This is a genomic window from Curtobacterium sp. PhB128, from assembly GCF_004340725.1.
In the GTDB taxonomy this organism is placed as follows: domain Bacteria; phylum Actinomycetota; class Actinomycetes; order Actinomycetales; family Microbacteriaceae; genus Curtobacterium.
In genome coordinates this window covers 55,983-111,120 of sequence record NZ_SLUR01000013.1, presented here as the reverse complement: position 1 = coordinate 111,120, position 55,138 = coordinate 55,983, and the positions used below count along the sequence as shown (strand labels likewise).

General features: G+C 71.5%; 56 protein-coding genes (1 of these 56 running past the window's edge). 45 read left to right on the top strand and 11 right to left on the bottom strand.

The window, feature by feature from the left end; translation table 11 throughout:
* Positions 1 to 149: 149 nt before the first annotated feature.
* Positions 150 to 1,469 (bottom strand): MFS transporter, encoded by a 1,320-nt coding sequence (locus EDF23_RS18125; RefSeq protein WP_123293933.1) that lies wholly within the window; start codon positions 1,467 to 1,469, stop codon positions 150 to 152.
* A gap of 69 nt (positions 1,470 to 1,538) precedes the next feature.
* Between EDF23_RS18125 and EDF23_RS18120 the strand changes: the two genes are divergently transcribed.
* The 3 genes from EDF23_RS18120 (at position 1,539) to EDF23_RS18110 (ending at position 5,063) form a co-directional block, all read left to right on the top strand.
* The gene (locus EDF23_RS18120; RefSeq protein WP_123293932.1) at positions 1,539 to 1,910 is read left to right on the top strand and encodes an FKBP-type peptidyl-prolyl cis-trans isomerase; all 372 of its coding nucleotides are present in this window, start codon (positions 1,539 to 1,541) and stop codon (positions 1,908 to 1,910) included.
* A complete protein-coding gene (locus tag EDF23_RS18115) occupies positions 1,910 to 2,746 on the top strand; it encodes an aldo/keto reductase (protein ID WP_131922670.1) in 837 nt (278 codons plus the stop codon). Before EDF23_RS18120 ends, EDF23_RS18115 begins: the two co-directional genes overlap by 1 nt.
* Before the next feature lie 73 nt (positions 2,747 to 2,819).
* Complete coding sequence (locus tag EDF23_RS18110; RefSeq protein ID WP_243648979.1) at positions 2,820 to 5,063, top strand: AAA family ATPase; 2,244 nt, start codon at positions 2,820 to 2,822, stop codon at positions 5,061 to 5,063.
* Positions 5,064 to 5,218: 155 nt separating this feature from the next.
* On the opposite strand, the gene EDF23_RS18105 is transcribed toward EDF23_RS18110, so the two are convergent.
* The 3 genes from EDF23_RS18105 to EDF23_RS18095 are packed head-to-tail and all read right to left on the bottom strand — an operon-like array spanning position 5,219 to position 7,679.
* A complete protein-coding gene (locus tag EDF23_RS18105; RefSeq protein ID WP_131922668.1) occupies positions 5,219 to 5,494 on the bottom strand; it encodes a protealysin inhibitor emfourin in 276 nt (91 codons plus the stop codon).
* A gap of 38 nt (positions 5,495 to 5,532) precedes the next feature.
* On the bottom strand, positions 5,533 to 6,582 hold the full coding sequence (locus EDF23_RS18100; protein ID WP_131922667.1) for a M4 family metallopeptidase: 1,050 nt from the start codon (positions 6,580 to 6,582) through the stop codon (positions 5,533 to 5,535).
* 41 nt (positions 6,583 to 6,623) lie between these two features.
* Entirely contained in the window at positions 6,624 to 7,679 is a 1,056-nt protein-coding gene (locus EDF23_RS18095; RefSeq protein ID WP_165901196.1) for a glycoside hydrolase family 6 protein, read from the bottom strand.
* Between the two features lie 143 nt (positions 7,680 to 7,822).
* Here EDF23_RS18095 and EDF23_RS18090 point away from each other — a divergent pair, with 143 nt between their 5' ends.
* The 8 genes from EDF23_RS18090 to EDF23_RS18060 all read left to right on the top strand — a co-directional run bounded on the left by EDF23_RS18090 (position 7,823) and on the right by EDF23_RS18060 (position 12,937).
* Entirely contained in the window at positions 7,823 to 8,269 is a 447-nt protein-coding gene (locus EDF23_RS18090) for a VanZ family protein (protein ID WP_123293926.1), read from the top strand.
* A gap of 102 nt (positions 8,270 to 8,371) precedes the next feature.
* Positions 8,372 to 8,641: a 30S ribosomal protein S15 gene (gene rpsO, locus EDF23_RS18085; protein ID WP_070416523.1), complete on the top strand. Its 270-nt coding sequence runs from the start codon at positions 8,372 to 8,374 to the stop codon at positions 8,639 to 8,641.
* Positions 8,642 to 8,778: 137 nt separating this feature from the next.
* Entirely contained in the window at positions 8,779 to 9,396 is a 618-nt protein-coding gene (locus tag EDF23_RS18080) for a CE1759 family FMN reductase (RefSeq protein ID WP_131922665.1), read from the top strand.
* A gap of 125 nt (positions 9,397 to 9,521) precedes the next feature.
* Positions 9,522 to 9,881, top strand: coding sequence for a hypothetical protein (locus EDF23_RS19390; RefSeq protein WP_133939020.1), 360 nt, complete (start codon positions 9,522 to 9,524; stop codon positions 9,879 to 9,881).
* Positions 9,878 to 10,837: an FAD:protein FMN transferase gene (locus EDF23_RS18075; protein WP_165901195.1), complete on the top strand. Its 960-nt coding sequence runs from the start codon at positions 9,878 to 9,880 to the stop codon at positions 10,835 to 10,837. Before EDF23_RS19390 ends, EDF23_RS18075 begins: the two co-directional genes overlap by 4 nt.
* The gene (locus tag EDF23_RS18070) at positions 10,837 to 11,394 is read left to right on the top strand and encodes a ferric reductase-like transmembrane domain-containing protein (protein ID WP_131922663.1); all 558 of its coding nucleotides are present in this window, start codon (positions 10,837 to 10,839) and stop codon (positions 11,392 to 11,394) included. The genes EDF23_RS18075 and EDF23_RS18070 overlap by 1 nt, the downstream gene beginning before the upstream one ends.
* Positions 11,391 to 12,707 (top strand): NADH-ubiquinone oxidoreductase-F iron-sulfur binding region domain-containing protein, encoded by a 1,317-nt coding sequence (locus tag EDF23_RS18065; RefSeq protein ID WP_131922662.1) that lies wholly within the window; start codon positions 11,391 to 11,393, stop codon positions 12,705 to 12,707. The genes EDF23_RS18070 and EDF23_RS18065 overlap by 4 nt, the downstream gene beginning before the upstream one ends.
* Complete coding sequence (locus tag EDF23_RS18060) at positions 12,704 to 12,937, top strand: ferredoxin (RefSeq protein ID WP_131922661.1); 234 nt, start codon at positions 12,704 to 12,706, stop codon at positions 12,935 to 12,937. The genes EDF23_RS18065 and EDF23_RS18060 overlap by 4 nt, the downstream gene beginning before the upstream one ends.
* A gap of 25 nt (positions 12,938 to 12,962) precedes the next feature.
* Here the strand turns inward: EDF23_RS18060 and EDF23_RS19385 are convergent, their stop codons facing one another.
* On the bottom strand, positions 12,963 to 14,177 hold the full coding sequence (locus EDF23_RS19385) for a hypothetical protein (protein WP_165901194.1): 1,215 nt from the start codon (positions 14,175 to 14,177) through the stop codon (positions 12,963 to 12,965).
* Between the two features lie 281 nt (positions 14,178 to 14,458).
* On the opposite strand from EDF23_RS19385, the gene EDF23_RS18050 reads away from it, so the two are divergent.
* A complete protein-coding gene (locus EDF23_RS18050) occupies positions 14,459 to 16,726 on the top strand; it encodes a polyribonucleotide nucleotidyltransferase (protein ID WP_123293920.1) in 2,268 nt (755 codons plus the stop codon).
* Positions 16,727 to 16,795: 69 nt separating this feature from the next.
* Here EDF23_RS18050 and EDF23_RS18045 read toward each other — a convergent pair whose 3' ends face one another.
* On the bottom strand, positions 16,796 to 17,323 hold the full coding sequence (locus tag EDF23_RS18045) for a YbhB/YbcL family Raf kinase inhibitor-like protein (RefSeq protein ID WP_123313522.1): 528 nt from the start codon (positions 17,321 to 17,323) through the stop codon (positions 16,796 to 16,798).
* Positions 17,324 to 17,571: 248 nt separating this feature from the next.
* On the opposite strand from EDF23_RS18045, the gene EDF23_RS18040 reads away from it, so the two are divergent.
* Positions 17,572 to 18,537, top strand: a complete 966-nt coding sequence (locus EDF23_RS18040) for a ferritin-like domain-containing protein (RefSeq protein WP_131878622.1) — start codon at positions 17,572 to 17,574, stop codon at positions 18,535 to 18,537.
* Between the two features lie 254 nt (positions 18,538 to 18,791).
* Here EDF23_RS18040 and EDF23_RS18035 read toward each other — a convergent pair whose 3' ends face one another.
* Complete coding sequence (locus tag EDF23_RS18035) at positions 18,792 to 19,439, bottom strand: TetR/AcrR family transcriptional regulator (protein WP_131922660.1); 648 nt, start codon at positions 19,437 to 19,439, stop codon at positions 18,792 to 18,794.
* Positions 19,440 to 19,685: 246 nt separating this feature from the next.
* On the opposite strand from EDF23_RS18035, the gene EDF23_RS18030 reads away from it, so the two are divergent.
* The gene (locus tag EDF23_RS18030) at positions 19,686 to 21,020 is read left to right on the top strand and encodes a pitrilysin family protein (protein WP_123938811.1); all 1,335 of its coding nucleotides are present in this window, start codon (positions 19,686 to 19,688) and stop codon (positions 21,018 to 21,020) included.
* Positions 21,021 to 21,028: 8 nt separating this feature from the next.
* Complete coding sequence (locus EDF23_RS18025) at positions 21,029 to 21,631, top strand: histidine phosphatase family protein (RefSeq protein WP_111084585.1); 603 nt, start codon at positions 21,029 to 21,031, stop codon at positions 21,629 to 21,631.
* On the opposite strand, the gene EDF23_RS18020 is transcribed toward EDF23_RS18025, so the two are convergent.
* A complete protein-coding gene (locus EDF23_RS18020) occupies positions 21,628 to 22,119 on the bottom strand; it encodes a GNAT family N-acetyltransferase (RefSeq protein WP_131922659.1) in 492 nt (163 codons plus the stop codon). The two genes, EDF23_RS18025 and EDF23_RS18020, sit on opposite strands and share 4 nt — an antisense overlap.
* A 23-nt stretch (positions 22,120 to 22,142) precedes the next feature.
* On the opposite strand from EDF23_RS18020, the gene dapB reads away from it, so the two are divergent.
* Both dapB and EDF23_RS18010 read left to right on the top strand, forming a co-directional pair.
* Positions 22,143 to 22,889 (top strand): 4-hydroxy-tetrahydrodipicolinate reductase, encoded by a 747-nt coding sequence (gene dapB / locus EDF23_RS18015; RefSeq protein ID WP_243648978.1) that lies wholly within the window; start codon positions 22,143 to 22,145, stop codon positions 22,887 to 22,889.
* Positions 22,890 to 22,953: 64 nt separating this feature from the next.
* Positions 22,954 to 23,364 carry a tetratricopeptide repeat protein gene (locus tag EDF23_RS18010; RefSeq protein WP_131845484.1) on the top strand — a complete coding sequence of 137 codons (411 nt, stop codon included), beginning with the start codon at positions 22,954 to 22,956 and terminating at the stop codon, positions 23,362 to 23,364.
* A gap of 7 nt (positions 23,365 to 23,371) precedes the next feature.
* Here the strand turns inward: EDF23_RS18010 and EDF23_RS18005 are convergent, their stop codons facing one another.
* Positions 23,372 to 24,292 (bottom strand): TIGR01777 family oxidoreductase, encoded by a 921-nt coding sequence (locus EDF23_RS18005; protein ID WP_131922657.1) that lies wholly within the window; start codon positions 24,290 to 24,292, stop codon positions 23,372 to 23,374.
* Between the two features lie 38 nt (positions 24,293 to 24,330).
* Between EDF23_RS18005 and EDF23_RS18000 the strand changes: the two genes are divergently transcribed.
* From EDF23_RS18000 to dapF, 14 genes are all read left to right on the top strand, one after another.
* The gene (locus EDF23_RS18000) at positions 24,331 to 25,161 is read left to right on the top strand and encodes a thymidylate synthase (RefSeq protein WP_131922656.1); all 831 of its coding nucleotides are present in this window, start codon (positions 24,331 to 24,333) and stop codon (positions 25,159 to 25,161) included.
* Positions 25,161 to 25,670, top strand: a complete 510-nt coding sequence (locus EDF23_RS17995) for a dihydrofolate reductase (RefSeq protein WP_131922655.1) — start codon at positions 25,161 to 25,163, stop codon at positions 25,668 to 25,670. Before EDF23_RS18000 ends, EDF23_RS17995 begins: the two co-directional genes overlap by 1 nt.
* Positions 25,671 to 25,918: 248 nt before the next feature.
* Positions 25,919 to 26,896: a 4-hydroxy-tetrahydrodipicolinate synthase gene (dapA, locus tag EDF23_RS17990; RefSeq protein ID WP_131922654.1), complete on the top strand. Its 978-nt coding sequence runs from the start codon at positions 25,919 to 25,921 to the stop codon at positions 26,894 to 26,896.
* A gap of 49 nt (positions 26,897 to 26,945) precedes the next feature.
* Entirely contained in the window at positions 26,946 to 28,622 is a 1,677-nt protein-coding gene (locus tag EDF23_RS17985; protein WP_123341033.1) for a ribonuclease J, read from the top strand.
* A 119-nt stretch (positions 28,623 to 28,741) separates the two neighbouring features.
* Positions 28,742 to 31,651, top strand: a complete 2,910-nt coding sequence (locus EDF23_RS17980) for a DNA translocase FtsK (protein WP_131922653.1) — start codon at positions 28,742 to 28,744, stop codon at positions 31,649 to 31,651.
* Entirely contained in the window at positions 31,648 to 32,316 is a 669-nt protein-coding gene (pgsA, locus tag EDF23_RS17975) for a CDP-diacylglycerol--glycerol-3-phosphate 3-phosphatidyltransferase (protein WP_131878721.1), read from the top strand. The genes EDF23_RS17980 and pgsA overlap by 4 nt, the downstream gene beginning before the upstream one ends.
* A 50-nt stretch (positions 32,317 to 32,366) precedes the next feature.
* On the top strand, positions 32,367 to 32,858 hold the full coding sequence (locus EDF23_RS17970; RefSeq protein WP_131922680.1) for a CinA family protein: 492 nt from the start codon (positions 32,367 to 32,369) through the stop codon (positions 32,856 to 32,858).
* Between the two features lie 154 nt (positions 32,859 to 33,012).
* Positions 33,013 to 33,321 carry a helix-turn-helix transcriptional regulator gene (locus EDF23_RS17965; protein WP_027464765.1) on the top strand — a complete coding sequence of 103 codons (309 nt, stop codon included), beginning with the start codon at positions 33,013 to 33,015 and terminating at the stop codon, positions 33,319 to 33,321.
* A 93-nt stretch (positions 33,322 to 33,414) separates the two neighbouring features.
* On the top strand, positions 33,415 to 33,639 hold the full coding sequence (locus tag EDF23_RS17960; RefSeq protein ID WP_111084594.1) for a DUF3046 domain-containing protein: 225 nt from the start codon (positions 33,415 to 33,417) through the stop codon (positions 33,637 to 33,639).
* Between the two features lie 282 nt (positions 33,640 to 33,921).
* A complete protein-coding gene (recA, locus tag EDF23_RS17955; RefSeq protein ID WP_131922652.1) occupies positions 33,922 to 34,983 on the top strand; it encodes a recombinase RecA in 1,062 nt (353 codons plus the stop codon).
* Positions 34,980 to 35,846, top strand: coding sequence for a regulatory protein RecX (locus tag EDF23_RS17950; RefSeq protein WP_131922651.1), 867 nt, complete (start codon positions 34,980 to 34,982; stop codon positions 35,844 to 35,846). Before recA ends, EDF23_RS17950 begins: the two co-directional genes overlap by 4 nt.
* Positions 35,847 to 35,872: 26 nt before the next feature.
* Positions 35,873 to 37,366, top strand: a complete 1,494-nt coding sequence (gene miaB / locus EDF23_RS17945) for a tRNA (N6-isopentenyl adenosine(37)-C2)-methylthiotransferase MiaB (protein WP_123341028.1) — start codon at positions 35,873 to 35,875, stop codon at positions 37,364 to 37,366.
* The gene (gene miaA, locus EDF23_RS17940) at positions 37,353 to 38,348 is read left to right on the top strand and encodes a tRNA (adenosine(37)-N6)-dimethylallyltransferase MiaA (RefSeq protein ID WP_347812711.1); all 996 of its coding nucleotides are present in this window, start codon (positions 37,353 to 37,355) and stop codon (positions 38,346 to 38,348) included. The genes miaB and miaA overlap by 14 nt, the downstream gene beginning before the upstream one ends.
* Entirely contained in the window at positions 38,345 to 39,235 is an 891-nt protein-coding gene (gene dapF / locus EDF23_RS17935) for a diaminopimelate epimerase (protein ID WP_131922650.1), read from the top strand. The genes miaA and dapF overlap by 4 nt, the downstream gene beginning before the upstream one ends.
* Before the next feature lie 193 nt (positions 39,236 to 39,428).
* Here dapF and EDF23_RS17930 read toward each other — a convergent pair whose 3' ends face one another.
* Positions 39,429 to 40,040, bottom strand: a complete 612-nt coding sequence (locus tag EDF23_RS17930) for a methyltransferase (RefSeq protein WP_131922649.1) — start codon at positions 40,038 to 40,040, stop codon at positions 39,429 to 39,431.
* Between the two features lie 61 nt (positions 40,041 to 40,101).
* On the opposite strand from EDF23_RS17930, the gene hflX reads away from it, so the two are divergent.
* A complete protein-coding gene (gene hflX, locus EDF23_RS17925; RefSeq protein ID WP_111084601.1) occupies positions 40,102 to 41,640 on the top strand; it encodes a GTPase HflX in 1,539 nt (512 codons plus the stop codon).
* A 197-nt stretch (positions 41,641 to 41,837) separates the two neighbouring features.
* Here the strand turns inward: hflX and lexA are convergent, their stop codons facing one another.
* Positions 41,838 to 42,482, bottom strand: a complete 645-nt coding sequence (gene lexA, locus EDF23_RS17920; RefSeq protein ID WP_123293903.1) for a transcriptional repressor LexA — start codon at positions 42,480 to 42,482, stop codon at positions 41,838 to 41,840.
* A 235-nt stretch (positions 42,483 to 42,717) separates the two neighbouring features.
* Here lexA and EDF23_RS17915 point away from each other — a divergent pair, with 235 nt between their 5' ends.
* From EDF23_RS17915 to der, 13 genes are all read left to right on the top strand, one after another.
* On the top strand, positions 42,718 to 43,095 hold the full coding sequence (locus tag EDF23_RS17915) for a LysM peptidoglycan-binding domain-containing protein (RefSeq protein ID WP_131922648.1): 378 nt from the start codon (positions 42,718 to 42,720) through the stop codon (positions 43,093 to 43,095).
* A 75-nt stretch (positions 43,096 to 43,170) separates the two neighbouring features.
* Complete coding sequence (locus EDF23_RS17910; protein WP_131922647.1) at positions 43,171 to 44,277, top strand: histidinol-phosphate transaminase; 1,107 nt, start codon at positions 43,171 to 43,173, stop codon at positions 44,275 to 44,277.
* A complete protein-coding gene (hisB, locus tag EDF23_RS17905) occupies positions 44,274 to 44,876 on the top strand; it encodes an imidazoleglycerol-phosphate dehydratase HisB (protein WP_111084605.1) in 603 nt (200 codons plus the stop codon). Before EDF23_RS17910 ends, hisB begins: the two co-directional genes overlap by 4 nt.
* Positions 44,873 to 45,508, top strand: coding sequence for an imidazole glycerol phosphate synthase subunit HisH (hisH, locus tag EDF23_RS17900; protein WP_123341022.1), 636 nt, complete (start codon positions 44,873 to 44,875; stop codon positions 45,506 to 45,508). Before hisB ends, hisH begins: the two co-directional genes overlap by 4 nt.
* Before the next feature lie 111 nt (positions 45,509 to 45,619).
* The gene (gene priA / locus EDF23_RS17895) at positions 45,620 to 46,366 is read left to right on the top strand and encodes a bifunctional 1-(5-phosphoribosyl)-5-((5-phosphoribosylamino)methylideneamino)imidazole-4-carboxamide isomerase/phosphoribosylanthranilate isomerase PriA (protein WP_111084607.1); all 747 of its coding nucleotides are present in this window, start codon (positions 45,620 to 45,622) and stop codon (positions 46,364 to 46,366) included.
* Between the two features lie 4 nt (positions 46,367 to 46,370).
* Complete coding sequence (locus tag EDF23_RS17890; protein WP_131922646.1) at positions 46,371 to 47,198, top strand: SseB family protein; 828 nt, start codon at positions 46,371 to 46,373, stop codon at positions 47,196 to 47,198.
* 91 nt (positions 47,199 to 47,289) lie between these two features.
* Complete coding sequence (locus EDF23_RS17885) at positions 47,290 to 48,165, top strand: ParA family protein (protein WP_111084609.1); 876 nt, start codon at positions 47,290 to 47,292, stop codon at positions 48,163 to 48,165.
* Positions 48,149 to 48,952 carry a ScpA family protein gene (locus EDF23_RS17880; protein WP_111084610.1) on the top strand — a complete coding sequence of 268 codons (804 nt, stop codon included), beginning with the start codon at positions 48,149 to 48,151 and terminating at the stop codon, positions 48,950 to 48,952. The genes EDF23_RS17885 and EDF23_RS17880 overlap by 17 nt, the downstream gene beginning before the upstream one ends.
* On the top strand, positions 48,942 to 49,670 hold the full coding sequence (scpB, locus tag EDF23_RS17875; RefSeq protein ID WP_194672324.1) for an SMC-Scp complex subunit ScpB: 729 nt from the start codon (positions 48,942 to 48,944) through the stop codon (positions 49,668 to 49,670). Before EDF23_RS17880 ends, scpB begins: the two co-directional genes overlap by 11 nt.
* A gap of 1,156 nt (positions 49,671 to 50,826) precedes the next feature.
* On the top strand, positions 50,827 to 51,618 hold the full coding sequence (locus tag EDF23_RS19675) for a pseudouridine synthase (RefSeq protein WP_240347709.1): 792 nt from the start codon (positions 50,827 to 50,829) through the stop codon (positions 51,616 to 51,618).
* Positions 51,619 to 51,695: 77 nt separating this feature from the next.
* Positions 51,696 to 52,808: a prephenate dehydrogenase gene (locus tag EDF23_RS17865; protein ID WP_131922645.1), complete on the top strand. Its 1,113-nt coding sequence runs from the start codon at positions 51,696 to 51,698 to the stop codon at positions 52,806 to 52,808.
* 230 nt (positions 52,809 to 53,038) lie between these two features.
* Entirely contained in the window at positions 53,039 to 53,704 is a 666-nt protein-coding gene (gene cmk / locus EDF23_RS17860) for a (d)CMP kinase (protein WP_131922676.1), read from the top strand.
* A gap of 108 nt (positions 53,705 to 53,812) precedes the next feature.
* Positions 53,813 to 55,138 carry the 5' portion of a ribosome biogenesis GTPase Der gene (gene der, locus EDF23_RS17855; protein WP_111084613.1) on the top strand. The gene runs 195 nt beyond the window's last position, so the window shows 1,326 of its 1,521 coding nt (coding positions 1-1,326); the start codon lies at positions 53,813 to 53,815; the stop codon falls past the right edge of the window.

The following is a 55,138-nucleotide window of genomic DNA, read 5'->3' as shown; positions in this document are numbered from 1 at the left end:
ACGCCTCGACGCCATGACGCCGAGAGAAGCTCTCGACGAGCTACTCTCGGCGTCACTGACAGGCGGTGTTGCACCGACCACTTGAATCCACCGCGGAAGGTTCGCGCAGATCTGTCGCTTTCGCGGGAGGGCCTGCGGCCGCTCGCCGGTCAGTTGGCGTGGGGGTGCAGGGCGTCGTAGCGGCGGAAGGAAGGGACGAGGCGGAGGAGCAGCGCGACGAGCGCCACGATGAGCACGCCGCCGATGATCGGCGGGTACGCGATGCCGGCCGCGACGACCAGGCCCGCGTAGAGGTCACCGAGCCGCGGTCCACCGGTGACCACGACGATGAAGATGCCCTGCAGCCGGCCGCGCATGCCGTCCGGCGACGCCGCCTGCAGGATCGTGTTCCGGAACACCGAGCTGACGTTGTCGGCGCCTCCGGCCGCGGCGAGGAACAGCGCCGCGAGGCCGAGCGCCGGCAGGATCCCGACCGAGAACGACTCGCCCGAGCGTCCGCCGAGCACGTGCGCGAGCGCGATGACGACGCCGAACGCCGCGATCGCGGCGCCGTACGCGGTGATGGCCCAGCCGACCGCCTCGCCCTGGCGGCGCACGTGCCCGAGCGGCCCGGAGAAGACGCTCGACAGCAGCGCGCCGATCGCGTAGGCGGCCGTGAGGGTGCCGACGGTGATCGATCCGCCACCGATCACGAGCGCCCCGATCGCGGGGAACAGGACGCGGGGCTGGCCGAACGTCATCGCGACGATGTCGAGCACGAACGTCATGGTGATGTTGCGCGACCTCCGCAGGAACCGCGCGCCCTCGACCAGGGAGCTCAGCCCCGGACGGAGGGCACCGTGGTCGGCCGCCATCCGCGGCAGCGTGAACACGCCGAGGAACGCGAAGGTGAACAGGACGACGTCGATCGTGTAGGTCGGCGCGAACCCGACGCTCGCGATCAGGACGCCGGCCACGGCCGGTCCGACGGTGACCTGGAACCCCGAGGCGATCCCGCCCAGGGCGCTCGCCGCGGGCAGCAGGTCGGTACCGACGAGTCGCGGGACGATCGCCGAGCGCGACGCGTTGCTGACGGTCGCTGCGACGGCGTTCACGGTCGCCAGGACGTAGAGCAGTGGGACGCTGTGCAGCCCGAGCCACGAGTGGGTGGCGATGAGGGCGACCGCGACCCAGGCGATGATCGACGACACGAGTGCGACGGTGCGCCGGTCGAAGGCGTCAGCGAGCATGCCGCCGTACAGGCCGGCGACCACCATCGGCAGCAGGGCGATGACCCCCACGAGCGCCACCGCGAAGGTGGAGTGCGTGATCTCGTACACCTCGAGCCCGACCGCCACCGTGGTCATCTGCGTGCCGATCCCGGCGATCGCGGTGCCCGCCCAGAGCCGGGCGAAGGCGGGGGAGCGGCGGAGCGGGGTGAGGTCGGCGAGCAGGCGGCGGCGCGGCGGTGCGGGAGTGGGTCGTGTCACGGTGGAACCATTCTGCGGCCTGGGTGGCCGTTGCGTCTGCCGTTGCCGCGCTCTGGTTGACTGGATCGCATGACTGACCTCAACAGCAAGCCCGAGTTCGACGCGCCCGAGGGCCCGGCCCCCACCGATCTCGTCATCACCGACATCGTCGAGGGTTCCGGCGAGGAAGCGTCCGCCGGCTCGACCGTCAAGGTGCACTACGCCGGCGTCGAGTACGAGACCGGCGAGGAGTTCGACAGCTCGTGGAACCGCGGTGAGCCCATCGACTTCCCGCTCGCAGCGCTCGTGCGCGGCTGGCAGGAGGGCATCCCCGGCATGAAGGTCGGCGGTCGCCGCAAGCTCGTCGTCCCGCCGGAGCTCGCCTACGGTCCCGCCGGTGGCGGCCACTTCCTGTCCGGCAAGACCCTGATCTTCGTGATCGACCTGCTCGGGGTGCGCTGATGCAGGTCGGTGCCCCGACCATCGAGCTGAACGACGGCCACCGGTTCCCGGAGCTCGGCCTCGGCACCTACGGCCTGAACGGCGACGAGGGTGCGGCCGCGGTCGACACCGCCATCGCGAGCGGCTACCGGCTGCTCGACACCGCACTGAACTACGGCAACGAAGACGCCGTCGGCCGTGCCGTCCGCGAGTCCGACGTCGCGCGTGAGGACCTCGTCGTCACGTCGAAGCTCCCCGGCCGCCACCACGGCTACGACGAGGCGCACCGCTCGATCGACGAGACCCTGGGCAACCTCGGGCTCGACCACGTCGACCTGTACCTGATCCACTGGCCGAACCCGTCGGTGGACAAGTTCGTCGACACGTGGAAGGCGTTCGTCGACCTGCGCGACAGCGGCAAGGTCCGCTCGATCGGTGTCTCGAACTTCACTCCGGAGCACCTGCGCCGCATCATCGACGCGACCGGTGTCGCCCCGGCCGTGAACCAGGTCGAGCTGCACCCGTACTTCCCGCAGGCAGAACTGCGGAAGGTGCACCAGGAGCTCGGCATCGTGACCGAGAGCTGGAGCCCGCTCGCCGTCCGGTCGGAGCTCCTCACCGAGCAGCCGATCACCGACGCCGCAGCGGCCCACGGCGTGACCCCCGGCCAGGTCGTGCTGCGGTGGCACGTCCAGCTCGGTGCCGTGCCGGTGCCGAAGTCGGCCGACGCCACCCGGCAGCGCGAGAACCTCGACGTGTTCGGCTTCGAGCTGACCGACGCCGAGGTGCAGGCCATCTCCGGCCTCGAGCGCGGCCGGCTCTGGGACGCAGACCCGGACACGCACGAAGAGATGTGACCGAGGACCCTTCGGGAACTGCGGGCCTCCAGCGGGCAGTACACTGGATTCCCCTCTTCCCGAAGGGTTGCGTGTGTCCGAACCGACCGAGATCGACCGCGAGCGCGGCTACGTGGACGGCCTCTTCCGCCGTCTCGACGAGCTGACCGCCGAGGCCGAGCAGCGTCTCGCCGAGACCCGTCGTCAGGCGGTCGGCGGGAACCACCAGAGCCGCAGCGAGCGCGACGCGTACGCCCGACTCTACGAAGACACCGTGGCGACGCTCGAGCGCGTGGGGGACCGTCTGGTCTTCGGCCGGCTCGAGGTCTCCGAGCCCGACAGCTCCGAGGACGCCTTCCGCTACATCGGCCGCGTGGGCCTGCGTGACGCCGACCACCGCCCGCTGCTGCTCGACTGGCGTGTGCCCGGTGCCAGCGCGTTCTACCAGGCCACCGCGGCGCACCCGATGGGGATGCGCTCGCGTCGCCACCTGTCGCTCGAGGGCCGTCGGGTCGTCGGCGTCGAGGACGAGGTGTTCGACGCCTCGCTCTACGACGACGAGCGCACCCACCTGCAGGGCGAGGGGGCGCTGCTGGCCGCCGTGACCGCCGAGCGCACCGGCCGGATGACCGACATCGTCGCCACCATCCAGGGCGAGCAGGACCGCATCATCCGTTCCCCGCTCGAGGGCGTGCTCATCGTGCAGGGCGGCCCCGGCACCGGCAAGACCGCCGTGGCGCTGCACCGTGCCGCGTACCTGCTGTACTCGTACCGCGAGCGGCTGCGGGGCTCCGGCGTCCTGATGGTCGGCCCGTCGCCGGCGTTCCTGACCTACATCGAGCAGGTCCTGCCGTCGCTCGGTGAGACCGGTGTCGTGATGGCCTCGCTCGGTTCGCTCTACCCGGGGGTGCACGCGACGACGCACGACCCCCGCGACGTCGCCGCCGTGAAGGGCTCCGCGCAGACGGCCGCACTCCTGCGCCGCGCCGTGCGGTCCCGCCAGGTGGTGCCGACCGAGTCGGTGACACTCGACGTCGAGGGCGAGCGGCTCGTCGTGACGCCGCAGCTCGTGGCCGACGCGATGAAGCGCGCCCAGGACCGCGGCAAGCCCCACAACGCCGCGCGCGTGACGTTCAACAAGCTCGCGCTCGACGCGATGACCCGGCTGCTCGCCGAACAGCTGCGCGAGCGTGGGACGACGGTGGACGAAGCCGACGAGAAGGTCCTGCGCGAGGACATCCGGAGCTCCTACGACGCCCGGGTGCTGCTCAACACCGCGTGGCTGCCGCTGCCCCCGGAGAAGTTCCTCGAGGACCTGTACGCCCGTCCGAACTGGCTCGCCTCGCTGACCCCGGACTGGACCCCGGAACGCCGTGCCCTGCTGCAGCGCGCACGCGGTGCTGCCTGGACGGTCGAGGACGTCCCCCTGCTCGACGAGGCCGCCGAACTGCTCGGCCCGTTCGACCCGACCGGCGGCGCCGCCAAGCGCGCGGCGAAGGCCAGCCGCAACCGTGACATCGAGAACGCCCGTCAGGCGATCGAGAACATGGGTGTCGAGGGGATCGTCACCGCCGAACAGGTCGCCGGATCGTTCGCCGAGGGCGGGGACCCCCGCTCGACGGCGGAGCGCGCGGCCGACGACCGCGAGTGGACGTACGGACACATCGTGGTCGACGAGGCGCAGGAGCTCTCGCCGATGCAGTGGCGCGTGCTCGCCCGCCGCAACCCGCTGCGCTCCTTCACGATCGTCGGCGACATGGCGCAGGGCTCCTCGCCCGGGGCCGCGCGCACCTGGGACGACGTGCTCGGCGCGCTCGCCCGCCGACGCCGTGGCCGGGCACCGCTCGTGCCGCTCGACCACCGCATCGAGCAGCTCACCGTGAACTACCGCACCCCGCGGTCGATCGTCGAGGCCGCCGGCGTCTTCGCCGACGGTGCCGGCCTGACCGTGACCCGCAACGAGGCCGTGCGCGACGGCGACCCCGTCGAGCGCGTCCGCGTCGCCCGCGCCGACCTGCTCGACACGGTCGTGTCGGTCGCCGACGCCGAACGGTCGCGGATCGGTGCCGGCACCATCGGCGTGATCGTCCCCGAGTCCGAGGTCGACGCCGTCCGGCAGCGGCTCACGCGCACCGAGGCCGACGTGCGCGGGCTGGCCTCGCCGCACGCCGGGTCGCTCACAGTGCTGACCGGGGCGGACGCCAAGGGCCTCGAGTTCGACGGCGTGCTGCTCGTCGACCCCGACCGGGTCGGTGCCGACGCCGCGCGCCCGGCGGCCGCGGTCTACGTCGCGATGACCCGTCCGACGCGGCGCCTGACGGTCATCGACGTCGACTGAGGGGTCGCGTTCGCGCATCGCGCGCGGCCACTTCGTGAGCAGAAATGGTCGGGTTCGCCGCGCGGAGGCGACCATTCCTGCTCACGATCCGCGGCGGTCCGGCCGGCGCGGGGCGGACGGGAGGCCCGTGGCGGCTCCGGCACGGGCCTGCCGTCTCAGGACGGGTCGCCTGCAGAGCGGACGCGCGCGACGAGGTCGGCCCACGCGCCGTCGAGGCGGCGTCCAGGGATCGTCACGGTCGTGCGCTCGACGGTGATCGTCCACGTGAATTCGTCGGGGACCGGCGGCCCGGCCGTCGCCGTCGCGGGGGTCCGGGGGAGCGCGTCGACGACCTCGGACCACGCCGCGGGGTCGGCGCTCGTGTCGGTGTCGACCCGCCAGTGCCGCGTGGTACCGGCGAAGCCCCCGGAACGACGGACCTCGATGCGCATGCTCCCGACCGTACGCCGGTGCGTGGCGCTCGATCGTCTCAGACGAGGACGCCCACCGTCCGCCAGGCGTCCTGCACCGCGGTGTGCTCCGCGGAACCGGCGCCGAACCGGGACCCAGCGGCGTCGATCGTCACGGCGGCGAAGCCAGCGAAGTCGATCGAGGCGGTGACGGCGTCCGAGGTCAGGGCGTCCCACCACACGGCACCGGCGCCCTGCCAGGCGTACCCGCCGATCGCGGTCGCCGCCAGGAAGAACGCGTGGTTCGGGATGCCGGAGTTCGTGTGCACCCCACCGGCGTCGTCGGTCGTCACGACGAAGTCGGCCATCGTCGCGGGCTGCGGGTCCTTGCCGAGCACCGGGTCGTCGTAGGCGGTACCCGGGGCCCGCATCGAGCGCAGGGCATCGCCGTGCACGGCATCGGTGAAGAGCCCCTGGCCGATGAGCCAGCTCGCCTGCTCGGCGGTCTGCCCGGCCGCGTACTGGGCGACGAGTGAGCCGAACACGTCGCTGATCGACTCGTTGAGCGCCCCGGACTGCCCCTGGTAGGTGAGGTCGGCGGTGTACTGCGTGACGCCGTGCGCCAGTTCGTGCCCGATGACGTCGAGCGCGATGGTGAAGCGCCGGAAGACCTCGTCGTCGCCGTCGCCGAACACCATCCGGCTGCCGTCCCAGTAGGCGTTGTCGTAGTCCTGCCCGAAGTGGACCGTGGCGTCGAGGGGGAGTCCGGTACCGTCGATCGACACCCGGCCGAAGACGTCGAGCCAGAAGGCGTGGGTCGCACCGAGGCCCGCGTACGCCTCGTCGACGGCCGCGTCGCCGGTGTCGGGGGCGCCCTCGCTCCGGACCACCGTGCCGGGCAGGGTCGTCGTGCCGCGGGCGTCGGCGATCGTGCGCTGGGGAGACCGGTCGACCGTGCCGCTGACACGGCGCGGGGCGACCAGGTGCTGGTGCTTCGGGCTCTGCACGAGCTCGAGCGACGCCAGTGCGGTGCGCGCGGCAGACGCCGCCCGGGGGAACTCGGCCGCCTGGGCCACGGCGTGGAGCAGGTAGGGCGGGACGACGGAGCGCCGGCTGTCGGTCGGGGTCATGCGCTCATGCAACCACCGGGCACCGACACCCCGGCACCGGCTCAGTCGCGCTTGCGGTTCTCGACCAGGCCGAGCGCGTAGGACTCCCACCACTGCCCGGCGGCCGGTCCACCGTTGCACGTGCCGTCGCTGAGCCCAGGGGTCTTGACCCAGAGCAGGGCGTCGAGCCGGCTCGATCCGCCGGTGACGTGCGGCGCCTGGCCGAGACCGGCGCCCTCGGGGTTGCACCACGTCCCGCGCCAGCCCTGACCGTTCCGGGAGACGTCGATGACGAAGTGCGGATCCCCACCGATCGCGTCGGCGAGTTCGTCGGCGTAGGCGCGTTCCTGGTCGACGCGGTAGAAGTTCGACACGTTCGTGAAGAAGCCCTGCACCTCGTCGACGCCCGCCTGCCGCAGCCAGTCGGCCATCGTCGCGGTCGGGACACGGTTCTCGTTGCCGCCGTCGAGGTACACCGTCAGTCCGTGCCCGGTCAGCGCGTCCACGGCCTTGCGGAGCAGCGGGAGTCGGGAGTCGCGGAGGCGCTCGCAGTTCTGGATCTGCGCGATCGCGTCCGGTTCGACGAGCACGACGGCCTTCGAGCCGGCCATCGCGCGGACGGCGGAGCGGACCCACGGCAGGTACGCGTCGTCGGTGGTGCCGCCCTTCGAGTAGCTGCCGCAGTCGCGGTCCGGCACGGTGTACAGCACGAACACCGGGGTGGCCTGCTGCTGCTCGGCGTTCCGGACGACGGTGCGGATCGTCGCGCGCGTCTCGGACCGCGAGGTGTTCGTGAGCCAGGTCGCGATCGGCTGGTCGGCGATGCGGGCGATCTGCGCCGCGGTGTCGTCGTGCCCGGCGGCGCGGGCCTGGCGCTCGCGGATGCCCGGCTGGTTCACGTCCGACGGCTGGTGCGCGAGGCCGCCGGGGAACGCCTGCTCCGCGGTCTTCCGCGTCACGACGTCCCGTCCGCTCGCCGTCGGGTCGGCATCCGGGCCGCCGCCGTGCGGCACGACGACCACGAGCGTCGTCACGACCGCCGCGACACCGACGACCGCGGCCGCGATCCACAGCCACTGACGTCGCGCGGACGCACGCTTCCCCTGGTGCTCCGGCATCCGGCGGTCCTCCCTGTTCGCACCCATGCTGACAGGTGCGGGGGAGTCCTGACCAGGACACCGGGGTGTTCGTTCAGGTCGGCCGACGGCTTCTGCCAGGAGCGCTCCAGCGACCCCGCAGGACGGTGTTGCAGAATGCCGGGATGTTCCGTCGACTCCTCCTCCTCGCCGTGACCGCGGCGTACGCCTGGGTGATCTGGCGGATGACGCTGACCCCGCAGGTCTTCACCTCGGCACAGAACTCGTTCGTGCTGCACGCGATCGCCTGGGTGCAGCAGCTGCCGCACGGCACCTGGTTCACGTACGAGCGCACCGAGTTCCTGGCCAACATCGCGATGTTCGTGCCGGTCGGCATGCTCGCCGCACTCTGGCTGCCGCGGCGCTGGTGGATCCTCGGGGCCCTGGTCGCGGTCGCCCTGTCGACCGGCATCGAGTTCGCGCAGGCCACCTACCTGCCCTACCGCGTCGCCGACCCCCGCGACGTGCTGTCGAACGGCCTCGGCGGACTGCTCGGCGCGACGCTCGTCGGACTTGTCCGCAGTCTGCTGCCGGCGCCCCGTCGTCGTCGCCTGCGCGCCAGGACCGCCTAGGACTCTGGTAGTCTTGCGCGGTTGCCGTCGAACGGCCGCGGACAAAGAGCGCTCGTGCATCAGGCACGGGCACCGCGCAACGGACTGAAAGGGGATCTACGCATGGCACTTGACGCGAAGGTCAAGCAGGAGATCATCGAAGAGTACGCGACCCACCCGGGCGACACCGGTTCCCCCGAGGTCCAGGTCGCCGTTCTGACGCGTCGTATCAACGACCTGAACGAGCACCTCAAGGAGCACAAGCACGACCACCACTCGCGTCGTGGTCTGCTGCTCATGGTCGGTCAGCGTCGCCGTCTCCTCGGTTACCTCTCCGACGTCGACATCGCCCGCTACCGTGCGCTCATCGAGCGCCTCGGCCTGCGCCGCTAGTCGACGCCTCACGGCTTGACTGAACGCCCCGGTCCTCCTCGCGAGGACCGGGGCGTTCTCCGTTCCCGGGAATGGTTGCGCGCTGCGTGCGGTTCGGTACGATGTTCATGCAAACGCATCGAAAGTCGGGAACCACCATGACCACCATCGCCGTCGTCTCCGCCGGACTCTCCGAGCCCAGCTCCACCCGCCTGCTCGCCGACCGCCTGGGCGAGGCCGCCGTCGCTGCGCTCGTCGCCGAGGGCACGCCCGCGCACGTCCTGCACGTCGAGCTCCGGCCGCTCGCGCACGAGATCACCGACGCGATGCTCACCGGCTTCTCGGCGCCCGCGCTGTCCGCCGCCACGGCCGCAGTGGTCGAGGCCGACGCTGTCGTCTTCGTCACGCCGATCTTCACGGCGGGCGTGAGCGGTCTCGCGAAGTCGTTCCTCGACGTCCTCGACAAGGACGCGCTCGCCGACCTGCCCGTCCTGCTCGGCGCCACGGGCGGGACCTCGCGGCACTCGCTCGCCATCGACCACGCCCTGCGTCCGGTCTTCGCCTACCTCCGCGCAGCGGTGGTGCCGACCGGCGTGTTCGCCGCGACCGACGACTGGGGGAGCGACGGCGACGCCGCGGCCCTGGACGGACGCATCCGCCGGGCCGGAGCGGACCTGGCCTGGGCGATCCGGGCCTCCCGGCGGGCCCCGCAGGAAGCCGACGCGCTCCCCGCGACCGCGGACTTCGCGAGCTTGCTCGGTGGCCTCGGTCACTGACCCGGACCGCTGACCCGTGGCGCGCTCTTAGGCGGACCACAGGGTTCGTGGGGTCGGAGTGCGGCCGGCTGGCGGCTCGCTCATCGGTGGGCTCGGGAGCCTCGTCATGACGACGAGGAGGACCGATGGACACCAGAGGCAACGGCAAGCGATCCGCACGGGTCACGAGTGCGCTCGTGAGCCTGGGCGGACTCGCGGTCGCGACGGTCACGGGTGCGGGGCTGTGGTTCGGGCACGAGCAGGCCAGCACGACGACGACCGACACGTCCACGAGCACGAGCACCACGACGGACTCCGGTTCGGGTACCGGGACGTCGGGCGACGCCACCACCGACTCCGGGTCCTCGTCCTCCTCGTCGTCGAACGACACGTCGACCGACTCGTCGAACGACACGTCGACCGACAGCGGCACGAGCAGCAGCGACACCGGCGTCTCGCAGGGCACCACCGGCGGTTCGTCCGACACGACGACGACGGGATCGTGACCGTGCGCGCCGCCGCCGAGTGGGACCTCTGGACCACCACCGCCCGGGTCGTCCTCGACCACCGCGACCGCCGCCACCTCGCCGCCGCCGAGTCCTGCGTCCGCGAGGTCACGGCCGCCGTCGACGCCGCGTGCAGCCGGTTCCGCGACGATTCCGAGCTCCTGTCCCGCGCCGACGACCTGGTGCGCGGCACCGAGGTCTCGCCGTTGCTGGCGACGCTCGTGCACCAGGCCGTCGACGCCGCACGGCTGTCCGACGGGGACGTCGACCCGACGCTCGGCAGACGGATGGTGTCCCTCGGGTACGACGCCGCGTTCGCCGACGCGCCACCGGTCCCGTCACCCGACGCCGTGGCCCGATCGCTCGACGACCGCCCGGCGTGGCAGCGGATCCTGCTGTCCGGCACGTTCCTGCGGGTCCCCGAGGGCGTCACGCTCGACCTCGGTGCCACGGCGAAGGCCGCCGCCGCGGACATGGCGGCCGCGAGCATCACCGCGCGGCTCGGCGTCGGTGCCCTCGTCTCGCTCGGCGGGGACGTCGCCACGGCCGGCCCGGACCCCTCCGGCGGCTGGCAGGTGCGTGTGCAGGACCTGGCGGACGACCCCGTCGACCACGTCCGCATCGCCTCCGGGTGGTCCGTCGCGACCTCGAGCACGCAGAAGCGCCGCTGGGAGCAGGACGGGACCGCGCGGCACCACATCCTCGATCCGCGGTGGGGCCTGCCCGCCGACCCGGTGTGGCGGTCGGTGACGGTCGTCGCCCCCTCGTGCACCACCGCCAACACGATGACCACCGCCGCCGTCGTCCGGGGGCACGGCGCCGTGGAGTGGCTCCGGCAGAGCGGCCGTGCGGCCCGGCTCGTCGCGGCCGACGGTTCGGTGCTGCGGATCGGCGGCTGGCCGGAGGACCAGGCTGCCGACGGTTCCGTCACCGTCGACGGGGCGGACGCCGCCTGATGGACACTGCGCTCTGGGTGGTCGGCCGCGGCACGGGCGTCGCCGCCGTCGTGCTCCTGACCCTGACGGTCCTGCTCGGCATCGTGAGCCGCGGCGGCCGACCGCTCCCCGGCCTGCCGCGGTTCGGCGTGCAGCTCGTGCACCGGGACGTCGCCCTCGCGTCCACCGTGTTCGTGGCCGTGCACGTGGTGACGCTGCTGCTCGACACCGAGGCCGAACTGCGCCTGTTGGACGCCGTCGTGCCGTTCGTCGGCGCGTACCGCTGGTTCTGGCTCGGGCTCGGCACCCTGGCGGTCGACCTGCTCGTGGTGCTCGTCGTCACGGGGATGCTCCGCCGGGTGATCGGTCCGCGGGTGTTCCGCGCCGTGCACTGGGCCGCCTACGCCATGTGGCCGATCGCGATGGCGCACGCGATCGGCACCGGGACCGACGGCACGTCCGCCTGGTTCCTGGTGGTCGCCGGGGTCTGCGCCGCCGCCGTCCTCGGCACCGTGGTCTGGCGCTGCACGGCCGGCGTCACCGCGTTCCGTCCGACCCCGAAGGAGGCCCTCCGATGACCCTGACCCACCCGCTCACCGTGCCACGACCGACCGGCACGCAGCGACTCCTCGCCGCCCCCGGCCCTGGACTCGACGTCCACCAACGCACGCACGGGCCGCTGCCGCACGTGGGACCCGGGATCATCGACGAGATCGGTCTCGCCGGGGTCGACGGCCGCGGCGGAGCCGGGTTCCCGCTCGCCCGCAAGCTCGACGCCGTGGCGGGCCGGACCCGGCGCGGGAGCCGCGGTGCCCCGATCGTCATCGCCAACGGCGCCGAGGGGGAGCCCGCCAGCCGCAAGGACGCCGTCCTGCTCGAACGCGCGCCGCACCTGGTGCTCGACGGCATCGTCGTCGCGGCGCTCGCGATCGGTGCGACCGAGGCCGTGGTCGCCACGAGCGCGCGGCTCGCCGACCGGGTCCGGCAGGCACTCGCCGAACGCACCGACGGCCGGCGCGGCACCGGCACCGACCCGGTCGCCATCGAGGTCCGGGCCCTGCCCCACACCAGCTTCGTCGCCGGGCAGGCCACGGCACTCTCCTCGGCCGTCGCCGGAGGACGCGGCCTTCCGGAGGACCGCGTCGTGCGGCTCGCCGACCGGGGACCGACCGGTCGCCCGACCCTCGTGTCGAACGTCGAGACCCTGGCCCAGGCGGCACTCGTCGCACGGTACGGGGCGGCGTGGGCGCGGCGCGTCGGTAGCGCGAGTGCTCCCGGCACCCGTCTCGTGACGGTCAGCGACGTGACCGACCCGGGTGGTGCCGTGGTGCTGGAGACCGCCGGGGGTGCGCCGCTCGGGCAGCTGCTGGGGGCCTCCCGACTGCCGGCGGCCGACCCGCGACGGACGCGAGCCGTCCTGGTCGGCGGGTGGGGCGGCACCTGGGTGCCGGCCGCAGCGCTCGACGCGCCCCTCGACGTCGACGGGCTCGCACCGTGGGGTGCGGCGCCCGGGTCGGGCGTGCTGGCCGTGCTCGACGACCGGACCTGTCCGGTCGGGGTCACCGCAGGCCTCGCCGCGGCGCTCGCCGGGGCGTCCGCCGGCCGCTGCGGGCCGTGCGTGAACGGGTTGCCGCGGATCGCCGACGTGGTCGCCGACCTGGCCTCCGGGCGTCGGGCGGGCGACCTGGCCGGCGAGGTCCGGCGGATCGCTGCCCTGGTCGACGGACGCGGGGCCTGCCACCACCCGGACGGCGTCGCGCGGATGGTGCGGAGCGCCCTCGACGTGTTCCACGACGACGTCCAGGCGCACCTGCGGGGCGCGTGCCTGGTCGGGCCCGGTGCGGCCGGGTCCGGCTCGGCGGGGTCCGGCTCGGTCGGTGGACTCCGATGACCGCCGCCGCAGGCCCCGTCGCCCTGCACGTCGACTGGACCCGCTGCCGGGGACGCGGCCTGTGCACCGAACTCTTCGCCGAGCGGCTGGCGCGCGACGAGTGGGGCTACCCGATCGCACGGGACGGCGGCGGCACCCGCGACGTGCCGGTGCGGCCGGACGAACGCGCCGCCGCTGCGGACGCGGTGGCGATGTGCCCGCTGCAGGCGTTGCGGCTGGTGGGGGAGTGAGCAGGGATGCGGCGAGCGGTCGTGCTCAGTACCAGTGCGGGTTGACGCTCATCTCGTGGCCCCACGCACCGCACGGCGACCCGTACGCGCTCTTGATGTAGGCGAGTCCCCAGTTGATCTGCGTGTTCGCGTTCGTCCGCCAGTCCGCCCCGGCCGCCGACATCTTGTCAGCGGGCAGGGACTGCGGGATGCCGTAGGCGCCGCTCGAGGCGTTCAGCGCGTTCGCCCGCCAGCCGGACTCCTGCGTCCACAGCGACACCAGGCAGGAGAACTGGTCGTCGCCCCAGCCGTACGAGCCCAGGGCGCTCCGCGCGTAGGCCTGCGCGGCCGCGGGGTCCACGACGACACCGCCGGTGCTCGGGTAGCTCGTGCCCGTACCGCCGCCGGCGTTGGTGCTCCCGCCGCTGCCGGTGTCGGCGCTCGCCGAGGCTGCTGCCGCCGCCTGTGCCGCGGCGGCCGCCGCACGCTTGCGCTGCTGTTCGGCCTTCTGCGCCGCGACCTTCTGCCCGAGCTCGTACCCGGCGGCCTGCTTCGCGGTGGTGTCCCGGAGCGACGCGAGCTGCGCGTACAGCTCGTCGCTGTGCTGCTCGGTCGACTCGACCGCGGCGTTCGCCACGGCCTCGGCGGACTTCGCCGCCGCGGACCGTTCCTCGGCCGCCTGCGCACGCGTCGCGCGTTCGGTCTCGGCGCGTTCGGCCTGTTCGTGCAGTGACGATGCCGTGCCGGCCGCGACGGACGCCTCGTCCATCACGCCGGACCACGTGGACGACAGCTGGTCGAGCGCGCCCAGCTGGTAGAGCAGCTGGTCGGGGTTCCCCGCGGTCGCGATCCGGGTGGTCATCTGGTTCGTGCTGCCGTCGCGGTACAGGTTCGCCGCCAGCTGCCCGGCGCGTGTCTGCGCACGCTCGGCCGTCTCGGACGCGCGGTGCGCCTGGGCCTGGAGGCTCGTGGCGGCCTGGGTGGCCTCCGCCAGCTCCGCCTCGGCCGCGTCCGCCTTCGACGAGGCCGTCAGCGCGGCCTGCGACTTCGCCGCTGCTTCGTCCTGCGCCGACTGCAGCGCGGCCTGCACCTTGGTGACCTCGGCGCGCTTGGCGGTCTCGTTCCCCTTGGCCTGTTGCACGTCCTGCCAGGTCGGGTACTCCGTCGCGGACGCCGGGACAGCGGTGAGGACCGGGGCGACGAGCGCGCCGACGACCACGGCGGCCGCGACGAGCACGCCCCGCGAGGGGGTGAGACGCATGGCAGCAGGTTACCGAGGCTCGCCCGGCCGTCAGCGAGCCGCGCCGCCGATTCCCTGTGGACTGGTAAAGTCCATCGTGTCCGAGGACCGTTTCCCCGGATGTTCGACACAACACTGCGCAGGCCGGGCACGGAGCTGGTCATCGGTGGTGGCTCGCGGGCCGGAACGGTTTCCCGAGTGCTTCTACTGCTGGCCAGACATGCGTCCGGAACGATCGGCGCGCACGCACCATCGAGTGCCGTCGCCACGGCCTGCCGAACACACATCAAGGAGGCACCCTTTTGGAGGGTCCCGAGATCAAGTTCGCCGAAGCCGTCATCGACAACGGCAAGTACGGCAAGCGCACCGTCCGGTTCGAGACCGGTCGGCTCGCACAGCAGGCGCAGGGCGCGGTCGCCGCGTACCTCGACGAGGAAACGATGCTCCTCTCGGCCACCAGCGCCGGCAAGCACCCGCGTGAAGGATTCGACTTCTTCCCGCTGACCGTCGACGTCGAGGAGCGCTCCTACGCCGCCGGCAAGATCCCCGGTTCGTTCTTCCGCCGCGAAGGCCGCCCGTCGACCGAGGCCATCCTGGTCTGCCGACTCATCGACCGGCCGCTGCGCCCGTCGTTCGTCGACGGCCTGCGCAACGAGGTCCAGATCGTCATCACCGTCCTGAGCATCGCTCCGGACGAGTTCTACGACGCGCTGGCCATCAACGCCGCGTCCGCGTCGACGCAGATCTCCGGTCTGCCGTTCTCCGGCCCGATCGCCGGTGTGCGCCTCGCGCTGATCGGCGAACAGTGGGTCGCGTTCCCGAAGGCATCGCAGCTCGCCGACGCCGTCTTCGACCTCACGGTCGCCGGCCGTGTCGTCACCGACGAGGCGGGCAACGAGGACGTCGCCATCATGATGGTCGAAGCCGAGGCCACCGAGCACAGCTGGGAGCTCATCCAGGGCGGCGCCACCAAGCCCGACGAGGCCGTCGTCGCGCAGGGTCTCGAGGCGGCCAAGCCGTTCCTCAAGTCCCTCGTCGACGCCCAGGCGAAGCTCGCCGCGCAGTCCGCCAAGGAGATCCAGGACTACCCGGTCTTCCCGCCGTACGCGCCCGAGGTCTACTCGGCCGTCGAGGCCATCGCGCTCTCCGAGCTCGGTGACGTCTACAAGATCGCCGCCAAGACCGAGCGCCAGGACGCCGACGACGCACTCAAGTCGCGCGTCAAGGAGGCCATCGCGGCGAAGGTGTCGGCGGGCGAACTGCCCGACGTCGCCAACTCGCAGGTCAGCGCCGCGTACAAGTCGGTCACGAAGAAGGTCGTCCGCGGCCGCATCCTGACCGAGCAGGTCCGCATGGACGGTCGCGGCCTCGCCGACATCCGTCCGCTCGACGCCGAGGTCGCCGTGATCCCGCGCGTCCACGGTTCGGCGATCTTCCAGCGCGGCGAGACGCAGATCCTCGGCGTCACCACGCTGAACATGCTCAAGATGGAGCAGCAGATCGACTCGCTGTCGCCCGTCACGAAGAAGCGCTACCTGCACCACTACAACTTCCCGCCCTACTCGACCGGTGAGACCGGCCGTGTGGGTTCGCCGAAGCGTCGCGAGATCGGGCACGGCTTCCTCGCCGAGCGCGCCCTCGTGCCGGTGCTGCCGACGCGTGAAGAGTTCCCGTACGCCATCCGTCAGGTCTCCGAGGCGCTCAGCTCCAACGGCTCGACCTCGATGGGTTCCGTCTGCGCCTCGACCCTCTCGCTGCTCAACGCCGGTGTGCCCCTCAAGGCCCCGGTCGCCGGCATCGCGATGGGTCTGGTGTCCGACACCGTCGACGGTCAGACCCGCTACGCGGCGCTGACCGACATCCTCGGTGCCGAGGACGCCCTCGGCGACATGGACTTCAAGGTCGCCGGTACCTCGGAGTTCGTCACCGCGATCCAGCTCGACACCAAGCTCGACGGCATCCCGTCGACGGTGCTCGACGCGGCGCTGAAGCAGGCCAAGGAGGCCCGCTCGGCCATCCTCGGTGTGCTGAACGAGGCGATCGACGCCCCCGACGAGATGGCGGACACCGCTCCTCGCGTCATCTCGGTGCAGATCCCCGTCGACAAGATCGGCGAGCTGATCGGCCCGAAGGGCAAGACGATCAACGGCATCCAGGACGAGACCGGTGCCGACATCTCGATCGAGGACAACGGCACCGTCTACATCGGTGCCGTCGACGGACCGTCGGCCGAGGCCGCTCGTGCGTCGGTCAACGCGATCGCGAACCCGACCAACCCGGAGATCGGGGACCAGTTCCTCGGCACCGTCGTGAAGATCGCCACGTTCGGCGCCTTCGTGTCGCTGCTCCCGGGCCGTGACGGTCTGCTCCACGTCTCCGAGGTGCGCAAGCTCGCCGGTGGCAAGCGTGTGGAGAACGTCGAGGACGTCCTGGGCGTCGGCCAGAAGGTCCTGGTCGAGGTCACCAAGGTGGACGACCGCGGCAAGCTGTCGCTCGCGCCGGTCGTCGCCGAGGAATCGGACACCGACTCCAGCGGTGCCCGCGAGGAGTCGACGGACGCCACCGTCTGATCCACCCCTGGCACACGAACGGCCGTCGTCCCTTCCGGGGCGGCGGCCGTTCGTCGTTGCGGGGTCGCCCTACGCGGCGGGGGTCTCCTGCGTGCCGACGAGCTGCGCGCGGCCGAGCAGGTGCTCACGCAGCACGAACCCGACGACCGCGGGGGTGGCGTCGGCCGGCGCCTCGAGCAGCGGCACGTCGAGGGCGCTCAGCGTGAAGAAGTAGCGGTGCACGCCGTGGCCCGCGGGCGGAGCGGCGCCGAGGAACGTGTCGGTGCCGAACTCGTTGCGACGGCGCAGGGCCTCGGCCGGCAGTAGGGCGTCGTCGGTGCCGGCGCCGGCGGGCAGCGAGGTCGCCGAGCCCGGGATGTCGGTCAGGCTCCAGTGCCAGAAGCCCGAGCCGGTCGGAGCGTCGGGGTCGTACACGGTGAGCACGAAGCTCTTCGTGCCCTCGGGAGCGCCGGACCACTCGAGCGCGGGGGAGCGGTCCTCGCCACCCGCGTCGGTGCCGCGCGCCGAGGTCGGCAGCTCGCCGCCGTCGGTGAAGTCGGGGCTGGTCAGGGTGAACGAGGGGACCTCGGGGAGGTTCCAGTTGGGGTCGTTGGCCATGCGCCCAGCCAACACCCGCAGCCTCGGCGGCCGCCCGACGCGGCGGCCCGACGCGACCGCCCGACGCGGCCGCCCGATGCGGTGACCCTGTCCGAACTCCGCCGAATGACCGGGAACGGTGGAGGCGCCCCCCTGTTCGGGGGTATCTTCGCCGCACGATCGACCATCCCGCCGATCGCGGCTCGACCGACCCGTTTCCCTGCAGCGTCGGTGGGGTCCCGTGCTGCCAGCACGACATGAGGACAACGATGTTCGACAAGCGTTTCATCCACCACGCCATCGATCGCAGCGCCGAGAACGCGCTCGACCGACGACGGTTCTTCGCAGCCGCCGGCGTCGCCGGCGCCTCAGCCGGCATCGCCGCGCTCGGCTCGTCGGTGCTCACCACCGACCGCGCCGCCGCCACCCCGGAAGAGGACGGTGCCGTCTCCGACGCCGCAATCCTCAACTTCGCCCTGAACCTCGAGTACCTCGAGGCCGAGTTCTACCTGCGTGCCGTGTTCGGCGCGGGCCTCGCCGACAGCATGATCACCGGCATCGACCCGCAGGGGCCGGTGATCGGTGGCAAGAAGGTGCCGTTCAAGACCGCGGCCATCCGCGGCATCGCCACCGAGATCGCGAACGACGAGCGCGCGCACGTGGCGTTCCTCCGATCCGCCCTCGGCGGTGCGACGGTCTCACGTCCGAAGATCGACCTCGTGTCGAGCTTCACCGCGGCGGCGCGCGCTGCGGGTGTGGTCGGTCCGACCGGCACCTTCGACCCGTTCGCCAGCGAGGAGAACTTCCTGCTCGGGGCGTACATCTTCGAGGACGTCGGGGTCACCGCCTACAAGGGGGCAGCGCCGCTCATCACCAGCAAGACGTACCTCAGTGCCGCGGCGGGCATCCTCGCCGTCGAGGCCTACCACGCCGGGATCATCCGGTCGAAGCTCTCGGACAAGGGGCTGCAGGTGCCGGCGAACAAGATCTCCGACGCCCGCGACTCGCTCGACGGTCCGACCGACGACGACCAGGGGGTGACGACCCGGTCGGGAGCGGTGAACCTCGTGCCGACGGACTCGAACTCGCTCGCCTACGGCCGCACCGCGGAGCGTGTCCTGAACGTGGTGTTCCTGAACCCGAACCAGATCGACAAGGGCGGGTTCTTCCCGGACGGCGTCAACGGGTCGATCGTCTCGAGCGGCAACCCCGGGAGTGCCACCGGACCGGCCTGATCCGCGCGACGCGACCGGTCGCGGTGAGCGCGACCACAGTGCGGACGGGAGGCACGGTGCCAGCTGGCACCGTGCCTCCCGTCCGCTCGTGGTCGCGCCGGGCTGGCGCCGACGGCTGACGCGACAAGGTCGACGTCGTACGACGTCGAGGCTGTCGTTCGTGCGCGCCTGCGACTGTTGCGGCCGCGGTGGAGCGACAAAGCTGACGTCGTACGACATCGGGGGTGTCGTTCTGCGTCGACGGCAGCCGGGCGTCAGGCGGCGAGGACGCGGTCGACGACGCGACCGAGCGCTGCCGTCGCCGCGATGGCGTCACCGGCGTAGGCGCCGGCCATCGCACCGTCGCGCGCGAGCATGAGCTCGTCGGCACCGTCGCCCGGCAGCTGGTGGCCGGACTCCTGCAGCAGGGTGGCGAGCCGGTCGGTGTACCAGTCGCGGTGGGTGGCGACCACCTCGCGCACGGGGTCGCGGGGGTCGTGGTACTCGGCGGCGGCGTTGAGGAACGCGCACCCGCGGAAGTCGGGGTCGTTGACCTCGTCCACCAGGGCCGCGACCCACGCGCGGACCGCTGCGGCGGAGGAGCCGGCGTCGGTGACGAGCTGTTCCAGGCGTTCCTGCACGCGCTCGTGCTGCGTGCGGATGTAGGCGAGGATCAGGTTGTCCTTCGACCCGTAGTGCTTGTAGAACGTCGCCTTCGTGACGCTCGCCTCGGAGATGAGGCGGTCGACGCCGACGCTGTGGATGCCCTCTTCGTAGAAGAGTCGCGTGGCCGTCTCGAGGATGCGGACCTTCGCGCCGCCGGAGCGGGGAGTCGGGGGGACGCTCGACCCGTCCGGCGACGCGAGGTTCGTGCTCGGACCAGGGAGACGCTGGACGGCCGGTTGGGGGGAATCGACCGTCACAGCGTGGCTCCTTGGTTCATCGGCTCCGCGACCGAGTGGGGGGACTCGTGGCCGCGAGGACTGATGTCCCGAGCCGCCGGATCGGAACTTAGGGGGGCTTTCGATCCGGCGTGAACGACTGTACCACAAGGAGGACAGACAGACGAGTCGGTCTGTCCGCAATTTCTGTACCCCTCTTCGAGTGACAGTCCGTGGGCCTGTGGAAACTGGGCGGTGGGCTCCGGAGCATCAGTAGGCTCGTCTGCGATGAACCAGCCAGTGCCACTGCCGCTCGGGGCCCCGGACACGTCCTTCCTGACGTCCGGAGGAGCCTTCGTCCGCCGCACCGTGCTGCCGTCGGGTGTCCGGGTGCTGACCGAAGCCGTGCCCGGTGCCGCTTCGACGAGCATCGGGTTCTGGGTCGGCGTCGGTTCGCGCGACGAACGCGACGGCCAGTTCGGATCGACCCACTTCCTCGAGCACCTGCTGTTCAAGGGCACCGAGACCCGGTCGGCGCTCGACATCGCGATCGCGTTCGACTCGGTCGGCGGCGAGCACAACGCCGCGACGGCCAAGGAGTACACCTGCTACTACGCACGGGTCCGGGACGCCGACGTCCCGATGGCCGTGCAGGTCATCGGTGACATGGTGACCGGCTCGGTGCTCGACCCGGAGGCGTTCGCCGTCGAGCGCGGCGTCATCCTCGAAGAACTCGCGATGGCCGCCGACGACCCGGCCGATGTCGCGGGTGAAGCGTTCTTCGCCGCGGCCTTCGGCGGACACGCGCTCGGCCGCCCGATCGGCGGGACCCCGGACAGCATCCGCGCGGTCCAGCGGGACGAGGTCCTGGCCCACTACCGCGAGCACTACGCACCGAACGGCATCGTCGTGACCGCCGCCGGTGCCGTCGACCACGACCGGTTCTGCGACGCCGTCGCCGCGGTGTTCCACGACGCCCCGCCCGCCGAGCCGCTCGCGCGCCGGACGCCGCAGACCGTGGCCGACCCCATCGAGCCCAAGCTGTCGGTGGTCCACCGTCCGACGGAACAGGTCAGCATGCTGCGCGGCTCGCAGGGACTCGACCTGCGCGACGACCGCCGGCCGTCCCTCAGCGTCCTGAACGCCGTGCTCGGCGGGGGCATGAGCTCCCGGCTCTTCCAAGAGGTCCGCGAGCGACGCGGCCTCGCCTACGCGGTGTCGTCCTTCGCGCCCGCCTACCTCGACAACGGCGCCTTCGGCGTCTACGCGGGCTGTGCGCCCGACAACGTCCCCGGGGTCATCGAGATCATCGACGCCGAGTTCCGCCGCATGGTGGACGACGGCATCACCGACGACGAGCTCCGCCGTGCCAAGGGCCAGATCGAGGGCGCCCTGACGCTCTCGCTCGAGGACTCCGACGCCCGGATGACCCGCCTCGGCCGGTCCGAGCTCGGCACCGGGGAGTACACCGACCTGTCGACCGCACTGGAGCGTGTCGACCGGGTCACCACCGACGGCGTGCTCGAACTCGCCCGCGACCTCCTGACCCGCCCGACGATCACGTCGGTGGTCGGGGCGGTGCAGCAGGACGAGCTCGCCGCAGCGATCGGGATGGGCAGCTGAGCACGGACATGTCGCACTACCTGTACCTCGTCCGGCACGGCGAACACCAGGACGCCGAGCACGGCCTCCGCGACGGCAAGCTGTCGGAACGCGGCAAGCGCCAGGCCATGCTCGTCGCCGACCGTCTCGGCGGGCTGCCGTTCGACGGCGTGTACCACTCCCCGTTGGAGGCCCCCAGCGAGACCGCCGCGTTCCTGGCGCAGCGACTGCCGTCGATCCAGCCCGAACCGTCGACGCTGCTGTTCGACTGCGTCCCCTCCGGCCCGACCCCGGACATGCCGCACGCCTACCAGGGCTGGTACGGCGGCGTCACGGAAGAGGAGATCATCGCCGGCCAGGCGCAGATGGGCGACGCCGTCTCCGAGTGGTTCACCCCGGCGCGCGAGGACCGGCACGACCTGCTCATCACCCACAACGCCGTGATCGGCTGGTTCGTGCGCGAGGCGTTCCAGGCGCCCGAGTGGCGCTGGATGGGCACGAACGTCGCGCACACCGCGCTCACGATCATCCGGATCCGTTCCGCGAAGCCGGCCGAGGTGGTCGCGCTGAACGACCTGGCCCACCTGCCGGTGGAGCTCCGCACCGGGCTGCCGGTCGACCAGCCCGTCTAGCGGGAGACCGGCTTGCGGTACCAGGCGGTCGCGTTCGGGTTGTCGTTGAACGGCGCGACACGCTCGTAACCCCGGCTGCGGTACATCGCGCCCGCCGCGACGAGCGAGTCGTTCGTGTCCAGCACGATGCTCGTCGCCCCCAGCGCGGCGCCTTCCCGTTCGAGCGCGTCCATCAGCGCCGTGGCCACGCCCTTGCCCCGTCCCGCCGGGGCGACGAAGACGTGCTTGACCTCGAACCGGACGTCCGTGGTGGTCGCGTCGGGGTCGTCCGCGATCCGCCGAAGGCCGCCGCAGCCGACCGCGACCCCGCCGTCGTACGCCACCGCGAAGACCCCGTTCGGCGGCGTGAACTCCGCCGCCGGGGTGCGCTTCCGCGAGTACGCGCCCTGCGCACTGGGGAACGTCGCCTCGCGCTCGTCGAGGTACGCGTCGAGCAGGACGTCGACCTCGGGCAGATCGGCCGGCACGGTCCTGACCTCGACTGACATGCGTCGATCCTAGGATGGACCGCATGGTCACTCCCGTCGCCGTCGTCGGCGCCACCGGTCGTCTCGGGGGCCTCGTGGCCTCCGTCGTCGAGGAACTCCCGGAGTTCGAGCTCGTCGCCCGCCTGTCGTCGAAGGACGGTGCCCACGAAGCACCGCCGTCGGTGTTCGGCGGTGCCGAGCTCGTCGTGGACGTGACGGTGCCGGCGCTCAGCCCCGCGATCGTCGAGAACGCGCTGTCGAGCGGGGCGAACGTCCTCGTCGGCACGTCCGGGTGGTCCGCCGACCGTCTCGCGAAGCTCCGCACCGCCCTGCAGGAGCGTCCCGACCAGGGCGTCCTCGTGGTGCCGAACTTCTCGATCGGGTCGGTGCTCGGCACCCACCTCGCCACCATCGCGGCGCCGTGGTTCCCCTCCGTCGAGATCGTCGAGACGCACCACGCCGGCAAGATCGACTCGCCGTCCGGCACCGCGGTGCGCACCGCCGAGCTCATCGCCGAGGCCCGTCGCGACGTCGGCCCGGTCGAGGCCCCGCACGTCGACCAGCGTGCCCGCGGCCAGCAGGTGGCGAGCGTGCCGATCCACTCGCTCCGGCTGCCCGGGGTGAAGGCCGTGCAGGACGTCCTGCTCAGCGGCCCCGGCGAGACCCTGACGATCCGGCACGACACCAACGACGACGTCGCCTACGTCGCCGGGATCCGTGCGGCGTTGTCCGCCCTCGGATCCGCCCGCGGGCTCACCGTGGGCCTCGGCAGCGTCCTCGGCATCGGCTGACCCGGTGGGACGTGCAGCGCGGGCCGGCCGCGCGATCCGGTCGCCGTTCTGGGGCGCAGCGCTGATGACCCTGCTGTTGGCGCTCTACATCGTGCTCGTCGGGCAGCGGGCCGTGGCGTTCATCGCCACGGGCATCCCGATCGGGATCGGCATCGGCGTCGCCCTGTTCGTCGTCGCCGCGATCGGGGCGCTGCTGCTCGTGCTCGAGTTCCGCTTCGGCATCCGGATCACCCGGCTCGGATCCCGGCTCGAAGCCGAGGGCGGCGCACCGGAGGACGTCGTGCCCGTGCGTCCGTCCGGGCGTCCGACGCGCGAGGCCGCCGACGAGCTCTTCCCGCAGTACAAGGCCGCCGTCGAGCAGAACCCGGCGGACTGGCGCGCCTGGTACCGGCTCGGGGTCGTCTACGACGCCGCGGGCGACCGCAAGCGCGCTCGAGCCGCGATGCGCACGGCCCTGTCGCGATCGAGCGCCTGAGACCCGGTCAGAGGACCGCGTCGACGGCGTCCACCGCACGCGTGTACCGGAACACGTAGCCGGACTCGAGCAGCTTCGTCGGCACCATCCGCTGACTCGACAGCAGCATCTCGTCGGCGGCGTCCTGCAGCGCCAGGCGCAGCGCGAACTCCGGGATCCGGAACAGGTACGGCCGGTGCAGGTCCTCGGCGACGCGCTTCGTGATGCGGTCGGCGACGACGGCTTCCGGCCCGGCGAGGTTGACCGGTCCGCTGACACCGGACGCCGACGGGCTCGTCGCCAGGTGCACGATCGCCCCGACCTCGTCCTCGAGTGCGATCCACGGCCAGTGCTGCCCGCCGGTGCCGAGGCGACCGCCGAGCCCTGCCCGGGTGAGCGGGATGAGGGGTGCGAGCGCGCCGCCGCCCTCGCCGATCACGATGCCCGTGCGCAGGGTCACCACACGGACGCCGTCCGGGGCAGCGTTCGCCGCGGATTCCCACGCGGTGCAGACCTCGGCGAGGAACCCGGTGCCGGGCGCCGCGTCGTCCTGCAGGACGTCCGCCGGGCGGTCGCCGTACACGCCGGACGCCGATCCGGACAGGAACAGCGCCGGGGGAGTGCTGGCGTGTCGCATGGCCTCGACCAGGGTGTCGGTCGCGTCGACGCGGGAGCGCCGGATCTCCTCGCGGTACTTCGCGGTCCAGGGCAGCTTGCCGATGTTCGCCCCCGCCAGGTTGATCACCACGTCGGCACCGTCGACGATGGCCGGGTCGAGCGGCCGGCGACCCGGAGCCCAGCGGAACTCGGTGGCCGTGTGCGGCTCGCGCCGGACGAGCGTGGTCACGTGGTGGCCCGCCTCGCGCAGCGCGCGGACGAGCGGGGTGCCGATGAAACCGGACGCGCCGGCGATCAGGATCGAGAGGGGCTCTGCCGCCGTGTCTGCCATGCCGGCAACGCTACTCACGCCGACGTAGGCTTCTGTGTGTGAGCGACAGCGAGACCGTGCAGCCCGACCCCACCGTGCCGACCCCGTACGAGGACCTGCTCCGCCGGGTCCTGACCGAGGGCACGCCGAAGGGTGACCGCACCGGCACCGGGACCCGCAGCCTGTTCGGCGCGCAGCTCCGCTACGACCTGTCGAAGGGCTTCCCGCTCGTGTCCACGAAGCGCGTGCACTTCAAGTCGATCGCGTACGAGCTGCTCTGGTTCCTACGCGGCGACGGCAACGCCACCTGGCTGCAGGAGCACGGTGTCCGGATCTGGAACGAGTGGGCGGACGAGGACGGCGACCTCGGCCCCGTCTACGGCGTGCAGTGGCGCTCGTGGCCGACCCCGTCCGGCGAGCACGTCGACCAGATCGCCCAGGTCATCGACCAGATCCGCAAGAACCCGGACAGCCGCCGGCTCATCGTCTCGGCGTGGAACGTCGCCGAGATCCCGGACATGGCGCTCGCACCGTGCCACGCGTTCTTCCAGTTCTACGTCAACGACGGCAAGCTCTCGTGCCAGCTCTACCAGCGCAGCGCCGACATGTTCCTCGGCGTCCCCTTCAACATCGCGTCGTACGCGCTGCTCACCCACATGATCGCCGCGCAGACCGGGCTCGAGGTCGGCGACTTCGTCTGGACCGGCGGCGACTGCCACGTCTACGACAACCACGTCGAGCAGGTCGAGGAGCAGCTGTCTCGCACGGCGTACGCCCTGCCGACGCTCGAGCTCGCGCCGCGCGACTCGATCGACGACTACGAGTACGAGGACTTCACCGTCGTCGGCTACCACCACCACCCGGCGATCAAGGCCGCGGTCGCCGTCTGATGATCGGCATGGTCTGGGCCCGGTCGACCGACGGGGTCATCGGGGCCGACGGCGGCATGCCCTGGCACGTGCCCGAGGACCTCGCGCACTTCAAGCAGGTCACCGGCGACGCCACGGTGCTCATGGGCCGTCGCACCTGGGAGTCCCTGCCGGAACGCTTCCGCCCGCTGCCCGGTCGGCGCAACGTGGTGCTCACCCGCGACGCGTCCTGGACCGCCGACGGCGCCGAGGTCGTGCACGACCTCGCGACCGCGCTCGACGGTGCCGACGGTGCCGACGGTGCCGCCAGCCCCGTCTGGGTCATCGGCGGCGGCCAGGTCTACGCCGCGGCGCTGGACCGTGCCGACCGGGTGTCCGAGACCGTCATCGACGTCGACGTGCCCGGCGACACCGTCGCACCGACGCTCGGCGAGTCGGCCGGCTGGACGCTCACCGACGAGGGCCCGTGGCAGGTGTCCCGCACCGGGACCCGTTACCGCTTCCTCGAGTGGCGCCACAGCAGCGCCTGAGCGTGCGGGCGCCGCGTCGGTGTGCGCCGCGCGCCCCCGTGCGGGCGCCGCGCCCCGAAGAGTCGGGGCGCGAAGACCGCAGCGGGGCGCAGCTGGCGCGGAACCAGGTTCCGGACACCGCCGGGCGCGCGCGACACCGGGCGTGAGCGGCAGGACGGACGCGATCCGGGCCTCCCGTCCGCGCCGCAGGCAGGCGACCGTCCACCCGGACGGCGGCCATCGCGCCCATCCCCGGTACGCTGGTGCCCGTGTCCCCGCGTGAGAATCCCTTCGGTCAGGTCCTCGTCGCCCTCGTGACCCCGTTCACGGCCGACGGTGAGGTCGACTGGCCCGGCGTCGAGCAGCACATCGACGACTGCATCACCGCCGGCGCCGACGGCATCGTCGTCACCGGGACGACCGGCGAGACCAGCACCCTGACCGACCCCGAGAAGCTCCGTCTGGTCGAGGTCGGCAAGTCCGTCGCCGCCGGCCGCGCGAAGATCATCACGGGTGGCGGGTCGAACGAGACCGCGCACGCGATCCACCTGTACAAGCAGAGCGAGAAGGCCGGCGCGGACGGTGTGATGATCGTCACGCCGTACTACAACAAGCCGACCCAGTCGGGGGTGCTCACCCACTTCCGGATGATCGCCGACGCCACCGACCTGCCGGTGATCCTGTACGACATCCCGGGGCGCACCGGCATCCCGATCACGTACGAGACGATCGTGCGGGCGTCGCACCACCCGAACATCCTCGCCGTGAAGGACGCCAAGGGCGACTTCGCCGAGGTGTCCCGCGTGCTCAACAACACCGACCTCATGTACTTCTCCGGCGACGACACCAACGTGCTCCCGCACCTGTCGATCGGCGCGACGGGCCTGATCGGCGTCACCGCGAACATCACGAGCATGCCGTACCGCACCATCATCGACGCCGTGAACCGCGGCGACCTGGCGACCGCCACCGCCGAGCACAAGCGCGTCGAGCCGCTCGTCCGCGCCGTGATGACCCACGTGCCCGGCACGGTCGCGGCGAAGTACATCCTGCACGGGCTCGGCCGCATCGGCAGCCCGCGCGTCCGTCTGCCGCTCGTCGGCCCCGAGGACGCCGAGGCGTACGCCATCGAGACCTCGCTCGAAGCCGTGCGCGACGTGCCCGGCGCCGACTTCTCGAACTTCCGCCCCGACCGCAACGCTGCGGCCGGCGGCGCACTACCAAAGGTGCCAGGCACCACCCGCTAGCGAACACCGCGGCGCGCTCCTCGCGCGTCGCCTGAATCCGTAGGACCGAATGCCCACACAAGTCTCCACACCGCAGCCGCTCGAACCCGGCACCCTCCGCGTCATCCCCATCGGGGGACTCGGCGAGATCGGTCGCAACATGACCGTCTACGAGTACGAGGGCAAGCTGCTCATCGTCGACGCCGGCGTGCTCTTCCCCGAGGAGCACCAGCCCGGGGTCGACCTGATCCTGCCGGACTTCGCGCCGATCCGTGACCGTCTCGACGACGTCCTCGGTGTCGTACTCACGCACGGCCACGAGGACCACATCGGCGCCGTGCCGTACCTGCTGAAGCTCCGCGACGACATCCCGCTGATCGGCTCCACGCTGACCCTCGCGCTCGTCGAGGCGAAGCTCAAGGAACACCGGATCAAGCCGTACACGCTCGTCGTGGCCGAGGACCAGACCGAGCAGCTCGGCCCGTTCCACCTCGAGTTCGTGGCCGTGAACCACTCCATCCCGGACGCCCTCGCCGTCTCGATCACGACCCCCGCCGGTCGTGTCCTGCACACGGGTGACTTCAAGATGGACCAGCTCCCGCTGGACGACCGCATCACCGACCTCCGTGCGTTCGCCCGTCTGGGCGAGGCCGGCGTCGACCTGTTCCTGCCGGACTCGACCAACGCCGACGTGCCGGGCTTCACCGCTCCGGAGCGCGACATCGGCCCGGTCCTCGAGAACATCATCACGCGCGCCCGCAAGAAGGTCGTCGTGGCGAGCTTCTCGTCGCACGTGCACCGTGTGCAGCAGGTCCTCGACGCCGCCGCGGCCGCGAACCGCAAGGTCGCGTTCATGGGGCGCTCGATGATCCGCAACATGACCATCGCCGCCGACCTCGGCTACCTCCGCGTGCCCGAGAACGTCCTCATCGACACGAAGAAGGCGAAGAACGTCCCCGACGACCAGATCGTCTACATGTCGACGGGGTCGCAGGGCGAGCCGATGGCCGTGCTCGCGCGCATGGCGAACCTCGAGCACCAGATCGAGATCGGCGAGGGCGACACCGTCATCCTCGCCTCGTCGCTGATCCCGGGCAACGAGAACGCCGTGTACCGCGTCATCGACGGGCTGACGAAGCTCGGCGCGAAGGTCGTGCACAAGGGCAACGCCAAGGTGCACGTCTCCGGACACGCCTCGGCCGGCGAACTGCTCTACTGCTACAACATCCTGCGTCCGCGCAACGTCCTGCCCGTGCACGGCGAACACCGCCACCTGTACGCGAACGCCGACCTGGCGATCCAGACGGGTGTGCCGCCGCGCAACGTGATCCTCGGGCAGGACGGCATCGTCGTCGACCTGAAGGACGGCGTCGCGACGGTCGCCGGGCAGCTCGACATCGGCTACGTGTACGTCGACGGCTCGACCGTGGGCGAGATCACCGACGCCGACCTCAAGGACCGCCGCGTGCTGTCCGAAGAGGGCTTCATCTCGGTCTTCGCCGCGGTGGACTTCACCACCGGCCAGTGCGTCATCGGCCCGGAGATCCAGTCGCGCGGCTTCGCCGAGGACGACTCCGTGTTCGACGACGTCCGTCCCCAGATCGCCAAGGCGATCGCCGAGGCGGCCGCCAACGGCACGCGCGACTCGCACGCGTTCGCGCAGGTCGTCCGCCGTACGGTCGGCCGCTGGGTCAACACCAAGCACCGTCGTCGTCCGATGATCGTCCCGGTGGTCATCGAGGCGTAGCGCGTCAGTCGCGTCAGTCGCGTTCATCGCGGTCGACCGGGAGGCCCGTCCAGCGTCCGTCACGGATGCTGCGGCGGGCCTCCCTTGGTTTGTCCTGAGTGGGGATTAGGGTTCTGCCCATGGCCGGAGGCACCAAGTCGACCACGCGCTCGCGCGCGTCCACGTCGTCCCGTGGGAACGGGACGCGCGGTTCGTCGCGCACCCAGGCCACGACGAAGAAGCTGCCGCAGGCGGCACCGACACCGGTGTTCCGCGAGCAGAACCCGCTCGTGACGTTCTGGCTCGCGATGGCGCACGGCGTCGGCGCGATGTTCCGACTGCTCGGCAAGGAGTCCCTCGAGAAGGACCAGCGGCGTGACGGGTTCCCGTTCCTGCTGTTCGTGCTGGCCATCGCCGGTGCGGTCGTCGAGTGGCTCAACCCGACGAACGGGGTGTCGGTCGCCCTCGACGCGTACACGTTCGGCGGGCTGTTCGGCCGGTTGGCGTTCGCTCTGCCGGTGATCATGATCGTCTTCGCCGGATGGCTGTTCCGGCACCCGGCCTCGGTGCACGACAACACCCGGATCGGCATCGGCCTCGGGATCCTGCTCGTCGCGATCGCCTCGCTCTGCCACGTCTTCGGCGGGCAGCCGAGCGCAGCGGACGGCATGCCCGCCCTGGCTGCGGCCGGCGGTGTGCTCGGCTGGGTCGTGATCGGCTGGCTCGTCACGATCGCGACCGCCTGGGTCGCGGTCCCGGTGGCGATCGTGCTGCTCGTGCTCTCCCTCTTCATCATCACCAAGACGCCGCCGAACAAGGTCGGGCGTCGGCTGCACGAGCTCTACGCGTACCTGTTCGGAGCGCCGGCCCCGGCCGCCGAGCCCGAGGTCGAAGCGGCAGCAGCGGCACCCGCCGCCCGAACCAAGACGACCAAGCGCGGCAAGAAGGGCGACACCGACTTCCAGCTGTTCGACGACCTCGGCTTCGGCGAGGAGCAGGCCGCTGCCGACGGTGACGCCGGCGGCGACAACGTGCCGTGGTGGCGGCGGAACAAGTCCGGGCGCGAAGAGGACCCGGCGTACGACAGCCCCGTCCTGCCCCCGGCCACCGGTGTCGCACCGACGGCCCCGCCCGCCGCGGCGGCTGCACCCGCTGCCCCGGTGGGCAACCCGAACGCGGGCGCTGCGGCCGGTCTCGTGGACCTGACACCGGCCGAACCCGCGTCGGTCAACCTCAACGACTCCGTCGAACAGGACCTGCAGGTCGCCGAGCAGGCCCTGCGGGACTTCGGCACCGACGTCCCCGCGCGTCCGGAGCCGACCGCGGCGATCCGCCCCGCGGTGCCCGACGTGGTCGCGGCACCCCTCGTCGAGGACCCGGTCGTCGACGAGCCCGAGGAATTCTCCGCGGCGGCGACCGACGACGACCCGTCGAAGCCGTACCGCCTGCCGGCCGCCACCACCCTGAGCTCCGGCACCCCCTCGGTCGCTCGCAGCCAGGCGAACGACGACATCGTCGCCGCCATCACCGGCGTGCTGACGGAGTTCAAGGTCGACGCGAAGGTCACCGGGTTCTCCCGCGGTCCGACGGTCACCCGCTACGAGATCGAGCTCGGCCCGGGTGTCAAGGTCGAGCGCGTCACGGCGCTGTCGAAGAACCTGTCGTACGCGGTGGCCTCCAACGAGGTCCGGATCCTCTCGCCGATCCCGGGCAAGAGCGCCATCGGTGTCGAGATCCCGAACTCCGACCGCGAGATCGTGTCCCTCGGCGACGTGCTGCGCTCGAACGCGGCGCGGAAGTCGAAGCACCCGATGACGATCGGCGTCGGCAAGGACGTCGAGGGTGGCTTCGTCGTCGCGAACCTGGCGAAGATGCCGCACCTGCTCGTCGCCGGTTCGACCGGTTCCGGCAAGTCGGTCTTCATCAACTCGATGATCACGTCGCTGCTCATGCGGGCGAAACCGTCCGAGGTCCGCATGGTCCTGGTCGACCCGAAGCGCGTCGAGCTCTCGATCTACGCGGGTGTCCCGCACCTCATCACGCCCATCATCACGAACCCGAAGAAGGCGGCCGAAGCGCTGCAGTGGGTCGTGAAGGAGATGGACATGCGGTACGACGACCTGGCGTCGTTCGGGTTCCGCCACGTCGACGACTTCAACAAGGCGATCGAGAACAACGAGATCGTCCTGCCCGCCGGCAGCGAGCGGAAGCTCAAGCCGTACCCGTACCTGCTCGTCGTCGTCGACGAGCTCGCGGACCTCATGCTCGTCGCCCCGCGCGACGTCGAGGAGTCGATCGTCCGCATCACCCAGCTCGCCCGTGCCGCCGGCATCCACCTGGTGCTCGCGACGCAGCGCCCGTCGGTGGACGTCATCACCGGCCTGATCAAGGCGAACGTGCCGTCCCGCATCGCCTTCGCGGTGACGAGCGTCACGGACTCCCGCGTCATCCTCGACCAGCCCGGCGCGGACAAGCTCATCGGTCAGGGCGACGCGCTCTTCCTGCCGATGGGGTCGTCGAAGTCCCTGCGCGTGCAGGGAGCGTGGGTGCAGGAGGGCGAGGTCGCCGAGGTCGTCCAGCACGTCACCCGCCAGGCCCAGCCCGAGTACCGCCAGGACGTCCAGGCCGTGGTCGAGCGCAAGGAGATCGACGCCGACATCGGCGACGACCTCGAACTGCTGCTCGCGGCGGTCGAACAGGTCGTCTCGACGCAGTTCGGCTCGACCTCGATGCTGCAGCGCAAGCTCCGGGTCGGCTTCGCCAAGGCCGGTCGCCTGATGGACCTGATGGAGTCCCGCGACATCGTCGGGCCGTCCGAGGGGTCGAAGGCCCGGGACGTGCTCGTCACCACCGACCAGCTGCCCGCGGTGCTCGCGAAGCTCCGCGGCGAGGAGCCGCCGGCTGCTCCGGCGCCCGTGGCCCCCGTGCCCGGCCCGAGTGACGACGGCGATCGCTACGGCGCCGACCCCGTGGGCGACATGACCCGCGGGTACGATGAAGTGCACGACGAGCCCGATGAGGACGCGTGGGGACTGACGGGCAGGGAGTGAAGGCGATGACCGCCTCGGACGGCACGGAGACGACGGACGGCGCCACGACACACGGCGCGAAGTTCCCCTGGCGCGGGCGACTGCTCCGCAAGGGTCCCGGCCCGGCATCGACGGCGAACGTCGCGAACATCATCACCGTGGTGCGCATCCTCATGGCGCCGCTGTTCTTCGTGCTGCTCCTCACCGACGCCGGCGACGACGGCCCGCTGCGCATCTGGGCGGCGATCGTCTTCGTCGTCGCGATCGTGACCGACAGCGCCGACGGCATCATCGCCCGGCGGCAGAACCTGGTCACCGACTTCGGCAAGCTCGTCGACCCGATCGCCGACAAGGTCCTGATCGGCGGCGCGCTCGTCGCCCTGTCGATCCTGCTCGAGCTGCCCTGGTACGTGACGGTGCTCATCATGGTGCGCGAGATCGGCATCACGGTGTTCCGCTTCGCGGTGCTGTCGGACCGGGTGATCCCGGCCAGTCGTGGCGGCAAGATCAAGACCGTGCTGCAGGCCGTCGCCCTGACGTCGGCACTCTTCCCGTGGTGGGAGCTCGTCGGTGACTGGGCGCACTGGGTGAACGTGGTGCTGATGAGCGCCGCCTTCCTGGCGACCGTGCTCAGCGGCATCGACTACCTGTACCAGGCGTGGAAGCACAACCGGACCACCGCGTGACGCAGGCCGACGACGCGACCGGCGCCGTGCCTCCCGGTCCTGCCGACACGATCGACGCGATCGCGCAGCACCTGGTCGCCGACCTGACGCGTCGCGGGGAGACCGTCGCCGTGGCGGAGTCGCTCACCGGCGGGTTGGTGGTGTCGACGCTCGTCGGTGTTCCGGGGGCGAGCGCCGTGGTGCGCGGGGGAGTCGTGGCCTACGCGACGCCCGTCAAGCACACCGTGCTCGGGGTGTCGTCGGCGTTGCTGGCGGCCAACGGGGCCGTCGATCCCGAGGTCGCGCGGCAGATGGCGGCCGGTGTCCGCATCGCGCTGTCCGTCGACGGTGAGCCGGCGACGTGGGGAATCAGCACGACCGGTGTCGCCGGGCCGGACCAGCAGGACGGCAAGCCGGTCGGCACCGTCTACGTCGGCATCGCGTCGGCGGACGGCGCCACTGCCTGGGAACTCCACCTCGACGGGGACCGCGGTGCAATCCGCACGGCGTCCGTCTCCGAACTCCTGACACGGATGTCGTCCGTGGTCCGGGGCCGGGAATAGGTCCCGTTTCCACTGGGTTACATCTCACGCAATCTCCAGCAGGACGGCAGCCAGCCTGGTTAGCATGCTTCAACCGGCAACGCTAAAGTTGCTGAACCCGAACTCGATCCTCCGGATCGGGCGGGCGCGGAGACGACAGAGAGGAGGAGTTCTCATGGTTCTCGTTCGTCAGGAAATCGGCGATGTGCTTCGGGACTTCCGCTTGCAGAAGGGCCGGACCCTCCGTCAGGTCGCGTCCAAGGCCAGTGTGGCTCTCGGGTACCTCAGTGAGGTCGAGCGTGGTCAGAAAGAGGCCAGCTCGGAGATCCTCGCGTCCGTCGCGGATGCGCTGGACACCCCCATCTCCACGATCATGCGCGAGGTGGGCGACCGCCTCGCGATCGTCGAGGGACTCACTCCCGTCCCCGACACGCTCCCGGACGACCTCGTCGCCGAGTTCGACAACGACCTCGCGGTGCGCTGAGCGCCTCGCACTGACCGCCCCCGCCGGAACCTCCCGGCGGGGGCGTTCTGCGTCCGGGGCGCTGTGTGTTCGGGGACGCTTTAGGCTTGTCGGATGCGGGTGAGTGAGTTCTGGCGTGCCGTCGACCAGGTGTTCGGCGAGGCCTACGGGTCCGTGGTCAGCCGTGACGTCGTGCTCGAGGACCTCGGTGGCCGCTCGGCCGTGGACGCCCTCGCCGCCGGCATCGACGCCCGCCGGGTGTGGGACGCCCTCTGTGACTCGCAGGACGTCCCGCTCGACCGGCGGCACGGCAAGGGGTTGGCCGAGCCGCAGAACTGAGGCGGCAGCGCTCGGTCGCGCCGCCGCCACCGCCCGAAACTGTGTTCGGCGTGTTGCTCGAACGGGTGTTCGATCGGTGGTACGTTCCTCCACAGCGGCGTCGCCCGGGTGCTCCATCCACAGATCGCGTGACCGTCGGCAGTGATGTCGGTGGCCAGTCATAGGTTGATGGACATCGGGAACAGCCCGAAGCCTTGTCGCAGAACCATCGGCCTTGCACCACCGGCCGGCGTGGACGCGACAGCCTACAGGCGGCCGAACACGAGCACGAAGGAGCACCCCATGCCATCACCGGCAGACCGCGAAAAGGCCCTCGAGACCGCACTCGCACAGATCGACAGGCAGTTCGGCAAGGGTGCGATCATGCGCCTCGGTTCGGACGAACGCGCCCCCGTCAACGTCATCCAGACCGGGTCGGTGGCGCTCGACGTCGCGCTCGGCATCGGGGGACTGCCCCGCGGCCGCATCGTCGAGATCTACGGCCCGGAGTCCTCGGGCAAGACGACCCTCACCATCCACGCCATCGCCAACGCCCAGCGCGCCGGTGGCATCGCGGCCTTCATCGACGCCGAGCACGCGCTCGACCCGGAGTACGCCAAGAAGCTCGGTGTCGACATCGACGCCCTGCTCGTGTCGCAGCCGGACACCGCCGAGCAGGCGCTCGAGATCGCGGACATGCTCGTCCGCTCCGGCTCGATCGACCTCATCGTGATCGACTCGGTCGCAGCACTGGTGCCGCGCGCCGAGATCGAGGGCGAGATGGGTGACTCCCACGTCGGTCTGCAAGCCCGCCTCATGTCCCAGGCGCTGCGCAAGCTCGCCGGTGGGCTGAACCAAACGCAGACCACGATGATCTTCATCAACCAGCTGCGCGAGAAGATCGGCGTGTTCTTCGGTTCCCCGGAGACCACCTCGGGCGGTAAGGCACTGAAGTTCTACGCGTCCGTCCGCCTCGACATCCGTCGCATCGAGACGCTCAAGAGCGGCACCGACGCGGTGGGCAACCGCACGCGTGTCAAGGTCGTCAAGAACAAGATGGCGCCGCCCTTCAAGCAGGCCGAGTTCGACATCCTGTACGGCGTCGGCATCTCGCGCGAAGGCTCGCTGCTCGACTTCGGTGTCGACCACGGCATCGTCAAGAAGTCGGGTGCCTGGTACACCTACGACGGCGACCAGCTCGGGCAGGGCAAGGAGAACTCGCGTTCCTTCCTGATCCAGAACCCCGACACCGCGGCTGAGATCGAGGGCAAGATCCTCGCCAAGCTCGGTGTCGGTGGTGCCAAGGCGGATGAGGCTCCGGTCGAGTCGATCGCGCCGAAGCTCGCGGAGCGCAAGGGCGCGTGAGCACCGACCACGACGACGACGGCCTCGCACCGGTCACCGACCTGTTCGGTGCGAGGTCCCGTCGTCGGGCCCCGGCAGCTGCGGAGCCCACCCCCGAACCCGAGCAGACGGTGCCCAGCATTCCGGAGCCCGTGCTCGAAGACGATGCGGACACCCCCGTCCCGTTGCCCATCCGCGGGCCGCGTGCACAGGCCGACTGGGTCTCGCCGGTCATCGGCGACGGTTCCGGCCGGACCGCGCGGGCCGAGCAGGACGGCTACGACGACGACGGGGCGGACGCCACGACGGCGTCGGTCTTCTCGATCGCCGGTGGCGAAGAACTCGACCCTGCGGATGCTCCGCGTCCCCTGGACGAGCAACGCGCCGACGCCGAGCGGCTCAGCATGCGGGCGCTCGGCCGCAAGGGCGTGAGCGAGTCCGAGATGCGGACACTGCTCACCCAGCAGGACCTCGACCCCGACGTGGTCGAGCACGAGATCGAACGCCTGACCCGCGTCGGGCTGCTCGACGACGTCGCCCTCGCCACCGACCTGGTGGACCGCTTGCACGCCCGCAAGGGTCTGGGGCGGCAGGGCGTGATCACCGAGTTGCGTCGTCGTGGCATCGACCAGATCGCGATCGACACCGCGCTCGACGAAGCCGCCGATGACGAGGACGACGAGTTCATCCGCGCCCAGGAGCTCGCCGACAAGCGTGCGCCGCAGATGCGTGGGCTCGACCGTGCGACCGCCGAGCGTCGGTTGTCGGGGTTCCTGATGCGCAAGGGCTACGGCTCGGGCGTGGTGCGGATCGCCGTCCAGCGGGCCCTCGACGGCGGCGGACGCCGCCCTCCGACGGGCCGCGGGACCGTGCGCTTCGAGTAGTCGCCCCGACCTACACTGGGACGACCATGGCCACCGTCGCAGCGCGCCAGCGCACCTACGAAGTCCGCACCTACGGGTGCCAGATGAACGTGCACGACTCCGAGCGGCTGAGCGGGTCGCTGCAGGCGGCGGGCTACACGGCGGCGGACGGCGAGCAGGCCGACGTCGTCGTGATCAACACCTGTGCGGTGCGCGAGAACGCGGACAACCGTCTGTACGGCAACCTGGGACAGCTCGCCGGCATCAAGCGCGACCACCCCGGCATGCAGATCGCCGTCGGTGGGTGCCTGGCCCAGAAGGACAAGAACGTCATCCTCGAGAAGGCGCCGTGGGTGGACGTGGTCTTCGGCACGCACAACATGGGCTCGTTGCCGACGCTGCTCGAGCGTGCGCGGCACAACGACGAGGCGCAGATCGAGATCCTCGAAGCGCTCGACGTGTTCCCGTCGACGCTGCCGACCAAGCGCGACTCGACCCACAGCGGGTGGGTGTCGATCTCGGTCGGGTGCAACAACACGTGCACGTTCTGCATCGTCCCGTCGCTCCGCGGCAAGGAGAAGGACCGCCGCCCGGGTGACGTCCTGGCCGAGATCCAGGCGCTCGTCGACGACGGCGCGATCGAGGTCACGCTGCTCGGGCAGAACGTGAACTCGTACGGGGTCGAGTTCGGCGACCGTCAGGCGTTCGGCAAGCTGCTGCGTGCGGCCGGCACCATCGACGGCCTCGAGCGCATCCGCTTCACGAGCCCGCACCCGGCAGCCTTCACCGACGACGTCATCGACGCCATGGCCGAGACCCCGAACGTCATGCCGCAGCTGCACATGCCGTTGCAGTCCGGGTCCGACCGGGTCCTCAAGGCCATGCGGCGGAGCTACCGGAGCGAGCGGTTCCTCGGCATCCTCGACCGGGTGCGCGCCAAGATCCCGAACGCGGCGATCTCGACCGACATCATCGTCGGGTTCCCCGGCGAGACGGAAGAGGACTTCGCAGACACCCTGCGCGTCGTCGAGCAGGCTCGGTTCGCCAGCGCCTTCACGTTCCAGTACTCGATCCGCCCCGGCACCCCGGCGGCGACGATGGACGACCAGCTGCCGAAGCACGTCGTGCAAGAGCGGTACGAGCGGCTCGTCGCGCTGCAGGAACGCATCACCGCGGAAGAGAACGCCGCGCAGGTCGGCCGGAGCGTCGAGGTCCTCGTCGCGACGGGCGAGGGGCGGAAGGACGACGCCACCCGCCGGTTGTCTGGACGCGCCGAGGACTCGCGGCTCGTGCACTTCGCCGTGCCGGAGGGCTCCGCGGTCCCGCGACCCGGCGACGTCGTGACGGTCGAGATCACCCGAGCGGCCCCGCACTTCCTGATCGCCGACGACGACGCTCCGCTGCGCATCCGACGCACCCGTGCGGGCGACGCCTGGGACCGCGCCGAGGCCGAGAGCTGCGGCGTGCCGACCCCGGCGGCGCCTGGCGACGGTCCGCGCCCGGTGTCGCTCGGGCTGCCGACGCTCCGTGTCGGGCGCTGACGCCCCCGCCGGGGACGGCCCCGAGCGCGACTCGGCCCGGCACCGCGGGCTCGACGCCTCCGACGCTGATCTGATCGCCGTCGTCGGGGCGACCGGGACGGGCAAGTCCGACCTCGGGATCGCGATCGCCGAACGCCTCCGCGCCGCCGGCCGGAACGCCGAGATCGTCAACGCGGACGCCATGCAGCTGTACCGGGGTATGGACATCGGCACCGCGAAGCTGTCCTTCGACGAACGGCACGGCATCCCGCACCACCAACTCGACGTGCTCGACGTCACCGACGAGGCGAGCGTCGCCGCGTACCAGGTGGCTGCCCGAGCCGACGTGGACCGGATCCAGGCGGACGGCGGCGTCGCCGTGCTCGTCGGGGGCAGCGGGCTCTACGTGTCGTCCGTCCTGTTCGACCTGGCGTTCCCCGGCACCGACCCGGAACTCCGCGCGCAGCTCGAGCGCGAGCACGACGAGCTCGGTCCGGGCATCCTGCTCGAGCGGCTCCGCGGCATGGACCCGGCGGCCGCAGCGACGATCGATGCACGCAACCCACGGCGGTTGATCCGGGCACTCGAGATCGCGAGCCGATCCGAGGTCGTGACCCCGAGCCTCCCGTCCGCGCCCCGCGCCTGGCGACCGTCCCGCATCCTGCACCTGCGACGGGACCGTGGGCAGCTCGTCGCGGCGCTGCACGCGCGTGCAGCGGGGATGTTCGCCGCCGGACTCGTCGACGAGGTCGCGGGTCTGCGCGAGCAGGGCATCGAGCACGGGAAGACCGCGCGGGCCGCGATCGGGTACTCGCAGGCGCTCGACGTGCTGCGGGGGACCTCCACGATCGAGGCCGCGGTCGAGGCGACCGGGATCGCGACGCGCAAGTACGCCCGACGGCAGGTGTCCTGGTTCCGCCGCTACGCCGACGCCGAGACCCTCGACGTCACCGGAGCCGACCGCGGGGACCTGTCGGAACTGGCCCGTAGGATCGTCCCGTGACCGAGCTGCACTTCACCAAGGGCCAGGGGACCGGCAACGACTTCGTCCTGTTCGCCGACCCCGACGCCACCGTCGACCTGACCCCCGAGCGGATCCGCGCGATCGCGGACCGACGCTTCGGCGTGGGCAGCGACGGCGTGATCCGTGCGGTGCGGTCCGAAGCGATCCCCGAAGGACGCGCCCTGGTGGCCGTCGAACCCGCGGCGACGTGGTTCATGGACTACCACAACGCCGACGGCACGGTCGCCGAGATGTGCGGCAACGGGATCCGGGTGTTCGCGCGGTACCTGACCGAGTCCGGTCTGGTCGAGCTCGCACCCGGCGAGACCCTGACGGTCGGTAGCCGCAAGGGCCTGGTCGACATCCAGCGGACCACGAACGGCTTCGCTGCCGACCTCGGCCGGTGGGGGCTGGGCATCGAGAACGGCGGCTCGGACGACGTCATGGTGCGCGCCAAGAACCTCGACGGCGCCCGGCCCGGCATCGGCATCGACGTCGGCAACCCGCACGTGGTCGTCGCCGTCGCGACCGAAGACGAACTCGCCGACCTCGACCTGACCTTCCTGCCCGTGCTCGACCCGGCGCCCGAACACGGTGCCAACGTCGAGTTCGTGCTGCCCGGCGACCCCCTGATCAACGACGGCGTCGGCGAGATCACGATGCGGGTGCACGAGCGGGGCAGCGGCGAGACGCTGTCGTGCGGCACCGGTGCGGTGGCTGCGGCCCTCGCGACGCGGTACTGGGTGGGCTCCGGTGCGCCGGACACCTGGCGCGTACGGGTTCCCGGTGGCGTCGTGACGGTGCGGATGTTCGCGGCGGAGGACGGCGAGCACGTGTCGCTGTCCGGGCCCGCCGAGCTCGTGTTCTCCGGCGACCTGACGGTCTGACGCGGGCGCGCGGGCCGCGCGCCGCGGGGGCCGCGGGCCGCGCGGCGCGCGCCGCGCTTCGCTTCGTGAGCAGAAATGGTCGGGTGCGCTGCGGCGACTCGACCATTTCTGCTCACGAAGTGGCGCGGGCGCGGGCGCGGGCGCGGCCCGGCCCGGCGGCGCGGCCGCGCGGCGCCCGGCGCCGCGCGCCCGGCTACGCCGTCCGGCGCACCCGGATGACGCGGAACCCCTTGTCGGTGGACGCCCGCGCGACGTGGAACCCGGCCCCGAGCGCACCGACGAGCCACTTCTGCAACGAGTCACCCCCGAGGTCCTTCGACACCACGAGCCAGGCGTCGCCCTCGACCTCGAGCCGGGGCAGCCACGTCAGCAGGATCTCGTGGAGTTCGTCCTTGCCGACGCGGATCGGAGGGTTCGACCAGATCGTCCGGAACCGCAGGTCGTCCGGGACGTCGTCGGGCAGGGCGATGGTGACGTTCGACGCACCGGCGGCCTCGGCGTTTGTCCGCGCCAAGCCGAGCACCCGTTCGTTGACGTCGACACCCCACACCGACGCGTCGGGGGAGTGCAGCGCCATCGTGACCGCGATCGGGCCCCAGCCGCAGCCGACGTCGAGCAAGGCGCCGTCGTGCGCGGGCGGCGGGACGGAACCGAGCAGCACACGGGTGCCGCGGTCGATGCCGTCCGGGCTGAAGACCCCTGCTGCCGTGGTCAGCGTGAGCGACCGGCCGGCGAGGGTGACGTCGATCTGGCGTTCGCGGGTGTCCGATGACGGGTTCGCGGAGAAGTAGTGGTCGTTCGCCATGGATGAACCGTAGCGGGAACCCGGTGTGTCCGAGGCCCGCCGGAGGTACCCTGTGGACAGGATGACGGATACCCATCAGCAGAACGACCAGACCAACGACGACAGCGCAGACGGTGTCGTCGAACGGGTGTTGCGCAACGCCGATCGCCGCGCAGCATCGTCCATCTTCGCCCCTGCCCAGGCGATCCAGACCCGCTCGGTCGACGAGCACGGGTGGGACGGCGACGGCGACCAGTACGACCGTGAGGACCGGGCGGCCCTGCGCCGCGTCGCCGGCCTCTCCACCGAGCTCGAGGACGTCACCGAGGTCGAGTACCGCCAGCTGCGGCTCGAGCAGGTCGTCCTGATCGGCGTGTACCCGCACGGTGACGCGCAGGACGCCGAGAACTCCCTGCGGGAGCTGTCCGCCCTGGCCGAGACCGCCGGCGCGGTGGTCCTCGACGGGCTCCTCCAGCGTCGACCGAACCCCGACCCGGCGACCTACCTCGGCAAGGGCAAGGCGGAAGAGCTCGCGATGGTCGTCAAGGCCACCGGCGCCGACACGGTGATCGCGGACACCGAGCTCGCCCCGTCGCAGCGCCGCGCGCTCGAGGACGTCGTGAAGGTCAAGGTCATCGACCGCACGGCCGTGATCCTCGACATCTTCAGCCAGCACGCGAAGACCCGAGAGGGCAAGGCACAGGTCGAGCTCGCGCAGCTCCAGTACCTGCTGCCCCGACTGCGCGGCTGGGGTGACTCGATGTCCCGGCAGGCCGGTGGTCAGGTCTCCGGCGGTGCGGGCATGGGTTCGCGTGGCCCCGGTGAGACGAAGATCGAGCTCGACCGTCGTCGCATCCACACCCGCATGTCGAAGCTCCGCCGCCAGATCGCCGGGTTCCGTCCCGCGCGCGAAGCGAAGCGTGCCGACCGTCACCGCAACGAGGTGCCGAGCGTCGCGATCGCCGGCTACACGAACGCGGGCAAGTCCTCGCTCCTGAACCGTCTGACGAGCGCCGGCGTGCTGGTGCAGAACCAGCTGTTCGCGACGCTGGACGCCACGGTCCGCCGGACCGAGAGCACCAAGGGCCGGGAGTTCACGTTCGTGGACACGGTCGGCTTCGTCCGGAACCTGCCGCACCAGCTGGTCGAGGCGTTCCGCTCCACTCTCGAAGAGGTCGGCGAGGCCGACGTCATCGTGCACGTGGTCGACGGCTCGCATCCCGACCCCGGCGCGCAGCTCGCCACCGTGCGCGAGGTCATCGGCGACGTCGGCGCGCACGACATCCCCGAGATCGTCGTGTTCAACAAGGCCGACCTGATCGACGACGCACAGCGCCTCGTCCTGATCGGGCTCGCGTCGGACGCCGTCTTCGTGTCGGCCCGCACGGGCGAGGGCATCCCGGAGCTCCTCCGCACCATCGAGGAGCGCCTGCCGGAGCCCGACGTCGAGCTCACGGTGGTCGTGCCCTACGACCGCGGTGACCTCGTCTCCACGCTGCACGACGCGGGCGCGGTCGACTCCGTCGACTACGTCGAGGACGGCACCCGCCTGCGCGTGCGCGTCTTCCAGCGGCAGGTCGCGGAGCTCGATCCGTACGTGGTCGCCCCCGTCACGTCCTGACGGCCGGTACCGACTGACGGCCGGGAGGCCCGCCCCGCGTCCGTCGCGCGGGTTCACTCCGGCCGCGGTTCCGTTCACCGCCGCACAACCGAAATCGGCTCGGACCACGAGATCTCGTGGTTCGAGCCGATTGTGGTTGTGCGCCGGTCAGTGCCCGTCGTGGGTCGGTACCCGGCGCGGGTCAGCGCTGTCGTGCCTCAGAGGGAGCGGAGGACCGCGACGACCTTGCCGAGCACCGAGGCCGCGTCGCCGAGGATCGGCTCGAACGCGGTGTTGCGGGGGAGCAGCCACGTGTGGCCGTCGCGCTGGCGGAAGACCTTGACGGTCGCCTCTTCGTCGAGCATCGCGGCGACGATGTCACCGTTCTCGGCGGTCTGCTGCGCACGGACGACCACCCAGTCGCCGTCGCAGATCGCGGCGTCGATCATCGACTCGCCGACCACCTTGAGCATGAAGAGGTCGCCCGAGCCGACGAGCTGCCGGGGGAGAGGGACGATCTCGTCGACGTGCTGCTCCGCCGTGATCGGGACACCGGCGGCGATCCGACCGACCAGGGGCACGAGCGTGGTGGCGTCGACGTCGGGTCCGGTGACGTCCGGCGTGGGCTCGTCGACCAGGACCTCGAGCGCACGGGGACGGTTCGGGTCGCGGCGGATCCAGCCGCCGAGCTCGAGCTGGCCGAGCTGGTGGGACACGCTCGACAGCGAGGAGAGCCCGGCTGCGTCGCCGATCTCGCGCATGCTCGGCGGGTAGCCCCGCGAGGCGATGGACGCGCGGATGGCGTCGAGGATCGTCTGCTGCTTCGCGGTCAGCGGCTTCTGGCCCCGCAGTTCGTCCACCACGTCGTCTCGCTTTCGTCGGTGCTGAGCGGCCGTGGCGGGAATGTCGGTGGTCCCCGTTTGACTTGTCCCAGTCGATCGAAACAGTATCCGACCGGTCAACCCCGGACAAACACCTGTTCGAGCGTGTCGCAAGAAAACCCCGCAGAAATCCTCTCCCAGGACTTGTGCGTCGTCTGATTCGAAACTATGTTCGGTACACGACTTCGGTTCACCCGAACGGGAAGGCAAGAACGACATGAGCACCATCGCCATCGCTGACATCCAGCGCACCGCGGCCACCGCCGTGCGCGTCCGCCTGCGCCTGACGCGCCGCGGCCGCATCGTCTTCACGACGCTCGCCGCGCTCCCCCTCCTCATCGTCGTCGCCTTCTTCGTCCTGAACGGCGGCCAGGCGTCCGCCGGTGACGCCGCCGCTGGTGGCACCCGGACGCAGTTCGACACGGTCACGATCCAGCCGGGCGAGACGCTCTGGCAGCTGGCCGAGGACACCGCGCCGAACGCCGACCCGCGCGACTTCGTGCAGGACGTCATCAGCCTCAACGCTCTCGACGGCTCCGGGCTGCAGGCCGGCGAGCAGATCGCCATCCCGACGAAGTACACCTCCGGCCAGTAGCCGCGGCGAGTGGTCAAAGGCAGTCCCGTCCGGACGGCTGGTCGTCCAGTGGCCACAGCGGCCTACGATGGATCGGTGGCATTCACGCTCGAAGACCTCCCGATCCGAGACGACCTCCGCGGTCAGAGCCCCTACGGCGCTCCGCAGAAGCACGTCCGCGTCCAGCTGAACGTCAACGAGAACACGCATCCCGTGCCGGACGACGTGGCGGACGACATCGTCGCCTCGATCCGCCAGGCGCTCGCGACGGTGAACCGCTACCCGGACCGCGAGTTCACGGAGCTCCGCGAGTCGCTGGCCGGGTACCTCGGGCACGGCCTCACGGCAGAACAGCTGTGGGCGGCGAACGGCTCGAACGAGGTCCTCCAGCAGCTGTTGCAGGCCTTCGGCGGCCCGGGGCGGTCCGTCCTCGGGTTCCCGCCCACCTACTCGATGCACTCGATCCTGGCGTCCGGGACCGGCACGACCTGGATCCCGGCGGAGCGCGACGACGAGTACCGCATCTCACCCGAGACCGTCGTGGCGGCGATCGAGCAGCACCGTCCGGACATCGTGTTCCTGTGCGGGCCGAACAACCCCACGGGCACACCGCTGCCGATCGAGACGATCGAGGCCGCGTACGCCGCGACCGACGGCATCGTGATGGTGGACGAGGCCTACGCCGAGTTCATGCCGGCCGAGGTGCCGAGCGCCCTCACGCTGTTGCCCGGGCGTGAGCGTCTCGTCGTCTCGCGCACCATGAGCAAGGCCTTCGCGTTCGCCGGTGCACGGGTCGGCTACATGGCGGCACACCCCGCCGTGATCGACGCCGTCCGCCTCGTCCGGCTGCCGTACCACCTGTCCGTCCTGACGCAGGCGGCCGCCGTCGCCGCACTGCGCCACGCGCCCGAGATGCTCGCGATGGTCGACGACATCAAGCAGCAGCGTGACCGGATGGTGACCGAGCTGCAGGCCATGGGCTACCGGACGTACGAGACGTGGTCGAACTTCGTCCTGTTCGGTGGGGTCGCCGACCCGCACGCTGCGTTCGAGTCGCTGCTCGAGCGGGACGTCATCGTGCGCGACCTCGGCATCCCGAACCACCTGCGGGTGAGTGCCGGCACGGCAGAGGAGACCACCGCGTTCCTCGACGCCATGCGGCAGGTCGCCGCTGAGCAGCCGCCGGTTAGGGTTGGGGCATGACCGCCCGTACCGCCTCGATCAGCCGTAGCACGAGCGAATCGAGCGTCGAACTCGAGCTCGACCTCGACGGCACCGGCTCGTCCGACATCTCGACGAGCGTGCCGTTCTTCGACCACATGCTGACCGCGTTCAGCAAGCACTCGCTCATCGACCTGCGCGTGCGCTCGACCGGTGACACCGACATCGACGTGCACCACACGGTCGAGGACACCGGCATCGTGCTCGGGCAGGCGCTCAAGCAGGCCCTCGGCGACCGGTCCGGCATCGGCCGGTACGGCGACGCCCTCGTACCCCTCGACGAGGCGCTGGCCCAGGCGGTCGTCGACGTCTCCGGGCGCCCGTTCCTCGTGCACTCGGGTGAGCCCGAAGGGTTCGAGTTCCACCGCATCGGCGGTCACTTCACCGGGTCGATGATCCGCCACGTGTTCGAGGCGATCACTTTCAACGCGGGCATCACCGTGCACGTCCGCGTGCTCGGTGGCCGCGACCCGCACCACATCGCCGAAGCCGAGTTCAAGGCGTTCGCGCGTGCGATGCGCAAGGCGGTCGAGCTCGACCCGCGCGTCGACGGCATCCCCTCCACCAAGGGCGCACTGTGACCGCGAAGCCGAACGTCGTCGTCCTCGACTACGGGTCGGGCAACGTCCACTCCGCCGCCAAGGCACTCGAGCGGGCCGGAGCCGAGGTCACGCTGACCTCGGACAAGCAGGCGGCGCTCCGTGCCGACGGCCTGCTCGTGCCCGGGGTCGGTGCGTTCGCCGCAGTCATCGACCAGCTCGAGGGCGTCCAGGGCGGCGAGATCGTCGACCACCGTCTGGCCGGTGGTCGTCCGGTGCTCGGCATCTGCGTGGGCATGCAGGTGTTGTTCTCCCGCGGCATCGAGCGCGGAGCCGACGTCGAGGGGCTCGGGCAGTGGCCCGGCACCGTCGAGCAGCTCCAGGCCGAGGTCCTGCCGCACATGGGGTGGAACACCGTCCAGGCACCGGAGAACTCCGTGCTCTTCGACGGGCTGCACGACGAGCGGTTCTACTTCGTGCACTCGTACGGCGTGACCGACTTCCCGCTCGACGCCTACGGGCCGTTCCGTGCTCCCGGCCTGACGTGGGCCGAACACGGGCAGCGGTTCATCGCCGCGGTCGAGAACGGGCCGCTCACCGCGACCCAGTTCCACCCCGAGAAGTCCGGCGAGCCGGGCATCCGCCTGCTGACCAACTGGGTGCGCTCGCTCTGAACCCGGCCCGCAACGGGCGCGACGGCGGCGCCGGACGCGCCACGGGCCTCCAGGCCGAACCCCGCACCTTCACCACCGCACCTTCTCCACCGTGACGAAATCGACAGGACCATGACCGACCTCACCGACACCTCGCCCCTCGTCCTGCTGCCTGCCGTCGACGTCGTCGACGGCCAGGCCGTCCGGCTGACCCAGGGCGAGGCGGGGAGCGAGACCGGCTACGGCGACCCCGTCGCCGCCGCGCGCACCTGGCGCGACCAGGGCGCGGAGTGGATCCACCTGGTGGACCTCGACGCAGCGTTCGGTCGGGGCGACAACCGCAAGGTCATCGCGCACGCGATCCGCGAGGTCGACGGCGTCTCCGTCGAGCTGTCGGGTGGCATCCGCGACGACGCCTCGCTCGAAGCCGCGCTGGCCACCGGCGCTGCCCGGGTCAACCTCGGCACGGCGGCGCTCGAGAACCCGGACTGGGCCGCTCGGGTGATCGGCGAGTACGGCGAGCAGATCGCCGTCGGGCTCGACGTGCGTGGCACGACCCTCGCCAGCCGTGGCTGGACCGAGGACGCCGGCGACCTGTGGGAGGTCCTCGACCGGCTCGAGGCCGCGGGGTGCGCCCGGTACGTCGTCACCGACGTCACGAAGGACGGCACGCTGCAGGGCCCGAACGTCGAGCTGCTGCGCCAGGTGTGCGACCGGACCGACCAGCCCGTCGTGGCCTCTGGTGGGATCTCGACGCTCGACGACCTGCGGGCGCTGCGCGAGCTCGTGCCGTTCGGGCTCGAGGGCGCGATCATCGGCAAGGCGCTGTACTCCGGGGCGTTCACGCTGCCGGCCGCACTCGACATCGCCTCGGAGTAGCGGCGTGGCGGGGATCTCGAACGGGCGCGGAACCGGTCCGGACGCGGCAACCGGTCCCGACGACGCGCACACCCCGGGTGGCGCGGCGGACTCGGCCGGCTTCACGTGGGAAGGCCGCACGTTCGACCACCACGACACCGCCTTCGCCGACGACGACGGGCTGGCCGACCCGGCGCTGACGGCGGCGATCGCAGGCGTGGCCGCCGGTGCATCGCAGGCGGCGGTCGTCGATGCGCTGCGCACCGCCCGTCTGCTCATCCCGCTCATCGCCGAGGCCGGTGATCTCGGCGAGACCGACGCCGGCAAGCTCGTGGACAAGACCCAGGAGCTCTCGATCGTGACGGTCGCCGGGCCGGACGGGCGGAGCGTGATGCCCGCGTTCACCTCGGTCGAAGCAATGCACGTCTGGGACGCCGATGCCCGGCCCGTGCCCGTGGAGTCACGCCGGGTGGCGATGGCCGCGGCGAGCGAGGAGACGCAGCTCGTCGTGCTCGACCCGAAGTCGGCGACCGAGTTCGTGCTGCGCCGTCCCGCGGTGTGGTCGCTCGGTCAGGACCTGCCGTGGACCCCGTGCTTCGAGGACCCCGAGGTCGCCCAGGCGTTCGCCGACTCGGTCGTGGGGGAGCGCAGCGTCGCCCGTGTCGAACTGACCCCCGGTGACCCGGTCGGACGCTTCGCCGGCCCGGAGCTGACCGTCGGACTGGCGTTGCACCCCGGGCTCGACCGCGAGCAGGTCGGCGAGCTCGTCGGACGCCTGCAGCAGCGGTGGTCGACGGACGCCGTCATCGCCGAGCGCGTCGACAGCATGCGCGTGGCCCTGCGGGCAGCCTGAGCGGCGACCGCGTCGGCCACGAGCAACGCAGACCCGGCCGTGCGCGGCGGTGCGGCCCCGGGCCGGCCGGCGTCGCCGGTACGATGGCCGGGTGAGCACGAACCCGACGACCAACCCCACCGGCGCGACCTCCATCGGTCCGACGGGTCGTCCTGTCCGGGAGTTCCCCGTGCCCGAGGAACTCGACAGCACCGGCCCTGCGCGCATCATCGCCCTCTGCAACCAGAAGGGCGGCGTCGGCAAGACCACCACGGCGATCAACCTCGGTGCAGCCCTGGCGGAGTACGGCCGCAAGGTCCTGGCCGTCGACTTCGACCCGCAGGGTGCGCTCTCCGCGGGCCTCGGTGTCCGCACGCACGACATCCACACCGTCTACGACCTGCTCATGGGCGCCGTGAAGGACCCGATCCAGGTCATCCAGCCGACGAACACCCCGGGGCTCGACGTGATCCCGGCGAACATCGACCTGTCCGCGGCCGAGGTGCACCTGGTCAACGAGGTCGCCCGCGAGCAGATCCTGGCGAGCGTGCTGCGCAAGGTCGCGAACGACTACGACGTGATCCTGGTCGACTGCCAGCCGTCGCTCGGCCTGCTCACCGTCAACGCCCTGACCGCGGCGCACGGCGTGCTCATCCCGCTCGAGTGCGAGTTCTTCGCCCTGCGCGGTGTCGCCCTGCTCATCGAGACGATCGACAAGGTGCGCGACCGCCTCAACCCGGCGCTGACGCTCGACGGCATCCTGCCGACGATGTACGACTCCCGCACCCTGCACTCGCGCGAGGTCATGGAGCGCGTCGTCGACACGTTCGACGACCGGGTCCTCGACACCGTCATCGGGCGCACCGTGAAGTTCCCGGACGCCACGGTCTCCGCGCGGCCGATCACCCAGACGGCGCCGGACCACGCCGCCGCCCACGCCTACCGGCAGCTCGCACGAGAGCTCGTCCAGCGTGGCGCCGTCGCCTGAGTCGGGGTTCCGGGTCCGACTCACCAACTTCGACGGCCCGTTCGACCTCCTGCTGTCGCTCATCACGAAGCACGAGCTCGACATCACCGAGGTCTCGCTCGGCGCGGTCACTGGCGAGTTCATCCAGTACGTGCGTCAGGCCGAGTCGGCGGACGAACTCGACGAGGCGAGCGAGTTCCTCGTCGTCGCCGCCACCCTGCTCGACCTGAAGATCGTCGGGCTGCTGCCGCAGGGTGAGCTCGTCGACGCCGAGGACGTCGCCCTGCTCGAAGCCCGCGACCTGCTGTTCGCGCGGCTGCTGCAGTACCGGGCGTTCAAGCAGGCCGCCGACTGGTTCGGCGAACGCTGGGGTGTGGAGTCGCGTCGGCACGTCCGGAGCGTCCGGCTCGAGGAGCGGTTCCGCGCCCGCACGCCCGAGCTCGTGTGGACGCTCTCGGTGCAGGACTTCGCCGCACTGGCAGCGCTGGCGTTCGCCCCGCGGGAGATCCCGACGGTCGGACTCGACCACCTGCACGCGCCGCTCATCAGCATCCGCGAACAGGCCGCGATCGTCGTCTCGATCCTGCGGACACGCGACGGCGAGGGGGTCTCGTTCCGCGAACTGGTCGCGGGTGTCGACCAGACGGGTATCGTGGTGGCTCGCTTCCTCGCGATCCTGGAGCTGTACCGGAACGCATCGATCTCGTTCGAACAACTCGAGCCGCTCGGGGAACTCACGCTCCGATGGACCGCCGAGGACTGGTCCGACGAGAGCCTCGCCAACCTGGGAGCCGACTATGACGGATGACGTGCACGACACGTCCAGCGCCGAACCCGGCGGCGCCGACGAGATGGCCGACGCCCGCGCGATCGAGCACGAGATGCACGAGCGCGCCGAGCACGCTGAGCACGGCCAGCACGCCGAGCACGACCGCGCCCCGCAGGCGCACCCGGCGATCCCGATCGACCGTCAGCTCGAGGCGATCCTGATGATCGCGGACGAGCCCCAGTCGCTCGTCGCGCTCGGCGCCGCCGTGAACGCCCCCGTCCCCGCCGTCCGCCAGGCCGTCGAACGCCTCGTCGCGGACTTCGACGGCGTCGACGGCACCACCCGCCGCGGGTTCGAACTCCGCGAGGTCGGCGGCGGCTGGCGCTTCTACGTCCGCCAGGACCTGGACGCCGTCGTCGAGCAGTTCGTCGAGGCCGAGCGTCCCTCGCGCCTGTCGCAGGCCGCACTCGAGACCCTCGCGGTCGTCGCCTACAAGCAACCGATCACGCGATCCCAGATCGCGTCGATCCGCGCCGTCAACGTCGACGGCGTCGTCCGAACGCTGGTCGCGCGCGGTCTCATCGAGGAGTCGTTCACCGACTCCGAGACCGGCGCCATCAACTACGTCACGTCCGATCTGCTCCTGCAGCAGCTCGGCATCAACTCGCTCGACGAGCTGCCGCTCATCTCGCCCCTCCTGGACGACGGTGCGGACGGCTTCGGGCAGAACGAAGGGATCCCCGATGGCCGGGTTTGACGACCGGGGGCGCGGCGCGCCCCGAGACCGAGACGACCGCAACGGACGCTCAGGAGGCCCGGATCGCCCCGGGCGTTCGGCTCCCGGCCGCGGCGGGGCCGGCTCCAGTGCCGGTGGCCGCTCCGGCGGGTACGGGCGCGACGACCGCGGGGGCGCACGTCCGCCGCGTGACGACGACCGTCGTGGCGGCTACCAGTCGCGCGACGACCGCGGTGGCGACCGTGGTGGGTACCGGGGTCGCGATGACCGTAGTTCCGCGCCGCGCGATGACCGTGGTGGGTACCGCGGCCGTGACGACCGCAGCTCGGCTCCGCGCGACGACCGTGGCGGGTACCGGGGCAACTCGGCTCCGCGTGACGACCGCGGTGGGTACCGAGGCCGTGACGACCGTGCCGGCGGCGGCGACCGTGGTGGCTACCGCGGGAACTCCGCGCCGCGCGATGACCGTGGTGGCTACCGCGGGCGCGATGACCGCAGCTCGGCTCCGCGCGATGATCGCGGTGGCTACCGCGGGAACTCCGCGCCGCGTGACGATCGCGGTGGCTACCGGGGTCGCGATGACCGCAGCTCGGCCCCGCGTGACGACCGTGGTGGCTACCGGGGTCGCGACGACCGCAGCTCGGCACCTCGCGACAACCGTGACGACCGTGGTGGCTACCGCGGCCGCGACGACCGCAGCTCGGCACCCCGCGACAACCGTGATGACCGTGGTGGGTACCGCGGCCGCGACGACCGCAGCTCGGCACCCCGCGACAACCGTGACGACCGTGGTGGATACCGCGGCCGCGACGACCGCAGCGCCGCGCCGCGCGACGACCGTGGTGGGTACCGCGGACGCGACGACCGCAGCTCGGCACCTCGCGACAACCGCGACAGCCGCGAGGACCGCCGCGGCCCCGACGGCCAGCAGAGCCGCGTCTGGCACAACGGCCGCCGCTACGTCGGCGGAACCACGAGCGTCCGCAACAGCGACCGCCCCGGCAAGGGCGGCAACAGCGCGGGCAACCGCACCACGCCGAAGCCGAGCGGTGAGCGCGACAGCCACGGTGCTCCGGTGGAGGGCACGCCCGAACGCCCGATCATCGAAGACTGGGACGCGGCGGACGGGACGACGTCTGCCGGGGCCGAGCCGGGCCTCCAGGCAGAGGGGGAGCGCCTGCAGAAGGTGATTGCCGCTGCGGGCGTGGCATCTCGCCGCGTCGCGGAGAACCTGATCGTCGAGGGCCGCGTGACGGTCAACGGCCAGGTGGTGGACGCCCTCGGGCGTCGTGTCGACCCCGCGACGGACGCGATCTCGGTCGACGGCGTGCCGGTGCAGATCGACTCCTCGCGGCGGTACATCGTGCTGAACAAGCCGACCGGCGTCGTCTCGAGCCTGCAGGACGAGCGCGGTCGCCGCGACCTGACCGAGTTCGTGGACCGCTACGAGGAGCGCCTGTTCAACGTCGGCCGCCTGGACACCGAGACCTCCGGGCTGCTCGTCCTGACGAACGACGGCGACCTGGCACACGTGCTGGCGCACCCGTCGTTCGGCGTGCAGAAGACCTACATCGCGAAGGTGCACGGCAACGTGAACCCCGCCGTGGTCCAGCGTCTGACCGAGGGCGTCGAGCTCGAGGACGGTCCGATCAAGGCCGACAAGGTGCGGTTGCTCGAGTCCTCGCGGGGTGAGTCGCTCGTCGAGATCACGCTGCACTCCGGCCGCAACCGGATCGTCCGTCGCATGCTCGAGGCCGTCGACCACCCCGTCCTCGAACTCGTCCGCCGCTCGTTCGGTCCGCTGCACCTCGGCAGCCTGCCGCCGGGCAAGATGCGCGAGCTGGGCACGGTCGAGGTCGGGAAGCTGCTCGGCACCGTCCGCGACGCGAAGCCCTCCGCTCGTGACGACCGCGACGTCGCCCTCGACCAGGGCGACGACGACGAGTGGGACGACGAGACCGCGGACTGACCGCGACCGGCCCCTCGGGCCGTGACCGGCACCCGGGCGTCGACCGACGCCCGGGTGTCGGTCGGTAGGCTTGCCCGGTGACCGACCTGAGCCCACCCGACATCGACCGCCGCGTGCGCGGCCCGGTGCGGGTCGTCGGCACCGGGCTCCTCGGCACCTCGATCGGTCTGGCGCTGCGCGAGAAGGGGGTCGACGTCGTCCTCGACGACGTCTCACCCGGCGCGTTGGCGCTCGCCGTCGACTACGGGGCCGGCCGCCGGCCCGAACCCGGCGACCAGCCGGAACTCGTGGTGGTGGCGGTCCCGCCGGACGTCGTGGCGACCGTCGTCGCCCGCGAACTGTCCGCGTACCCGGACGCCATCGTGACCGACGTCGCGAGCGTCAAGGCCGGACCGTTGGCCGAGCTCGTGGCAGCCGGCGCCGACGTCACCCGCTACATCGGGTCGCACCCGATGGCCGGACGTGAACGCAGCGGACCGAGCGCCGCCCGCGCCGACCTGTTCGTCGGCAGCCCCTGGGTGATCGCCGGACACGACGCGATCAGCTACCAGCGCGCCGCCGTGGTCGAGGACCTGGCGCTCGACGTCGGCGCGACCGTCGTGCCGATGGACCCGGCGTCGCACGACTTGGCCGTGGCCTACGTCTCGCACGTGCCGCAGCTCGTGTCGACGTTGATGGCCTCGCGGCTTCGTGACGCCCCGGACGGCTCCCTCGGTCTGGCGGGCGGTGGCGTCCGCGACGTCACCCGTGTCGCCGCGAGCGACCCCGGCCTGTGGGTGCAGATCATCGGCGCGAACGCGGCCAACGTGCGGCGGGTGCTGTCCGACCTGCGCGACGAGCTGAGCGACGTGATCGGGGCGCTCGACGACCCCGCCGCCGCCGGAGCTCCGCGGACCCTGGCCGAGACGATCGCCGCCGGCAACCGTGGGGTCGAACGGCTGCCCGGCAAGCACGGCACCACCAAGCGCTTCGCCCAGGTGGTCGTCCTCGTCGACGACACCCCCGGGCAGATCGCCGCGCTCCTGACGTTCATCGGGGAGATCGGCATCAACCTCGAGGACATGCGCCTCGAGCACTCACCGGGCGCGCAGATCGGCATCGTCGAGGTGTCGGTCCTGCCCGAGCAGGAACAGCGACTCGTCGAGGAACTCGAGGGTCGCGGATGGAGGATCGCAGCAGCATGGGCCTGAACGACACGAACGCAGCGACGAACGACTCCGGTGTGACCGCCGACTCCGGCGTGACCGGCGGGCCGGACGGTCCGGACTCCGGTCTGCCGACCCCGACCCCCGGTGACGGCGCCCGCGGTGGCGCGGACGGCGGCCCGCTCGGCGGTCCGGCCGGCGGCCTCGGCGAGCCCGGCGGCGAGCCCGGTTCGACCAGCGCACCGGTGCCGGCCGGCCTGACCGACGGCGCCTACGTGGCCAAGATCGTCATCGCGGTCGACGGTCCCGCGGGCAGCGGCAAGTCGAGCGTGTCCCGCGCCGCCGCCCGTGCCCTCGGCTACGGCTACCAGGACACCGGCGCCGCCTACCGTGCGCTCGCCTGGCACGCCTTGCAGCAGCGGGTCGACCTCGACGACGGGGCGGCGATCCTGGCGAGCTGGGACACCTTCGACTACGCCATCGGCACCGACCCCGACGACTACTACGTGCGCGTGGGGGAGACCGACGTCACCGACGCGATCCGCACCCCGGACGTGACGAGCGCGGTGGCCCACATCGCGAAGCTCCCCGACGTCCGACACCGCCTCGTGCAGCTGTTCCGGAACGTCATGCGGAAGACCGACGCACCGGGCATCATCACCGAGGGTCGGGACATCACCACGGTGGTCGCACCCGACGCCGAGGTCCGGATCCTGCTGACGGCCGACGAGTCCGTTAGAATGGCCCGGCGCTCGGCGGAGGTCACGACCCAGTCGGCCGCAGAGACCTCCGCCGCACTCGCTCGTCGAGACGCGGCGGACGCGAAGGTCGTCGACTTCATGAACGCCGCAGACGGCGTCACGACGCTCGACTCCACCGACCTCGACTTCGACCAGACCGTGCAGGCGGTCGTCGACCTGGCCCGCGCGGCCACGCACTGACGCACGACCGGACGGCCTCGGCCGCCTGGTCACACCACGGCCGGATCTCCGGCCCGGCCGGGAACGGCCACCGACACCGCGGCTCCGGCCGCTCGCGAGGAACCCACCATGGCTCAGTTGGACAACCCGGACAACGACGACTTCCCCCAGTACGACGACGCCCTCGGCGAGCGGCTCGCCGGACTCGACGAGGCCGAGGCCGAGCAGCGCGCGACCGCGCTCCGCGCCGGACTCGAGGAGTACGACCTCGAGGACGAAGACCTCGCCCTGCTCGAGGCCGGTCAGGTCGGCGAGGACGGCGTCCACTACCTGCCCGCCTACCCGGTGCTCGCGATCGTCGGCCGCCCGAACGTCGGCAAGTCCGCGCTCGTCAACCGCATCCTCGGTCGTCGTGAGGCCGTCGTCCAGGACGTCCCCGGCGTCACGCGTGACCGCGTCAGCTACAAGGCCGACTGGAACGACAAGCGCTTCACGCTCGTCGACACCGGCGGCTGGGAGCCCGGCGCCGAGGGCATCAACGCCTCGGTCGCCGCGCAGGCCGAGGTCGCGATCGACCTCGCCGACGCCGTGCTGTTCGTCGTCGACGTCACGGTCGGGATCACCGCCACCGACGAGCACGTCGTCAAGATGCTCCGCGGCACCGACCGCCCCGTCATCGTCGTCGCGAACAAGGCCGACGACGAGCGCCGTGAACTCGACGCCTACGAGCTCTGGAACCTGGGGCTCGGCGAGCCGCACCCCGTGTCGGCTCTGCACGGCCGTGGCGTCGCGGACCTGCTCGACCTGATCATCAAGACGCTGCCCGACACCTCGGCCGTCGCCAAGCAGGAAGTCGGTGGCCCCCGTCGCGTGGCCATCCTCGGCCGCCCGAACGTCGGCAAGAGCTCGCTGCTCAACAAGGCCGCCGGTGAAGAGCGCGTCGTCGTGAACGACATCGCCGGCACCACCCGCGACCCGGTGGACGAGCAGATCGAGCTCGGCGGCAAGGTGTGGCGTTTCGTCGACACCGCCGGCATCCGGAAGCGCGTCCACATGCAGCAGGGTGCCGACTTCTACGCCTCGCTCCGCACCACCGCCGCGCTCGAGAAGGCCGAGGTCGCCGTCGTCGTCCTCGACGTCACCGAGCCCGTCTCCGTGCAGGACCTGCGCATCATCGACCTGGTGCTCGAGTCGGGCCGTGCGCTCGTCCTGGCCTACAACAAGTGGGACCTGCTCGACGACGAACGCCGCCGCTACCTCGAGCGCGAGATCGAGCAGGACCTGGCGCACGTCGCCTGGGCCCCGCGCGTCAACATCTCCGCCCGCACCGGCCGCCACCTCGAGAAGCTCGTGCCGGCGCTCGAGACGGCCCTCGCGTCGTGGGACACCCGCATCCCGACGGGCAAGGTCAACGCCTTCATCGCCGAGCTCGTCCAGGAGCACCCCCACCCCGTG

Bases quoted from the DNA above. Each gene is read 5' to 3' on its own strand.
- EDF23_RS18120 (WP_123293932.1), top strand. From the start codon at position 1,539: ATGACTGACCTCAACAGCAAGCCCGAGTTCGACGCGCCCGAGGGCCCG.
- EDF23_RS18115 (WP_131922670.1), top strand. From the start codon at position 1,910: ATGCAGGTCGGTGCCCCGACCATCGAGCTGAACGACGGCCACCGGTTC.
- EDF23_RS18105 (WP_131922668.1), bottom strand. From the start codon at position 5,494: ATGCGCATCGAGGTCCGTCGTTCCGGGGGCTTCGCCGGTACCACGCGG.
- EDF23_RS18100 (WP_131922667.1), bottom strand. From the start codon at position 6,582: ATGACCCCGACCGACAGCCGGCGCTCCGTCGTCCCGCCCTACCTGCTC.
- EDF23_RS18095 (WP_165901196.1), bottom strand. From the start codon at position 7,679: ATGCCGGAGCACCAGGGGAAGCGTGCGTCCGCGCGACGTCAGTGGCTG.
- EDF23_RS18090 (WP_123293926.1), top strand. From the start codon at position 7,823: ATGTTCCGTCGACTCCTCCTCCTCGCCGTGACCGCGGCGTACGCCTGG.
- rpsO (WP_070416523.1), top strand. From the start codon at position 8,372: ATGGCACTTGACGCGAAGGTCAAGCAGGAGATCATCGAAGAGTACGCG.
- EDF23_RS18080 (WP_131922665.1), top strand. From the start codon at position 8,779: ATGACCACCATCGCCGTCGTCTCCGCCGGACTCTCCGAGCCCAGCTCC.
- EDF23_RS19390 (WP_133939020.1), top strand. From the start codon at position 9,522: ATGGACACCAGAGGCAACGGCAAGCGATCCGCACGGGTCACGAGTGCG.
- EDF23_RS18070 (WP_131922663.1), top strand. From the start codon at position 10,837: ATGGACACTGCGCTCTGGGTGGTCGGCCGCGGCACGGGCGTCGCCGCC.
- EDF23_RS18065 (WP_131922662.1), top strand. From the start codon at position 11,391: ATGACCCTGACCCACCCGCTCACCGTGCCACGACCGACCGGCACGCAG.
- EDF23_RS18060 (WP_131922661.1), top strand. From the start codon at position 12,704: ATGACCGCCGCCGCAGGCCCCGTCGCCCTGCACGTCGACTGGACCCGC.
- EDF23_RS19385 (WP_165901194.1), bottom strand. From the start codon at position 14,177: ATGCGTCTCACCCCCTCGCGGGGCGTGCTCGTCGCGGCCGCCGTGGTC.
- EDF23_RS18045 (WP_123313522.1), bottom strand. From the start codon at position 17,323: ATGGCCAACGACCCCAACTGGAACCTCCCCGAGGTCCCCTCGTTCACC.
- EDF23_RS18040 (WP_131878622.1), top strand. From the start codon at position 17,572: ATGTTCGACAAGCGTTTCATCCACCACGCCATCGATCGCAGCGCCGAG.
- EDF23_RS18030 (WP_123938811.1), top strand. From the start codon at position 19,686: ATGAACCAGCCAGTGCCACTGCCGCTCGGGGCCCCGGACACGTCCTTC.
- EDF23_RS18025 (WP_111084585.1), top strand. From the start codon at position 21,029: ATGTCGCACTACCTGTACCTCGTCCGGCACGGCGAACACCAGGACGCC.
- EDF23_RS18020 (WP_131922659.1), bottom strand. From the start codon at position 22,119: ATGTCAGTCGAGGTCAGGACCGTGCCGGCCGATCTGCCCGAGGTCGAC.
- dapB (WP_243648978.1), top strand. From the start codon at position 22,143: ATGGTCACTCCCGTCGCCGTCGTCGGCGCCACCGGTCGTCTCGGGGGC.
- EDF23_RS18010 (WP_131845484.1), top strand. From the start codon at position 22,954: ATGACCCTGCTGTTGGCGCTCTACATCGTGCTCGTCGGGCAGCGGGCC.
- EDF23_RS18005 (WP_131922657.1), bottom strand. From the start codon at position 24,292: ATGGCAGACACGGCGGCAGAGCCCCTCTCGATCCTGATCGCCGGCGCG.
- EDF23_RS17995 (WP_131922655.1), top strand. From the start codon at position 25,161: ATGATCGGCATGGTCTGGGCCCGGTCGACCGACGGGGTCATCGGGGCC.
- EDF23_RS17985 (WP_123341033.1), top strand. From the start codon at position 26,946: ATGCCCACACAAGTCTCCACACCGCAGCCGCTCGAACCCGGCACCCTC.
- EDF23_RS17980 (WP_131922653.1), top strand. From the start codon at position 28,742: ATGGCCGGAGGCACCAAGTCGACCACGCGCTCGCGCGCGTCCACGTCG.
- EDF23_RS17965 (WP_027464765.1), top strand. From the start codon at position 33,013: ATGGTTCTCGTTCGTCAGGAAATCGGCGATGTGCTTCGGGACTTCCGC.
- EDF23_RS17960 (WP_111084594.1), top strand. From the start codon at position 33,415: ATGCGGGTGAGTGAGTTCTGGCGTGCCGTCGACCAGGTGTTCGGCGAG.
- recA (WP_131922652.1), top strand. From the start codon at position 33,922: ATGCCATCACCGGCAGACCGCGAAAAGGCCCTCGAGACCGCACTCGCA.
- miaB (WP_123341028.1), top strand. From the start codon at position 35,873: ATGGCCACCGTCGCAGCGCGCCAGCGCACCTACGAAGTCCGCACCTAC.
- EDF23_RS17930 (WP_131922649.1), bottom strand. From the start codon at position 40,040: ATGGCGAACGACCACTACTTCTCCGCGAACCCGTCATCGGACACCCGC.
- hflX (WP_111084601.1), top strand. From the start codon at position 40,102: ATGACGGATACCCATCAGCAGAACGACCAGACCAACGACGACAGCGCA.
- EDF23_RS17915 (WP_131922648.1), top strand. From the start codon at position 42,718: ATGAGCACCATCGCCATCGCTGACATCCAGCGCACCGCGGCCACCGCC.
- hisB (WP_111084605.1), top strand. From the start codon at position 44,274: ATGACCGCCCGTACCGCCTCGATCAGCCGTAGCACGAGCGAATCGAGC.
- priA (WP_111084607.1), top strand. From the start codon at position 45,620: ATGACCGACCTCACCGACACCTCGCCCCTCGTCCTGCTGCCTGCCGTC.
- scpB (WP_194672324.1), top strand. From the start codon at position 48,942: ATGACGGATGACGTGCACGACACGTCCAGCGCCGAACCCGGCGGCGCC.